Annotated in this window: 62 protein-coding genes; 43 read left to right on the top strand and 19 right to left on the bottom strand. The window is 71.0% G+C overall.

From position 1 onward, the window contains the following. Positions 1 to 393 precede the first annotated feature (393 nt). Both OG413_RS46375 and OG413_RS46370 read left to right on the top strand, forming a co-directional pair. Positions 394 to 561, top strand: coding sequence for a hypothetical protein (locus OG413_RS46375; protein WP_266815980.1), 168 nt, complete (start codon positions 394 to 396; stop codon positions 559 to 561). After that, entirely contained in the window at positions 558 to 848 is a 291-nt protein-coding gene (locus OG413_RS46370; RefSeq protein WP_266815979.1) for a hypothetical protein, read from the top strand. Before OG413_RS46375 ends, OG413_RS46370 begins: the two co-directional genes overlap by 4 nt. A gap of 307 nt (positions 849 to 1,155) precedes the next feature. On the opposite strand, the gene OG413_RS46365 is transcribed toward OG413_RS46370, so the two are convergent. From OG413_RS46365 to OG413_RS46340, 6 genes are all read right to left on the bottom strand, one after another. After that, positions 1,156 to 1,308: a hypothetical protein gene (locus tag OG413_RS46365; RefSeq protein WP_266815978.1), complete on the bottom strand. Its 153-nt coding sequence runs from the start codon at positions 1,306 to 1,308 to the stop codon at positions 1,156 to 1,158. 96 nt (positions 1,309 to 1,404) lie between these two features. Then, positions 1,405 to 1,899: a nucleoside 2-deoxyribosyltransferase domain-containing protein gene (locus tag OG413_RS46360; RefSeq protein WP_266815977.1), complete on the bottom strand. Its 495-nt coding sequence runs from the start codon at positions 1,897 to 1,899 to the stop codon at positions 1,405 to 1,407. Beyond that, on the bottom strand, positions 1,896 to 2,270 hold the full coding sequence (locus OG413_RS46355) for an HIT family protein (protein WP_266815976.1): 375 nt from the start codon (positions 2,268 to 2,270) through the stop codon (positions 1,896 to 1,898). Before OG413_RS46355 ends, OG413_RS46360 begins: the two co-directional genes overlap by 4 nt. A 75-nt stretch (positions 2,271 to 2,345) precedes the next feature. Then, complete coding sequence (locus OG413_RS46350) at positions 2,346 to 2,642, bottom strand: hypothetical protein (protein WP_266815975.1); 297 nt, start codon at positions 2,640 to 2,642, stop codon at positions 2,346 to 2,348. 93 nt (positions 2,643 to 2,735) lie between these two features. Next, positions 2,736 to 3,269, bottom strand: a complete 534-nt coding sequence (locus OG413_RS46345) for a transcriptional regulator (protein WP_266815974.1) — start codon at positions 3,267 to 3,269, stop codon at positions 2,736 to 2,738. 83 nt (positions 3,270 to 3,352) lie between these two features. Continuing rightward, on the bottom strand, positions 3,353 to 3,988 hold the full coding sequence (locus OG413_RS46340) for a hypothetical protein (RefSeq protein WP_266815973.1): 636 nt from the start codon (positions 3,986 to 3,988) through the stop codon (positions 3,353 to 3,355). Positions 3,989 to 5,271: 1,283 nt separating this feature from the next. On the opposite strand from OG413_RS46340, the gene OG413_RS46335 reads away from it, so the two are divergent. Then, positions 5,272 to 6,081: a hypothetical protein gene (locus tag OG413_RS46335; protein ID WP_266815972.1), complete on the top strand. Its 810-nt coding sequence runs from the start codon at positions 5,272 to 5,274 to the stop codon at positions 6,079 to 6,081. A 404-nt stretch (positions 6,082 to 6,485) separates the two neighbouring features. Here the strand turns inward: OG413_RS46335 and OG413_RS46330 are convergent, their stop codons facing one another. Continuing rightward, entirely contained in the window at positions 6,486 to 6,860 is a 375-nt protein-coding gene (locus tag OG413_RS46330; RefSeq protein ID WP_266815971.1) for an HTH domain-containing protein, read from the bottom strand. Positions 6,861 to 7,162: 302 nt separating this feature from the next. Between OG413_RS46330 and OG413_RS46325 the strand changes: the two genes are divergently transcribed. After that, a complete protein-coding gene (locus tag OG413_RS46325; protein ID WP_266815970.1) occupies positions 7,163 to 7,372 on the top strand; it encodes a hypothetical protein in 210 nt (69 codons plus the stop codon). A 144-nt stretch (positions 7,373 to 7,516) separates the two neighbouring features. Here the strand turns inward: OG413_RS46325 and OG413_RS46320 are convergent, their stop codons facing one another. From OG413_RS46320 to OG413_RS46310, 3 genes are all read right to left on the bottom strand, one after another. Beyond that, positions 7,517 to 8,518, bottom strand: a complete 1,002-nt coding sequence (locus OG413_RS46320) for a competence protein CoiA family protein (protein WP_266815969.1) — start codon at positions 8,516 to 8,518, stop codon at positions 7,517 to 7,519. A gap of 220 nt (positions 8,519 to 8,738) precedes the next feature. Further along, on the bottom strand, positions 8,739 to 10,127 hold the full coding sequence (locus OG413_RS46315; RefSeq protein WP_266815968.1) for a hypothetical protein: 1,389 nt from the start codon (positions 10,125 to 10,127) through the stop codon (positions 8,739 to 8,741). Positions 10,128 to 10,578: 451 nt separating this feature from the next. Beyond that, positions 10,579 to 11,385: a GntR family transcriptional regulator gene (locus OG413_RS46310; RefSeq protein WP_266815967.1), complete on the bottom strand. Its 807-nt coding sequence runs from the start codon at positions 11,383 to 11,385 to the stop codon at positions 10,579 to 10,581. Positions 11,386 to 11,692: 307 nt separating this feature from the next. On the opposite strand from OG413_RS46310, the gene OG413_RS46305 reads away from it, so the two are divergent. From OG413_RS46305 to OG413_RS46150, 32 genes are all read left to right on the top strand, one after another. Next, a complete protein-coding gene (locus OG413_RS46305) occupies positions 11,693 to 11,980 on the top strand; it encodes a hypothetical protein (RefSeq protein ID WP_266815966.1) in 288 nt (95 codons plus the stop codon). Continuing rightward, positions 11,977 to 12,240, top strand: a complete 264-nt coding sequence (locus OG413_RS46300; RefSeq protein ID WP_266815965.1) for a hypothetical protein — start codon at positions 11,977 to 11,979, stop codon at positions 12,238 to 12,240. Before OG413_RS46305 ends, OG413_RS46300 begins: the two co-directional genes overlap by 4 nt. Next, a complete protein-coding gene (locus tag OG413_RS46295) occupies positions 12,237 to 12,425 on the top strand; it encodes a hypothetical protein (protein WP_266815964.1) in 189 nt (62 codons plus the stop codon). The genes OG413_RS46300 and OG413_RS46295 overlap by 4 nt, the downstream gene beginning before the upstream one ends. Beyond that, positions 12,425 to 13,870 carry a Yip1 family protein gene (locus tag OG413_RS46290; RefSeq protein ID WP_266815963.1) on the top strand — a complete coding sequence of 482 codons (1,446 nt, stop codon included), beginning with the start codon at positions 12,425 to 12,427 and terminating at the stop codon, positions 13,868 to 13,870. Before OG413_RS46295 ends, OG413_RS46290 begins: the two co-directional genes overlap by 1 nt. 168 nt (positions 13,871 to 14,038) lie before the next feature. After that, complete coding sequence (locus tag OG413_RS46285) at positions 14,039 to 16,405, top strand: hypothetical protein (RefSeq protein ID WP_266815962.1); 2,367 nt, start codon at positions 14,039 to 14,041, stop codon at positions 16,403 to 16,405. 205 nt (positions 16,406 to 16,610) lie between these two features. Then, entirely contained in the window at positions 16,611 to 17,435 is an 825-nt protein-coding gene (locus OG413_RS46280) for a hypothetical protein (protein ID WP_266815961.1), read from the top strand. 120 nt (positions 17,436 to 17,555) lie between these two features. Further along, the gene (locus OG413_RS46275) at positions 17,556 to 17,942 is read left to right on the top strand and encodes a hypothetical protein (RefSeq protein ID WP_266815960.1); all 387 of its coding nucleotides are present in this window, start codon (positions 17,556 to 17,558) and stop codon (positions 17,940 to 17,942) included. 124 nt (positions 17,943 to 18,066) lie between these two features. After that, complete coding sequence (locus tag OG413_RS46270; RefSeq protein WP_266815959.1) at positions 18,067 to 18,654, top strand: hypothetical protein; 588 nt, start codon at positions 18,067 to 18,069, stop codon at positions 18,652 to 18,654. Positions 18,655 to 18,776: 122 nt separating this feature from the next. Further along, positions 18,777 to 19,058, top strand: a complete 282-nt coding sequence (locus OG413_RS46265; protein ID WP_266815958.1) for a hypothetical protein — start codon at positions 18,777 to 18,779, stop codon at positions 19,056 to 19,058. 20 nt (positions 19,059 to 19,078) lie between these two features. Then, positions 19,079 to 19,726 (top strand): hypothetical protein, encoded by a 648-nt coding sequence (locus OG413_RS46260; protein ID WP_266815957.1) that lies wholly within the window; start codon positions 19,079 to 19,081, stop codon positions 19,724 to 19,726. A gap of 29 nt (positions 19,727 to 19,755) precedes the next feature. Beyond that, positions 19,756 to 20,058: a hypothetical protein gene (locus OG413_RS46255; protein WP_266815956.1), complete on the top strand. Its 303-nt coding sequence runs from the start codon at positions 19,756 to 19,758 to the stop codon at positions 20,056 to 20,058. 97 nt (positions 20,059 to 20,155) lie between these two features. Continuing rightward, positions 20,156 to 21,133 carry a hypothetical protein gene (locus tag OG413_RS46250; RefSeq protein WP_266815955.1) on the top strand — a complete coding sequence of 326 codons (978 nt, stop codon included), beginning with the start codon at positions 20,156 to 20,158 and terminating at the stop codon, positions 21,131 to 21,133. Between the two features lie 179 nt (positions 21,134 to 21,312). Further along, positions 21,313 to 21,483 carry a hypothetical protein gene (locus tag OG413_RS46245; RefSeq protein ID WP_266815954.1) on the top strand — a complete coding sequence of 57 codons (171 nt, stop codon included), beginning with the start codon at positions 21,313 to 21,315 and terminating at the stop codon, positions 21,481 to 21,483. 95 nt (positions 21,484 to 21,578) lie between these two features. Next, complete coding sequence (locus OG413_RS46240) at positions 21,579 to 21,803, top strand: hypothetical protein (protein ID WP_266815953.1); 225 nt, start codon at positions 21,579 to 21,581, stop codon at positions 21,801 to 21,803. Positions 21,804 to 21,894: 91 nt separating this feature from the next. Next, positions 21,895 to 22,197: a WhiB family transcriptional regulator gene (locus OG413_RS46235; RefSeq protein ID WP_266815952.1), complete on the top strand. Its 303-nt coding sequence runs from the start codon at positions 21,895 to 21,897 to the stop codon at positions 22,195 to 22,197. Continuing rightward, on the top strand, positions 22,194 to 22,817 hold the full coding sequence (locus tag OG413_RS46230) for a GGDEF domain-containing protein (protein ID WP_266815951.1): 624 nt from the start codon (positions 22,194 to 22,196) through the stop codon (positions 22,815 to 22,817). The genes OG413_RS46235 and OG413_RS46230 overlap by 4 nt, the downstream gene beginning before the upstream one ends. A 163-nt stretch (positions 22,818 to 22,980) precedes the next feature. After that, a complete protein-coding gene (locus OG413_RS46225) occupies positions 22,981 to 23,859 on the top strand; it encodes an AAA family ATPase (RefSeq protein WP_266815950.1) in 879 nt (292 codons plus the stop codon). Next, on the top strand, positions 23,856 to 24,281 hold the full coding sequence (locus OG413_RS46220) for a hypothetical protein (RefSeq protein ID WP_266815949.1): 426 nt from the start codon (positions 23,856 to 23,858) through the stop codon (positions 24,279 to 24,281). Before OG413_RS46225 ends, OG413_RS46220 begins: the two co-directional genes overlap by 4 nt. A 22-nt stretch (positions 24,282 to 24,303) precedes the next feature. Next, complete coding sequence (locus OG413_RS46215) at positions 24,304 to 24,492, top strand: hypothetical protein (RefSeq protein ID WP_266815948.1); 189 nt, start codon at positions 24,304 to 24,306, stop codon at positions 24,490 to 24,492. Between the two features lie 109 nt (positions 24,493 to 24,601). Continuing rightward, positions 24,602 to 25,393 carry an NUDIX domain-containing protein gene (locus OG413_RS46210; RefSeq protein ID WP_266815947.1) on the top strand — a complete coding sequence of 264 codons (792 nt, stop codon included), beginning with the start codon at positions 24,602 to 24,604 and terminating at the stop codon, positions 25,391 to 25,393. A gap of 105 nt (positions 25,394 to 25,498) precedes the next feature. Further along, positions 25,499 to 26,068 carry a hypothetical protein gene (locus tag OG413_RS46205; protein ID WP_266815946.1) on the top strand — a complete coding sequence of 190 codons (570 nt, stop codon included), beginning with the start codon at positions 25,499 to 25,501 and terminating at the stop codon, positions 26,066 to 26,068. Between the two features lie 25 nt (positions 26,069 to 26,093). Then, positions 26,094 to 26,672 (top strand): hypothetical protein, encoded by a 579-nt coding sequence (locus OG413_RS46200; RefSeq protein ID WP_266815945.1) that lies wholly within the window; start codon positions 26,094 to 26,096, stop codon positions 26,670 to 26,672. A gap of 69 nt (positions 26,673 to 26,741) precedes the next feature. Beyond that, positions 26,742 to 27,131, top strand: coding sequence for a hypothetical protein (locus tag OG413_RS46195; protein WP_266815944.1), 390 nt, complete (start codon positions 26,742 to 26,744; stop codon positions 27,129 to 27,131). Then, positions 27,131 to 27,430, top strand: a complete 300-nt coding sequence (locus OG413_RS46190) for a DUF6247 family protein (protein ID WP_189766195.1) — start codon at positions 27,131 to 27,133, stop codon at positions 27,428 to 27,430. The genes OG413_RS46195 and OG413_RS46190 overlap by 1 nt, the downstream gene beginning before the upstream one ends. After that, positions 27,427 to 27,684 carry a hypothetical protein gene (locus tag OG413_RS46185; protein WP_266815943.1) on the top strand — a complete coding sequence of 86 codons (258 nt, stop codon included), beginning with the start codon at positions 27,427 to 27,429 and terminating at the stop codon, positions 27,682 to 27,684. The genes OG413_RS46190 and OG413_RS46185 overlap by 4 nt, the downstream gene beginning before the upstream one ends. A gap of 149 nt (positions 27,685 to 27,833) precedes the next feature. After that, a complete protein-coding gene (locus OG413_RS46180; RefSeq protein ID WP_266815942.1) occupies positions 27,834 to 29,300 on the top strand; it encodes a DUF2637 domain-containing protein in 1,467 nt (488 codons plus the stop codon). Between the two features lie 551 nt (positions 29,301 to 29,851). Beyond that, the gene (locus OG413_RS46175) at positions 29,852 to 30,436 is read left to right on the top strand and encodes a hypothetical protein (RefSeq protein ID WP_266815941.1); all 585 of its coding nucleotides are present in this window, start codon (positions 29,852 to 29,854) and stop codon (positions 30,434 to 30,436) included. 97 nt (positions 30,437 to 30,533) lie between these two features. Then, complete coding sequence (locus tag OG413_RS46170) at positions 30,534 to 31,139, top strand: hypothetical protein (protein ID WP_266815940.1); 606 nt, start codon at positions 30,534 to 30,536, stop codon at positions 31,137 to 31,139. A 263-nt stretch (positions 31,140 to 31,402) separates the two neighbouring features. Further along, the gene (locus tag OG413_RS46165) at positions 31,403 to 32,002 is read left to right on the top strand and encodes a hypothetical protein (RefSeq protein WP_266815939.1); all 600 of its coding nucleotides are present in this window, start codon (positions 31,403 to 31,405) and stop codon (positions 32,000 to 32,002) included. Positions 32,003 to 32,187: 185 nt separating this feature from the next. Continuing rightward, a complete protein-coding gene (locus OG413_RS46160; RefSeq protein WP_266815938.1) occupies positions 32,188 to 33,135 on the top strand; it encodes a hypothetical protein in 948 nt (315 codons plus the stop codon). Between the two features lie 269 nt (positions 33,136 to 33,404). After that, on the top strand, positions 33,405 to 35,783 hold the full coding sequence (locus tag OG413_RS46155) for a DUF6248 family natural product biosynthesis protein (RefSeq protein ID WP_266815937.1): 2,379 nt from the start codon (positions 33,405 to 33,407) through the stop codon (positions 35,781 to 35,783). Positions 35,784 to 36,207: 424 nt separating this feature from the next. Beyond that, positions 36,208 to 37,878, top strand: a complete 1,671-nt coding sequence (locus tag OG413_RS46150; RefSeq protein ID WP_266815936.1) for a hypothetical protein — start codon at positions 36,208 to 36,210, stop codon at positions 37,876 to 37,878. Between the two features lie 58 nt (positions 37,879 to 37,936). On the opposite strand, the gene OG413_RS46145 is transcribed toward OG413_RS46150, so the two are convergent. Continuing rightward, positions 37,937 to 38,308, bottom strand: a complete 372-nt coding sequence (locus OG413_RS46145) for a hypothetical protein (protein ID WP_266815935.1) — start codon at positions 38,306 to 38,308, stop codon at positions 37,937 to 37,939. 244 nt (positions 38,309 to 38,552) lie between these two features. On the opposite strand from OG413_RS46145, the gene mobC reads away from it, so the two are divergent. From mobC to OG413_RS46130, 3 genes are read left to right on the top strand one after another with little or no spacing between them, the layout of a single operon-like run. Then, positions 38,553 to 38,987, top strand: coding sequence for a plasmid mobilization relaxosome protein MobC (gene mobC / locus OG413_RS46140; protein WP_266815934.1), 435 nt, complete (start codon positions 38,553 to 38,555; stop codon positions 38,985 to 38,987). Beyond that, complete coding sequence (locus OG413_RS46135; protein ID WP_266815933.1) at positions 38,984 to 40,753, top strand: mobilization protein; 1,770 nt, start codon at positions 38,984 to 38,986, stop codon at positions 40,751 to 40,753. Before mobC ends, OG413_RS46135 begins: the two co-directional genes overlap by 4 nt. Before the next feature lie 17 nt (positions 40,754 to 40,770). Further along, positions 40,771 to 41,919 carry a hypothetical protein gene (locus OG413_RS46130; RefSeq protein ID WP_266815932.1) on the top strand — a complete coding sequence of 383 codons (1,149 nt, stop codon included), beginning with the start codon at positions 40,771 to 40,773 and terminating at the stop codon, positions 41,917 to 41,919. Between the two features lie 192 nt (positions 41,920 to 42,111). Here OG413_RS46130 and OG413_RS46125 read toward each other — a convergent pair whose 3' ends face one another. Beyond that, positions 42,112 to 42,834: a C40 family peptidase gene (locus tag OG413_RS46125; RefSeq protein WP_266815931.1), complete on the bottom strand. Its 723-nt coding sequence runs from the start codon at positions 42,832 to 42,834 to the stop codon at positions 42,112 to 42,114. Positions 42,835 to 43,084: 250 nt separating this feature from the next. Between OG413_RS46125 and OG413_RS46120 the strand changes: the two genes are divergently transcribed. Next, positions 43,085 to 43,564 carry a ribbon-helix-helix protein, CopG family gene (locus OG413_RS46120; protein WP_266815930.1) on the top strand — a complete coding sequence of 160 codons (480 nt, stop codon included), beginning with the start codon at positions 43,085 to 43,087 and terminating at the stop codon, positions 43,562 to 43,564. Positions 43,565 to 43,677: 113 nt separating this feature from the next. Here the strand turns inward: OG413_RS46120 and OG413_RS46115 are convergent, their stop codons facing one another. The 5 genes from OG413_RS46115 to OG413_RS46095 all read right to left on the bottom strand — a co-directional run bounded on the left by OG413_RS46115 (position 43,678) and on the right by OG413_RS46095 (position 46,457). Next, positions 43,678 to 44,457, bottom strand: coding sequence for a hypothetical protein (locus tag OG413_RS46115; protein ID WP_266815929.1), 780 nt, complete (start codon positions 44,455 to 44,457; stop codon positions 43,678 to 43,680). A gap of 108 nt (positions 44,458 to 44,565) precedes the next feature. Continuing rightward, positions 44,566 to 44,766, bottom strand: a complete 201-nt coding sequence (locus tag OG413_RS46110) for a hypothetical protein (RefSeq protein WP_266815928.1) — start codon at positions 44,764 to 44,766, stop codon at positions 44,566 to 44,568. Between the two features lie 94 nt (positions 44,767 to 44,860). Next, positions 44,861 to 45,055 (bottom strand): hypothetical protein, encoded by a 195-nt coding sequence (locus OG413_RS46105; RefSeq protein ID WP_266815927.1) that lies wholly within the window; start codon positions 45,053 to 45,055, stop codon positions 44,861 to 44,863. A gap of 111 nt (positions 45,056 to 45,166) precedes the next feature. After that, positions 45,167 to 46,189, bottom strand: coding sequence for a zeta toxin family protein (locus OG413_RS46100; protein ID WP_266815926.1), 1,023 nt, complete (start codon positions 46,187 to 46,189; stop codon positions 45,167 to 45,169). Further along, positions 46,182 to 46,457 (bottom strand): hypothetical protein, encoded by a 276-nt coding sequence (locus OG413_RS46095; RefSeq protein WP_266815925.1) that lies wholly within the window; start codon positions 46,455 to 46,457, stop codon positions 46,182 to 46,184. Before OG413_RS46095 ends, OG413_RS46100 begins: the two co-directional genes overlap by 8 nt. 138 nt (positions 46,458 to 46,595) lie before the next feature. Here OG413_RS46095 and OG413_RS46090 point away from each other — a divergent pair, with 138 nt between their 5' ends. The 3 genes from OG413_RS46090 (at position 46,596) to OG413_RS46080 (ending at position 47,668) form a co-directional block, all read left to right on the top strand. After that, positions 46,596 to 46,805, top strand: a complete 210-nt coding sequence (locus tag OG413_RS46090) for a DUF397 domain-containing protein (protein ID WP_266815924.1) — start codon at positions 46,596 to 46,598, stop codon at positions 46,803 to 46,805. 207 nt (positions 46,806 to 47,012) lie between these two features. Next, positions 47,013 to 47,165, top strand: coding sequence for a hypothetical protein (locus OG413_RS46085; RefSeq protein WP_266815923.1), 153 nt, complete (start codon positions 47,013 to 47,015; stop codon positions 47,163 to 47,165). A 140-nt stretch (positions 47,166 to 47,305) separates the two neighbouring features. Then, positions 47,306 to 47,668: a hypothetical protein gene (locus OG413_RS46080; RefSeq protein ID WP_266815922.1), complete on the top strand. Its 363-nt coding sequence runs from the start codon at positions 47,306 to 47,308 to the stop codon at positions 47,666 to 47,668. Positions 47,669 to 47,754: 86 nt separating this feature from the next. On the opposite strand, the gene OG413_RS46075 is transcribed toward OG413_RS46080, so the two are convergent. Further along, complete coding sequence (locus tag OG413_RS46075) at positions 47,755 to 48,381, bottom strand: type II toxin-antitoxin system Phd/YefM family antitoxin (protein ID WP_266815921.1); 627 nt, start codon at positions 48,379 to 48,381, stop codon at positions 47,755 to 47,757. A gap of 290 nt (positions 48,382 to 48,671) precedes the next feature. Beyond that, a complete protein-coding gene (locus tag OG413_RS46070) occupies positions 48,672 to 54,509 on the bottom strand; it encodes a hypothetical protein (protein ID WP_266815920.1) in 5,838 nt (1,945 codons plus the stop codon). Positions 54,510 to 54,611 lie beyond the last annotated feature (102 nt).

Genomic DNA, 54,611 nt, shown 5'->3' with positions numbered 1-54,611 from the left:
AGCCGACCATGACTGTGCCTGCACCTGACCCTGCCGGGGTTTTTTTACCTGATCCGGAAGAGTTGCCCGATGCCCAGCGGCGCGGCGCCGCGTGCGTGTGGTGCGCGGCGTGGCTAGGCACCGACCTGGGTGTCGACCTCGGTGAGCAGCGGGTCACCCCCGCCACTGGTGCCGCGTACGCGTGGTTCCCCCGTGAGTGCGTGGACGCCCTGGCGTGCTCGGAGCGGAGGGCGGCCCGGTGATGGCGTCGACGCAGCAGCGGGCCGGGTTCCCACCCCCTGACCACGCGTATCTGGTGTACCTCGGGCACACCCTCGCGTGCGCCACCTGCCGTACGGGAGCGTTCTGCGGGACGTTCATACGGCTCGGCCGCGCCTGGCGGGAAGTACGCCGATGAGCGCGCCGATCGGGTACGGGTACTGCTGGGCGGAGCGCCCCGGCACGTACGCCCGGTGCACCCAGCCACCCGGCCACGCGGGCCCCCACTACGACTGGCGCGCCCCCAGCGAGCACAGGGAATGGCCGAACACCCCGGACAGTGCGGAGAGGGGGCCCGAGTGAAGTGCCACCACAGCGGCGGTGTCCACGACTTCGCGATCGAGACCGATGACATGGCCCGGTGCCCCGAACACGGGGTCACCCTCCTGTGGCACGGCGAACCGATCACGGATGCCGAGCTTGCCGAGGCAGCAGCTTCAGGGGCCCTGCTCGATGACGTGCTGGCCCTGGCCGAGCAGCTCCGCGGCGACACGCACAGCGCCCACTGCCGTGCGGCACAGCAACCCCACCTCGCCGACGGCCACGACCACTGCCGACGGCCCGACTGTGCGTGCGGCTGTCATATCTGAACCCGCCTGATTGGAACCACCATGGACAGCAGACTGATCACGGCCCCGCCCGCGAACGACGAAGGCGGGCAGGGCTGCTCCGGATGCGGCACTACGAAAGGCGTCTGCCGCGACCCGAACCGGCACGGACTCAGGCAGGCTGCGAACAACGCCCTTCTGTCCTGACCAGCGGGGGAGCCCTACAAAGTCCGTGAGTGCCGGACTCACGAAATGCCGGAGTGCGGCAGTCCCAGAGTCACAGACTCTGCAACTGCCGCACTCCGGTGTTGTCGGGGTTCATCCCCGGGCGCTCCCGCCCGCTGGGGTGTCAGTTGTCCTTGGCGTTGGTGGTGTAGGTGTTGCCGCCGGCGTCGGTGTGGGTGGCGCCGTCGCTCAGGTGGACGGTGCTTTCCACCTGGTCGGTGAGGGAATCGGGCAGGGGGGCGATCTCGTCGTCGCTGAAGCCGAAGATCATGCTCATGGGTGTCTCCTGGTGGGTGTGGTGGTGGTCAGTGCTGTCGGGGGGTGGAGGCCCGGGTCTCCCGCTGGCCGCAGCTGGCATGCGGTGGACCTCCGACTACCGGGGCGCTGCGGCAGCGACCACCGCAAGCGCTGCGGCTGCGGTGTCGGTCAGAGTGGTGCACACGGGGACGCTGTTGCGGCGGGCGACGTAGATCAGGTAGCGGTTGCGCTGGGGGTCGGGGCAGTCGGGCGGGCAGCCGAGTACGGCTCGGCCGGTGCTGACGTCCAGCCCGAACTCGACGTTGGTCGTCATTCCCGGAAGGGTGCGCAGATCGCGGGGAATCCAAAACAGAATTGCTGTCGCCGCCGCGCGGGCGTCGGTCTCCCAGTCGACCTGGGTCTCGTAGCGGTCGGCCCGCTCACCGTTGCGGGATTCGGGGCTCAGGACGGTCAGCGGAGTCTGGCCCGTCCACTGCTCGCCCAGGAGCCGGGCGGCCTCAGGCCGCCAGGACGGGACAGGAGCGCTCTTGTCGGGGGTGGGGCCCGCGAGGAAGACGGACGGGCCCGCAGGGAGGGGTTCGCGGGCCATGACCAGCTTGACCGTGTTCATGAGGTGGCTCCGTTCTGGGTGGCGGTGCGGGCGGCGTGCTGCGGGGTCCAGGGGAGCGGCAGGCCGTCGGCCTTGGCGCGCGGAACGATGTGCCAGTGGAGGTGGTACACCGTCTGCGTGGCGTCCGGCCCGACGCTGGTGATGAGATTCAGGCCAGCGCCGATCTCGGCCGCGTACTGGGCGGCACGGCGCACGGTGTCAGCGGTGACGTCCGGGTCCTCGACGGCGTCCGCGACATGGGTGCGCGAGATGACGAGGGTGTGCCCCTCGTTGACGCCGCCGCGCGGTTTGATGGCGAGTGCGTCGTCCCACTCGCGCAGGATGGTTGCGGGCGCCTGCCCGGAGATGATGGCGCAGAAGACGCAGTTCATGTCAGAACTCCTTGGTCCGGTCAACGATTTTGGAGCCGGGTCCGGGGTGCGGCAGGTGCGGCGCCCCGGACGTCGTCAGTCGAGGTCGAGGTCAAGGTCGTCGACGGGGTGCGGGCTGACGTGTCCGCAGTAGTGGCAGACCGCCCCGTTGCTGCGGTCGACGGTCGTGCCGCAGCAGCAGGGGCACTCGCCCCGTTCGAGCACCGGCCCCCTGCCGCGCACGCAGCCGGGGCAGGCGTGGGACATGGCCGTGAGCCGCTGCCAGCCGAGCGCACGGGCAGCCCGTTCGAGAACGTCGGCCCCGGCGTCGACGTCGGGGAGGTAGAGCGCGAGGCAGTCCTCGCGGTCGCAGGTGATGGCGGTGCGGATCATCGGGCCCCTTCGGTTGAGTCCGGCCGGGCTGTCCGGCCCTGCGCACCGCTCCGTCCGGGCTCACTGTTCCGGGCAGAGCGGCACACGGGGCCGTCAGACGGCCGCGATGATCAGCGCGGCGAGGAAGAGGAAGAAGGCGTGGAATGCCTGGTCAAGGGCATACGCGCCGGTCCCGATGTGCCCGGCGGGCTTGCCTTCGGCGGTGACGGGGTGGAACGGGTGGGCGCCGGTGCCGAGGTTGTAGAACTCGGTCTTGCCGGTGATCCCGACGCTCTCGGCGACCCCGGCGAGCCAGGCAAGGCTGGATCGGCGGTCTGCCCACCAGTGCGAGGCGGCGTCCAGGCCGAGTCCGATGGCGACTCCGGCGACGGTCAGCGACAGGTCGAGGACGATCGCAGACAGGGCCAGGAGCAGCGCTTTGGTGAGGGTCAGGCCGATGAGGTGGCGGGTGCAGGCGAGGCGCCCGACGCGGCTGGACTCGCCCGGGTTGCGGTCGTGCTGGCCCTTCTGGGCGCTCTGCACCGCCGTTTGCAGCCAGTGGTCACCGACGGTGTGGGCGACCCACAGGGTGACGAAGACGGCGGCGAAGGTGGCGATGGTGTCGGTGTGCGAGGCATGCGAGAACATGGAAGTTCCCCTTCTCGTTGCGGGAGGTGGGAGGAGAGGCGGGGCGGCCGGTCGCCTGGCAGTGAGTCGGCCGCCTCGCTCCGTCAGCCGAGCGGGACGATGTCCTCGCCGGGGGTGAGCAGTTCGCCCTCGTCGTCCCAGTCGATGACCCACTGGCCCAGGGCGGTCTTCACAGCGGTGCCCTGACGGGCGGTGTCGAGGCGGTAGTGGACGCGGTCCCCGGCCTTGAGCTTGGCCACGGCCCTCTCGGCCTTCCGGTCCTGGTCCTCGCGGGAGCGCAGCCGGGTCTCGACCAGCTGCTTGACCTCCGCGGGCGGGCCGGAGTGGATACCGGTCTCGTCCACGTAGTTGCCGCACTCCGCGTACTGCCGGGCGATCTTTTGGTAGCGGGACTTGGCGGTGGACCGGGAGGCGTCCAGTGCGGCGCCCAGCGTCCCCCAGGAGGCCTTGTACTGGTCGCGCAGCAACAGGAGCAGCAGCTCCAGGCGCCGGTCGGTCAATTCGGCCAGCCAGTTCAGCCCCAAGGCCAGGCGGTAGGCGTCCTCCGCGTCGACCGGGCTGCCGCCCGAGCCCGGCCTCGGGAATGTGCGCAGGAAACTCTCCAGGTGCCCCTTGACGACCCAGCCGTAGAGGAAGCCCATCGGGTCGTCCTCCTGCTCGTTCCAGCGGATGGTCAGTTCGGTCTGGCCGTCCTCGGTCCTGCTGAGCTTGTGCTCCACGGGTGACCCCTTCCGGTGCTGTACGTCTTTCGTACACCAATGACTGTACGAATCTCGTACCCCTCCCCACAAGGGGGACCGGTCATGATTCTTTGCGGCGGCACAGCATCAAGGCTCTGACCTGCATTTCTATGCATAAAATTACAGAGTCCGGCAGTACGGGAGTGCCGGACTTCGGTACTCCGTCAGCCGTGCGCCGGGGCGGCCGGGCGGGTCCCCGCCGGCGGGGACCCGGCGGGGGAGGGCAGCCCTCCGTACCTGCGGAACCCCTCGTCACGTCCGCCACAGAAGACCCCCGAGAACGCCCCCGGCGGGGTCCAGGGGCGCCGTTCCCGGCACGGAGGCCCGGGAGTGCCGATCGAGCCCCGAGAGCCGCACAGGGCCGCTCAGGGACGCGCCTCCCTCCTCTCCTGGTTGCCGCCCGTAGGGCGTCCGCTGTCCCATCGGTGGAGCCGGGGGCGCCACGGGCGCCCCCGGCGGAGCCGATTTGGGCTGCGTTGAGTCGCCCCGGAGGGGCGTCCCTTTCATGGGTTGACCTGCACGTACGGACTCAGGCCAGCCGCCCACGGCGCGGGCCCGTCATCACCTCAGCCACGACGATGCCGTCACCCTGGCACCGGCCTTCACCCCGACGGGTGACGGGCCCGCGCCTCCCTCCTCTAACCCCTAACAGGCCCAGGCGCCCTAGACCGACCGCCGCACGCCGCTCCGCTTGTCATGAGCCTGCGGCTCGGCCGTGGTTGCGGTCTTGACCTGCGCTTTCTACGTCGGGGGGTCCTCTCCGGCAACGGTGGTGAGGGTGCGATGAGCCCCTGTACCGGGGGAGAGGGGTCCGGGGACCGGCGGCGCGTCGGCCTGTTAGGGGGACGAGAGGGGCGGTTGCCCGTCGAGGCCCCGCCCGGTGACGGACTGGATTGCGGCCACCGGCCGCCGGGTGAATCTCTTGGGGAAGGGGCGAACTGCTTGGCGCCGTGGCGCCTCGGTCGCGGCGCAGCCGCCTCACGCACACGTTCGCGCGCTACTACCTGTACCTAGCCCTCCGGGCGTCCCCAGCGGCGCACGCGCCGCAAGGCGCTTTTGTGTTCTCTCTCGTCTTCTGTAACCCCAGTCTTCTATAGGGGCACCAGCTTTCTCCGGGACCCGGGAGAACGGTTGTCGGGTCTGACCTGCGAAAACGAATCATTTACGCAGGTCAGACCCGACAACCGGCTGTTCGGTTGTCGGGTCTGACCTGGGAAAACGCTTCGATTAAGGGTTCCGGAGCCAGGTCAGAGGGGTGGGACGTGCCAGAGGTAGACCCCGTTGCGGGCCGCGGTGAAGGTGCCATCCGAGGGCGCCGTCGCCGGGTCGGTAGCGCCGGCGGGCGGGGGCGCTGGACCCCGTCCGGCAGGCCGTCGACGGCCTGCCGGACCACCGAGCTGGGCGACGAGGACCTGGCCGCCGAGGACGAGTGGTGGAAGAAGACGTCGCAGGACGTCGCCGCGGTGTTCGGCCGCCACAGCAGCCGCAACCAGGTCGCCTTGGAGACCGAGCGGTCCAGCTCGGCGCGGGCCATAGAGGGAGCGCGGCCTTGGAGCCGGGTGCCGCCGCCGACGGGGGCGGCACGATCAAGTGTGCGCATTGCGCACACCCCGGCCGGAAGGAGAACCACGGTGGCCGTCACCGTGACCCACCCGAGCGAGTGCTGTGTCGAGATCCGCTGGAACCGGGTCGACGACCGGCACGGGCATCTCGCCCGCTCCGTCGACTCCGGCGAACTCGCACACGCTCTGCAAGCCCTGGGCGACGAGTACGACCCGTACGAGCCCGCCGAGCAGGCCCTGGCCGCCGCCGCCCACACGACGCACCTCGCCCGGCTCCTGGAGGCCCGCGCCGCGGTGCTGGTCGTCCACCTCCACGACGACCACAAGCTGTCCTGCGCACGATCGCCAAGGCCGTCCACGGCGACCCGGAGAAGCAGTCCATGGTCCGCCGCCAGTGCGACGCGGGCCACCGGCACATCGAGGGCGGTTGAGCGCGGCCGCCGCCTCGCGCGCACGCACGTCCTGTGGTTTCTGTTCCTGCATCAGGTCGGACCCCAGCCACGATGGTGATCAACCACTACTTCCAGGGGGCTTGGTCCAATGGAAGGCCCCCAGGCCTGGAATGGTGCGCGAAGCGCAGGACCATGACCTAGGGATAGTCCAGCGCATCCAAGGCGCTGGCGCGGGGTGGCCGGGGGCAGCGGAAGCCCCCGGCAGTCGATGAGCGTGCGCAGCACACGATTTCTGTGTGGCTCATGGCTCTGTCTCGCTCAGCTTCTCTGTGTAGATCAACTCTGTGTACTTTGCCCGTCATTTCTGACGGGGTCCCCCCGTCATTTCTGCTGGGGGGACCCCCTGTCAAAGATGACGGGGGGACCCCGTCAGAAATGACGGGGCGGCGGCCCGGACCGGAGACGCCAACAGGCCCCCGTCAAAGATGACAGGGGCCTGCGTGCTGGGCTGGAGTCCGGCGGTCAGGCAGACTGCGCCGGCGGGTAGAACTTCGTGATGTAGAGGTTCGTGGTCTGCGCCCCGTTGCCGGTGTACGGCTCGTCGTCGCGCAGCGTCACGATGGTGCCGTCGCTGTTGCGGAAGCGCCGACGGACCTCAAGTGCCCCGACCTTCCGCAGCTCCCGCATCGTCCGCTCGATCGTCGAGCGGGAGACGCCGAACTCCTTCGCCAACGTGTCGATGCCGGGGAAGGTCTCGTCGAGGCCGCCGTACCGGGCGCGCAGCCAGTCGTACAGCCACACGTACTTGTAAGCTGCCTTGATCACCCACTGGGGCGTCTGTGAGTAGCCCAGGGGTTGTTCGTGGATCAGGCTGTCTCTCGCCTGCTCAGGGGTCATGCGGGTACGCCTCTCCCGCCCCGGGACCCTGCGCGGAGTGCCCCGAAATCGGAAGCAGCCCGTACAGTGGGAACCGAAGCATCGCAGCGAGCGGCCCCCTGGCGACCAAACCTTTGGGGGCCGTTCGCATTTCTTGATCCAGCTTGTTACCGGGTGGATCGTACAGGTCTCATTACTCCGGGTGATGCCTCGCCCCGGGTGAACCGTGCGCAACGCGCACACCCCCGGCGGGCAAAACCGCTGCCGTCTCCGACGTGTCCGGCGAGCCCGAGCTCCCGCCCGGGCCTGCCAGGATGAGGCTCGTGAGCACCACCCGCCGCCCCTTGGGCACCGGACCTCAGCCCAGCCCCCTAACGCCGGACACGGCCGTTCCGCGGCCGGGCACCGCCGCCGACCGTGCCGCCGACCAGCCGCGCTCCGCCGTCGACGGCGACGGCGACGGCGAACGCCAGCTGGCACCGCGCGGCATGCGGCGCCCGCTCGGACCCGGCCCAGCTGACGTAGTGCCGTAGTCCGGCACTACCGGAGTCACGGACTACGGCACTGCCGGAACGGGAACGTGCCGCGCCCGCCGGTCGACCCCTGTATCCAGGGGTGAGCGGGGTGCCCCGCTGATTCCGCCGCTGCCAGATGTGAGCAGAGCCGAGCGGTCTTCCTCAGCACAGCATGTGCCGCCCGTATCGCACCAGAGCCTCGGCGAGCGGGCGGTGGCAGACCTTGCAGAACGGTGTCCCGTCCGTGGGTCGGGGCGCTGGCCGGACAGGAGGCAGAGGGGTGGGCTGCCAGGGCCGGGCCGGCCGGGTGGTGGCCTGGTGGCGCCATTGCGCGGCCTGTTCCTGCTGGCGCTGGGCCTGCTCGGCGTCCCGCCGTACCCGGGCGGCCTGATCGGCCAGGCGCCGGGTCATCGCGGGCGGGAACGTCACACCGTCGGCGTCCAGGCCGAGGTCGGCGAGCGGGAAGCGCTCACAGGCGACCCTGTCGCCAGCGCACGGCGGGTGGTGCGGCCCGAACAGGCGCAGGTCCTGCGTCCACCACTGCGGGCCGCGCTCGTGGGGCTCCCCCAGTCTGGCCTCGGCTGATTCATCGCGGTGGTAGAGCGTCCAGGCCGGGGTGCCCTCGGCAAAGAGAACGTGCGGGATGCGGGTGTCCGGGCGCATGAACCACACGTCCTGCACACCGGCGGCGGCGTAGTCGCGGTGCCGGGCCTGCCACAGTTCGTCGGTGATCAGCTCCCGCTGGGCCTCCAGCGCCAGGCGGGCACCGTCATCGAGGATGACGTGGACATCGGCGCGGCGGTCGCGGTCCGGCGTCCACTGCTCCAGACGCACCCGGGTGACATTGGGCAGAGAATCCGCCCAATGCGCGAGGCGGTGCTTGGCGTTGATGTGCCAGACGGTTTCCCGGCTGTGCCCGCCGGGCGGGGCGGTTCCGGCCGGGTGCGCGAAGTGCGGCCGGACCAGGCCGCCGATCCGGCCCCGGGCCAGCAGCGGCACCTTCGTCTCCGTCGAGGCGTCGATGCCGCGCCAGCAGTAGAAGCACACCACCGTCGCCCGCTGTCCGTAGCCGAGCGCCCGCCACTGCTCCAGGGGCCTCTCGCCGATGTGGACCTCGGTCTGCGTCTCCAGGTCGAACCCCACCACCAGCAGATCGTCCAGCACCGGACACTCCTCTCAACTCACCCAATTCGCGTACGCAGAGCATCTCAACGGGCACTGACAGTGTGGCTTTGTTCACGAGAAGTGCCCTTCCCTCCGTACCGCGCAGCCGAACCGCGCTCGCGCGGACGCCCGACCGCAGTCCCGCACTCACGATCTTCCAGAGTCCGGACGTGCCGAAAGGCCGTACCCCATTACGGGGTACGGCCGTCCCGGCCGTACGTCAGGCAGACGCGGTCTGCGAGTAGGCGAGCAACTCCGGGTTCTCCCGGGCGATCTGCTCCTGGATGAGGCGCCGCTCCTCCGCGTCGCGCTGCCGCTGCTGCTCCTCCGCGTCGCGCCTCTCTCGCTCTTCGGTGGCCGCCCGCTCGCGTTCGGCGTGCTCCCAGTAGGCGTCCTCCAGCAGGTCGACCCACCGCTCGCGCGCCAGCCACTCCCGCTCGGCCTCCCGCAGGGCCTCAGCCTGCGCCAGTTCCTCGCTCAGCCGCGCAGCCGCCGCTTTGGCCTCCTGCTCGTCCTTGCGGCACAGGCCGCACAGGCCATCCTCGGGAGCCTCGGTGCCCGTCTTGCCCAACGTCGTGCACCCGCGGCACTTCCAGCGCCGCGGCGCCGGGGCGCCCTCGCCCTGTCCCTCGCCAGACTCACCCCGCGGCGCGGGCACGGGCCTTCTCCGGTCCTCCTTGCGCAGCTCGCACGCCCGGCACGGCACGCCGGTGTCCAGAACCACGCCGTCCTCGCACATCGGGTCCGGGCAGTCCATCGACGGGCGCACCAGCGCCACCGCGACACCGATCGGCGACCCGATGCCCTTGCCGCCCGGCATCACGGCTTCCTCGTAGCCGTGCTTCCACCACCGGCGCTTCACCCGCTCGACCACGACCTCCAGCGGGCGGGCGCTCAGTGCCTCCAGGATTGCGTCCCGCAGCACCGTCGGCCGGTACGACGGAAGCAGCAGCTGCTCGGGGAACGCCGCCTCCACCTGCTTCACCGCAGCCGCTTCCTGCTGCGTCAGCCGCCTGCCCGGCTCCTTCTTCTTCGCCTTCTTCTTTGGTGCCGCCGACTTCCGCGGCGGCTCGGCCGGTGCCGCCGGCGCGGCGGCACCGGCCCCCTGGTCCGTGCCGCGGCCCCGGCCGTTCTCCCCCGGCACGTCGAAGTCGAGCTTGCGGAGCTCCGGCTTCGCCTTCCGCTTGGCCTTCACCTTGGCGGCGTGCTTTTCAGCCCGCTCCTGCGCGCTCTTCGTCGGCGGCTCCCGCTTCACGGTCCGCACGTTCGGCTCCCCCGCGATGCTGGCCAGAAGATCCTTGATCTCGTCGTCCGTGGCGGGTGTGTCGTACACCACGACTTCGGTCGACCACTTATTGTCCTGCGCCCACTGGATCTTGACCTTGATGATGTAGCGCGCGACCTGGAGCATGCCCCAGGCCCCGGCCAGGCTGTCTCGCCCGTAGCCGTACTTATCCGCGATCTCCGGCAACGTGATCTCGTAACCGTCCCGGTGGCGCAGCACCACGGTCAGCAGGCCCAGGGCCTCCAGGTCGAAACTGAGCGAGTCATCAATGGTCTCATTGGGGACGGCGGCGAACCGTGATGGCCGTCCAGAACGCTTCCTCACCGCGCACCCACTCTCGGGGTGGCGGAGGTGATCCCGGACACGGTGTCCGTGCCGGGCGGTCGAACAGTGGTGCGCATCTTGCTGGGTCTCCCCTGGAATCGGGAAGCCGTACGACGGTGGATCATCACCAGATAGAAGTGACGCGGCGCACGTGTGGCTGTTTGGTGCGGCCAGGTCTGGCTATTCTGATATCGGTACCCGGGCCCTCGTGGTCAGGTGCCCGGCGTTACCGCCGACGTACGACTCGGAGCAGGCATAGCGAGCGAGTCGACTCAAGACGGCCGGACCTGGTGGCACAGGGACGGCCGTCGCGGCGTTTACGGGGGCTGTTCGCGCTTCATGGGCCTCATCTTCTTCTTCCTACATCGCTGCCCAACGGGTGGGACACACCTTTTGTTGCTGGTCCGTCTCTCCCCTGCGGGGTGATGTCGGCTGAGTTCAGGGCGAAGATCTACTTCTTCTGCTTGGTTGGAGTGACCGGCCAGCGGGCTGCCCGAGACCGCTGTAGATCGCTGACCAGCTCCACTCTGTCCCCCGGGATCACTTTGATGGTGACCTCGATGGGGTGCTCCGTCAGCGCGGACGTGCCGATGATCGTGGCCTCCAACACGGGCATGACCATCGCGATGGTGAGCAACTGGGCTTCCTCACGGTCAGGCATTCGGACCCGGATGGTCTCTGACCAGGAGATGGGGCCATGCCCCGCGTCCTCCAGTCGGTCCAGGTAGCCCCCCGGCCCCGTCGATGGCTCGGCCACCCGGGGAGCGTCGGCCACTGCATCCGGGCTGATCCACGTGTCGACCAGTTGGAACGGCGGCTCGCCGGCGGGCGAGGTCACGCGACGACGCCGAAGGATCTGAGCGCCTGGTGGGATGCCGAAAAGATCAGCCACTTTGTCCGGGGCTGGGACGTCCGCGCGATAGGGGCGGCCGTGGACCTCCCAAGGTTCGTCGGGACGGGAGGCCGCAGGAAACACGTAGCCCCGGGCCGGGTCGCGGGTGACTACGGTTCCCCGGGTCACCCGTCGGCGGCCAGGTGCCTCCAGTACCACGAACCCAGTGCGCTTGACGCTCCTCACCAGCCCTTCCGACTCCAGCGCCTTGTAGGCGGCGCGCATGGTTTCGTACGAGACCCCCGCTGCCTCGGCGGCAGGCTTTACCTGGGGCAGCGCGGCGCCCTGCGGGTACGTACCGTCTTCGATTTGACGACGCACCTGGTCGGCAAGTTGTCGCCACTTGGGCGTCTTAGGGCCGGTCATTGGATTTTTTGTCTCCCCGTCGTAGAAGTCTCAGGCGAGATCACCCTAAGACAGATCTAGGTTTAACGTCGATTCGCCGCCTTGTCTAGCGTGTCGTCGGCGCCGTTTAGATCTAGGTTCTTGACAACTATCGCAGGGTGGTGTGTCATCGGATCAGCCGGAAGAGACCTAGGTTTCAACTTAACCGGCGAAAGTCCCGACGCCCTCGTTTGAGGGCACTGCCATGTCAAAAACGGGCCCTCCGGCCGCCTGGAAGCCAAGCCGGAGAGCCCGCGCAAGGGCCGGACAAGTAGAGAGGCACGACCCTATGAGGACCATCGTCGCAGGCCGCATCGTCGGCAGCGAGGGCGAATACATCGAGGCCGCGATGGGTTTCGGTATCGACTTTGCCGCCCTCCGCTCCGCGTCCCCCGAGCTGCGGTCCGACTTCCTGGAGTTCCTGGTGGACACCAGCGACCCGGACAGCGAGATCGACCGCGAGAACATCAAGCATCTGCGCCGTGTGCTGGGCATCCGCCCGCTGGCGAATGTGGTGCCGCTGCCGCGCCGCGGCACCGCCGCCCTGAGCACCGTGAAGGGTGGTCGGGCCGCATGAACTTCACGACCTCCAATCCCCGCCTGACCGTCCTGTTCTCCCTGCTGCCCGTGATGCTGGGCCGGGTGCGGCTGTTCGCCGCGCTGGCCGGTGGCGCCTGGCTGTTCGGGATCGAGCTGGACGTCATGGCCCGCATCGGCCTCGTGCTGATCGCGCTCGTGGTCATCGTCCTGGACGCCGTCCTCACCCCGCCGGGCGCTCTCGCCTCCCCCGCCTTCCGCACGGTGGCGGGCGGCTACCGCGAGAAGGAGGCCGCGTGATGCAGACCGTGACCACTCCGGCGGACGACCGCCCGGCCGAGGCCGCCCCGCAGTCCGCAGACATGACGGACTGGACCGGCGCCGACTTCGACTCGTGGCAGGTGCTCATCTCCCTGAACGTCTCCGACCCGATCACCCGCGTCACCCGGGCCCGCCAGGGCCAGGGCCAGGAAAGGACCCGCTGATGGAGACGACGACCTACGAGGGCCGCCGTCAGATGGACAAGGTCACGGCGCGCGCGGCGGCTACCCAGGCCGAGGCGGACGGGCGCCGGACCAACGCCCTGGCGGACATCGAGATCTCCGAGGCCCGCGAGAAGGCCAACGAGCGCAACCACCTGCGCAAGCAGGCGGCGAAGACGAAGAAGATGGAGGAGAAGGCCAAGCGGCGCGAGAAGCGGGCTGCGGCCCGCACGGCCCGCAACGCGCGACTGGCAGCCGCGGTCGGCCAGCCGATGCCGTGGGTGATGACCGTGGTGGTCACCTCCGTCGCCTTCGCCTTCCCCGGCCAGTTCTCCGCCGTGGAGGAACTCGGGGTGTACGCGCTGCTGGCGCTGCTGGTGCCGGTGTTCATCGAGGGCGCGACCTGGGCGATGGCGTGGCTGCGCAAGTGGGCGGTCGAGAACGACAAGCCCGCGAAGCTGTACTTCGTGATGACGTGGGTGTTCGCCCTCATTGCGGCCGGGCTCAACGCCTGGCACCACTTGGACAAGCCCGAACTCGCGGTCGTTTTCGCGGCCAGCTCCCTGTTCGGCGTCGGGGTATTCGAGATCTACCTCCACTCCCAGATGCACCGCGTCGGCGGCCGCAGCGCGGAGGAGATCCGGATCGCGCTACTGCGCAGGATCAAGCACCCGCGCGTCGTACGCCGGGCCGCGTGGCTGCGCACGGCGACGATGCCGCCCCTGTCGGAAGCGGAGGCGTGGGACCGGGCCTGGCGCCAGGTGCACGGCGCCGAGCCGGGCGTGACCAAGGGCATCCTCAAGCGCTTCGGCAAGCGCGCGGGCAAGGTCGCCGGACTCGTCGAGAACCACGACGGGCTGAGGCCCACGGCGTCGCTCGCGATGTTCGACGCGCCCGCCGAGCCGGTGCGCGAGGTGCCCGCCGGCGAGGGGTGGATGATCGACCCCACGGCCATCGGGAAGATCCTCACGGACCCCGCGAACGCTCTGCGCGCGGACCACACGAAGGCTTCCGCCGCGAAGATCAAAAAGGGCGCCGAGGTCCCCGCTGGAGAGGCCACGGAAGGCCCGCGCGCGGCCCGCACGCGCGCCGCGAACGAGCAGGTCAAGCCCAACAACCCCCCCTCCGCGCGGGGCCGTCAGAAGAGTGCTGACGAGGACGGCTCGAAGCAGGGCCGCGCGGCCCGCACGCTCGCCGCGGAGACCGCCCGCGCGGCCACCCCGGAGCAGGCCGAGGCCGAGAAGAAGGCGGCCCGCGAGTGGGTCCTCGCGCGACTGCGCGCGGGCCAGGAGACGGGCTGGAAGGACGTGCAGCGGTACTTCGAGAAGGAGGTGCCGGAGCAGCGGCTGCGGGTGCTGCGCGGGGAGACCTGGTGCCGCGCGCGGATCAAGGAATCCGAGCGCGAGCACAACGGTGACCCGGTCCTGCACCTGGCCGCGACCAGCTGACGCGCGCGCCAAATACCGGAGTCTGTAAGTCTGTGACTCCCGTACTCACGGACTCTCGGAGTACCGGGTTCTGAACAACCGAACAGCGCGAGACGGGGCCGGTCCCTCACCGACCAAGACGATGGCCGTCCCCGTCTCGCCACCCCCAGATGAGGAGGCGAGACCAGCATGACCGAGACCGACGAGCGGACCGCGAAGACCGGCCGCGACGAGCCGATGGCGAAGGTGATCCGACTGCCCTTCATCGACGCCGAGCCCGAGGCCTCCGACACCACCACGGCCCCCGAGCCCGCCGCGCCGGCGGCCCGCGTCGACATGACCAAGCCCGCGCCCGCGCCGGTCGAGGGAACGGTGATCACGGCCGACGAGTGGGAGCTGGCCGAGGACGCGGAGGGGGACGCGCCGTGGATTCACCCGGCGCTGCGGACCACGGAGGGCCGCACGGCCCGCCGCGCGTACGTCCAGCGCCAGGCCCGGCGCCGGGTCCGCCGTTGGGTGGCGCGGCAGCGGACGCCGCGCGGCATCGTCCCCACCACGTTCCGCGGCGGAGTGCGCGTGCAGCGCTGGGTCCGCGGGGTCGAGGGGCAGAACGCCGATGCCGCCAAGCAGCGTGCCGAGATGCTCGCGCTGGAGGCGACGCGCGCGGCCCGCCGGGCCCAGTTCGCACTGCTCCAGCGGGACGCGAAGAAGAAGGCGGCCGACGTCGCGCAGCAGGAGTCGTCGATGGCCCTCGTCCAGGCCACCGCGGCCGTCTCTTCGGCCCGCGGCAAGTTCTTCCAGCGCGCGGCCGCCGCGTACCTGCCGATGGCAGGGATCGACGTCGCCGGATTCGTGTTCATGGACGGCATGGTCGGTCTGGGCACGGGGGTGCTGGTCAATCTCGCGGTGCTGGCCCGGGTCGGCCGCCGCCCCGACATGTCGCCGGAGGAGCTGGAGGAGCTGGAGCGCGCCGAGGCCGGACTGCCGGACCGCTTCGAGATGGGCATGACGCCGCGGGCCTTCGAGGCGATGCTGCACGAGGCGCTGACCAAGGAGATCGGCATCGCCGTCCACTCCTTGCAGATCTTCCCGCGCAACTGGGGTTTCGAGATCCAGGTCGTGTTGAAGAACCAGACCCCGGAGAAGCTGTCCGACAACCTTGCTCTGCTGGAGGCGTGCCTGCCGGGCGTCCGTACGAATTCGGCTCTCTTGCAGCAGTCCGCCAAGGCCCGTAATGAATGCGTGCTGCGTATTCCGGGGGATGACCCGTGGAAGGCCGTTCCGGAATTGCCGTACCGGGCGCCGAAGTCGGTCACCACGCATGAATTGCACAAGGTGCAGTTCGGTGCCGACATGTCCGGCCGTTCCCTGGCCCTTCCGGGCAAGCGGACCAGCGCCGCGTACATCGGCAAGCCTCGCTCCGGCAAGTCGACGATGCTGCGGGCCCGCCTGGACGCGCTCACCGCGACCAGTGACCGGATCATCGTCGGCATCGACCTCGGTTCGTACGGATCGGGATTCGGCCCGTACCGCAAGTGCATGTCCGCGCTGGCCCGGACGCCGAGGGAAGCCCGGATCGTTCTTGAATGGGCTCTGGCAGTCGGAATGGGACGGCCGAAGCTGTTCAACCGGCTCGGAATGGGGATGAATTGGGAGGCCAGCCCCGCGAATCCCGGAATTACGGTCATCATCGACGAATTCCCGGCTCTGGTAGTGGCGGCCAAGAGCGAGACCTTTGCCGACCCCGAGGAGGGTGAGGATAAGCCGCTCCGGCTGGACGAGCTGGTCAAGCAGATCAACCTCACCTCCGCGAAGTCGGACGTGACTCTGGAGATTGCTTCGCAGGGCGTCACCAAGGACCGGGTGGGCGCGAACACGTGGCTGGCCGAACTCCCGGTCCAGGTGATGTGCCCCTGCGACAAGGACGACATCGTGCAGATCGCCGGCGGCGGCGCGATGGCCCAGGGCTGGAGGCCGGACCGGCTGCTGCCCGCCATGGGCGACGCGATCTACGACGCCTCCGTGGCGTACGTGATGGCGGGCGGCGACTACTGCGAGCCGATCCCGTACCGGGCCTGCATCACCAGCGAGGACGAGGCCGACCGCCGGGCCACCGAGCGGGCCGCGGCCGGGATGTGCGAGCTGGACAAGGCGTCGAAGGCCTTCGCCCCCGGCGTCACGCTGCCGAACCCCGGCGGCGGCGACCCGTGGGAGGACGACGAGGACGAGGACCAGGAGGAGACGCTGCCGGTCCTCCTCCAGGCGATCCGCTCGATCTACCGGTCCCTCGGTGACCCGAGCGGCCTGACGGAGGACGAGCTGTTCGACGCCCTGCACGACGTCCAGCCGGACACGTGGGACCTGGAGAAGTTCGCCACCGGCGACGCGCGGATGACCAAGGGCGCCGTCCTGGCCCTGGTGCTCGACAAGGTCCTCGCCCCACGGGGCGCGAAGTGGGCCAAGGAGTCGTATCGGCCCAAGGGCGCCAAGAGCACGGTCAAGGGCTACCGCCTGCGCGACCTCAAGCGGCTCGTCGGCGAGGGCGACGAGAGCTGATCCGCTTCCGGAACACCCGGAAACATGCAGGTCAGCGCGGGGGAACCGGCCCGGAACAGGGCCGGAACCCCCGCCCCGGGCCGGAACATGTTCCCCCTCCCGGAGCCCTGTTCCGGACCTGTTCCAAGCCTCTGACCTGCACGTTTCCCCCAGTTCCGCCGCTGTTACGCCCTAAAGATCACGAATGTTCCGAAGAGGAGATCCGATGCCGATCAGCCCGTGGCAGGCCTTCAACCCCGACGGAGGCGACTTCTACCTGTTCTTCGAGCGCCGCTTCCGCTACGTCGTCGAGGACCCCGAGCACACGTGGCGCCGGGTGTGGATTCCGACCGTGATCGCCTGCCCGATGTGCGAGGCGGACACCGGTCTCCGGCTGGCCTACAAGGTCGGCACGGACGTCGTTCTGGAGGCCGCCTGCATGGTCGGGCACACCTGGGTCGAGCCCCGCGTCGACGTCTCGCAGTGGATGGCGTACTGCCGCTTCCGGGAGGGTCGCCAGGACATTGACTGGCTGTGGCTGATCGAGGCCGGGTTCGGTGAGGAGCCGCCGCCCCCGCCCGACCTCGTCAAGGAGCTCCGCGGCGCCGCGATCGAGGTCGCCAGGTTCGGCCGGCGGAAGGCGAAGGCCAAGGTCCGCCGGGAGGTCCGCAAGGTCAAGAAGCAGGTCGGCAAGCGGGTGCGGAACGAGGCGATGCGCCCGGTGGCCGCCCTGCTGCGGACGGCCTGGACCATCCAGGCCGGAGGCGTCGAACCGGTCGAGACATCCCGCCGGCGCCCGGCGGAGCCGAAGCCCCTGAAGACGCCGTCGGCGGCGGCCTACCGCAGGGCGTACGGCGTCCAGGCCCCCGAGAAGGGCCCGAAGTGCCTGGTCTGCGAGGACAGCGGTCGCATCACCGCCCCCGGGATCTCCGTCCCCTGCACCGAGTGCGACGGACCGGTCGCCGCCGCCCTGGCGGCCGCCGGGCGCCGCGCGGACCGTGCCCGCCAGGGCAAGGACGAGCGTCGCCCCACCACCAGCACCAGCAAGTAGCCCCGGCGTCCCCGCTGGTCCCGAACTCTGTAACTCCCGTATTCCGGGACTCACAGAGTTCGTGACCCGGCGGGAACGCCCGGTCACCAGACCGGACCCGACCCGACGAAGGAGTCACGCGTGAACGCCACCCTGCTCACCGCCCTGGCCGCCCGCCTCATGGGGAAGACCTGGACGCACGAGAGCGCCGAGCAGCTTGCCGAGGCGCTCGACCAGCAGATTGAGCAGCTGACCAAGGAGCGCATGCCGGAGCACCTGGCCGACGCCGCCAACCTCAGCGGCACGGCCGCCTACCAGCCCGGTCTGATCGGCCTGCGCGGCGACGCCTACGACATGGCCGTCCACCTGGACGCGCTGACGACCACCGCCGCGGCGCTCGGTGATGCCGACCTTGCCGAAGTCCTGACCGAGGCTGGCGAGTTCGCGCACGAACTCGTCTCCCGCCTCGCGGCCGCCGCCTACGCCACGCTCCCTGCCCCCGTCATCCCGGTTGCCCACGCCGCCTGACCAGCGGAAACAAAAATACGCCTACTAAAAGTGGGCACAGGCTAGACATGCCTACAAAAAGTAGGCATCCTATGGGTGTGGGTCCGACCAGGGACCTCGCACCAACCGGAAGGAATCCCCGCTCATGACCGAGATTCAGCACCTCAACTCCACCGACAGCCGCGCCCCGCAGGCCCTGAGCCACATCACCCGCGCCCTGCGCCTGGTGGGCGACCACGTTCAGACCGTCGCCATCGGCGCGATGGGCGTCGCCGTCGCCGCCCGGTTCGTCAACGAAATCGGCATCGTCGAGTTCGCCCCGGTCCCGAACGTCACCGACGGCGTGGCCGCCCTGCTGATCCTGGCCGTGTACGGCGCCGCCCGGATCGTCGAGGGCTTCGCGTACGCCGTCGCCGACCGCATCGACCCCGACAGCTGCGACGGCGACGACCTGCGGGACGCCACCGCGGCGTTCCGGGCCAACGGTGACGACCTGTGGGACGTCACCGCGGCGTTCCGGGCCAACGCCGAGGACATCACCAACGGTGCGGACTACGAAGCAATCCGGCTCGCGCTCCAGGCCAGCGAGGCCCTGCCCGCTCTGCACGAGCTGACCGTGCAGCTGCGCAGCGCCTATGCCCAGGACGGCGAGGTGGAGGAGGTGTCCGCGCTCGACGACACCGCCGCCCTGATCCGCGCGGCCGCCGAGTCCCTTGGACACCGCGACAAGTGACTTCGCCCCGGGGCGGCCGCCATCCCGGCCAAGGAATCAGTCGGCCGCCCCGGGCCCCGAACCCGCTCCAGACCGGAGCAGGGGGAGAACTCATCCTCCCCCATCCCGAAGGAGCCCACGACATGCCCAAGCCCGACGCCGAGAAGACCGCCGAGGCCCAGCGCGTAGAGCAGGTCCAGCAGCGCCTGGCGGCCGCGAAGGTCACCCGCGACCAGCGCAAGGCCGACGCCGAGTTCGACTTCTGGGCGGCCATCGCCGCCGCGATCGGCAGCGGCGAGGTCAAGCAGGCCGAGGCCTGCGACGCCATTGGCTACAAGCGCGAGTACGTCCGCCGTCAGCTGATCGAGCACCGGGCCCAGGTCGCGGCCCGGGCCGCGGCCCCCAGCCCCGACTCCACCGACTGAACCGCCCGCGAGGAGCCCCGATGTTTACTCAGCCCCCGGCCCCCGGCCAGATGCCCGTGCCGAAGAGTCCCGCAGAGTTCGTGAGCGAGCACCGTGCCTACGCGGGTACCACCGTGGCCGCCGGCACGCTGCTGGCCCTGGCCCGGGTCTGGAACGCCCAGGGCGCCGAGCACAGCGTCGGTGCCGCCGGGCTGATGCTCGCCTTCGGGGCTGCCTCCGGCTATTTCGCTATCAGGAACGACGAGGAGACGGTCAGCGCGGTGTTCGCCTCCATGGCGCTGACATTCGGTGCCCTGTCGGTCGGTGTCTACGCCGACCCGATCGCCCCGGCACTGATCATCTGGATCGTCGCCGTCATCGCGTCCAGCGTCCTGATCGCCCGCTCCCGCCGCGACGACCGCCGCGTGGCCACCCAGCACGCCAACGCGATGGCCGTACTCAGGGTGGACCGCACCGCGGACATCACCATCGCGGAGATCGACGCCAACGCCCGGATCGAGGTGGCCCGCGAACAGACCGCGGCCGCCTCCGCCATTGAGGAGGCCCGCGCACACCGCGCCGCCCTCGCCGACGGCCCGCTCGACCCGCTCGCCATGCTCCGCGCCACCGGCCAGCTCCCGCCGCTGCACGTCGTCAAGGACACCGACATCGAGCGCCGTACCGCCTGACCTGTCACTTCGTGAAGGAGACCCCGCCCATGTTCGGAAAGAAGCACCAGCAGCGCGTGCGGCACCAGCGCCTCATGAGCGCGGCGAAGACCCTGGTCGACCCGTTCGCGCTGACCGCCATCCCCGCCGACCTCGTGGCCCTGGCCTTCGGCCGGTACCAGATGGAGATCACCGAGGAGGAGGCCGCCCGCTACCTGGACGCCGCCCTGGTCGAGCGCGGCGAGCGTCTTCCCCGCCCGGCCGACGTCGACGAGCTTCCCGAGCCGGACGCCGAGGCGGAGGCGGTCTCACTCGCCAAGGACACCGACGTCGAGGCCGCGCCCACCGGCTGACCGGTAGCCCTCGGTCCGCGTCCCGTACGTGGGCCCTGGAGATCTGGCCAGCACCACCGCACACCCCACCCGTTCGTTCCATCGTCAGGAGAACTCCGTGAAGATCCGACTGCCCTGGATGAACCGCCTGGACCGGAACCGCTGGAAGGCGACGCAGAGCGTCGGTCAGCTCGGAGGGCTCATGGCCCTCTGGCTGGAGGGCCACATCGCCAGCTGGCCCGGCTACCAGCCCAACTGGGGGCCCGACGAGGAGACCAGCGAGCTGATCCCGACGCTCGCGGCCGCCAACCGGGCCGGGTACGTCACCATCGACTCGCAGCCCGGCGAGGACCCGGTGACCGGGTCCGACGGCCTGATCTGGGAGCAGAGGGCCGCCGTCGAGGGCTTCGTACGCGACTACGACCTGCTGCGCGCCCTGGTCGACGCCGCCGAGACGGCGGGCCTGGACTACGAGGTCGCGGACACGCTGGACACCGGCGAGAGGGGCATCGTCGTCACCCTGCGCGGCGGGGAGCCCCACACCACCTTCGGCGGCTACATCGACGACGCGAACCTGCGGCACATCTGGCCGGGCATCGGCTCCGGCGCCATGGGCGACGTCTTCCGCTCCGTACGCGTCACCCTCGTCGCCCCCGAATACGGCGCCGCCGGCGGCGAAGCGCTGTGGAACTGCCTGAACGCCCTTCTCGCCGCGCGATGGGCCGACAGCGGTGAGATCACCCGCGACGCCGACATGAGCGGGAGCGGCGACGCTATCCACGGGTCCCCTTTCACCCGCACCTTCACCAACCCCGCGGTCCCTGTGAAGGTCGCGGTCCACCACTGGGTGAGCGATGCCACGGGCGGCGGCTATCGGGTAATGCGCTCCTACACGGTCACCGAGGAGGGGGAGCCGAGGATCTGGAACGTGCACGAGGTCGGGTCACTGGGCGCCGGATCGCGTCGGGAGACGCTGCCGACCGCGCTGGTTCTTGCGCGGAGCCTGGCCGAGTGCCTGACCAGTGACGACATCGTCTGGACAGACGACGGCCTTGTCCTTCCGCGCGGTACCGCCGACGCGGAGACGGCGGTCTGACGACTGCCTGCGTCATCCTCCCAGCGCCGCCGCCGGGGCCGGGTGAGGGAGGTCCTGGCCCCCGTCACCGGCCGCGTGCCGACCACCTGATCTGCCGGTTGCCCGATCCGCCCGTCACTACGGGCGGTGAGGGGAATCGCGACAGCGCTTCCACTTCCACCCTGAAAGGACCCATCCCGATGTTCGGACGTAAGGCCGCCGAGAAGCTCGACAACACCGCCGCCGCTCTCCACCGAGTCGGCGGGAAGGCCGGTGACGCAGTCGCCAACGCGGTGATCGCGCCCGTCCGCAACCAGATCAACACCGGCTGCACGCGCTGCGCCAACGGCAAGTGCAGGAAGCACGGCTGACGGTTGCCCGCGTCGTCCGGCCCCGCGGGGCCGGACGGCAAGGGGAACCGGGACAGCCCTGGTCTCCACAGAGAGTCAAGAAGGAGGTGGACCCTATGGCGCACTGGGCGGTTGAGATCCCGACCCGCACCCCGGGCGAGCAGCCCCGAACCGGGGTCCAGGTGTTCACGTATCCGGCGGAATACTTCCCCGGCGGCCGCGGTGACGTGGTCGAGAAGGTCCGGGAGGACGTCGACGCCGAGACGGCGGTCCGGCACCGCAGCGGCGCCGTGGCCGACGTCGACGCCATAAAGGTCATCTGGCACGACTGCCTGATGTAGATCCGCCCCGGGGCGGGCGTCACCACGACCAAGCAATGCGCGCCCGCCCCGGGCCACCCGAACCCCTACAGAGGAGAGGGCACTGCCCATCATGACCCAGAAGACAGACGGAACGCCGACCCCGGTCATCACGATTCCGCTGGCCGACCCGTCGGTGCCCTTCCCGGAGATGACCGGAGGTGAGCCGTGCCGCCAGGACCCGGATTTCTGGTTCCCCGAGCAGGGTGTGAACGCCGGTCCCCCCAAGGCGTTCTGCCGCACGTGCTTCGTCCTGGCCGACTGCCGGACGTGGGCCCTGGCCAACCCGCACCTGGCCGGTGAGGGCATCTGGGGCGGCATGAGCCGCACCGAGCGCAACGCTGTGCGCCGCAACGCGATGAGGCGAGTGGCATGACGAACCCGGCGTACATCGTTCAGGGCCTCTTGGTCCTCGCTCTGGCGGCCGGGTGGGCGCTGCATGTCCACCGACTCCACCGGCGGTTGGACCGTTCCCGCCACGACCCGCTGACCGGGCTGTGGACCCGTGACGGCTGGACCCGCCGGGCCGAGCGGACCATCCGCCGCCCCCGCGCCGCGGTTCTCCTTGCAGACCTGGACGGCTTTAAGGCCGTCAACGATGTGCACGGCCATGCGGCCGGCGACGCCGTCCTGGCGGCCGCGGGCGAGCGGCTGACCGTCTGGTGCGGCGCCCATGGCACGGCCGGGCGGCTCGGGGGAGACGAGTTCGTGGCCGTCGTCGAGGACGACGGCCGCCTGGACGACCGGCTCGCCGACCTCGCCGAACTGCTGCGCCAGCCCGTCGAGCATCAGGGCGTGACGCTGAGGGTCGGCGCCTCCATCGGCGCCGCCCGGCTCGCCACGCTTCCCGAGCCGACCCTGACGGCCGCGCTCAAGGCCGCCGACCAGGCCATGTACCGGGCCAAGGGCCGTACCCGCCGCGGCCGTCGTCTGCTGCTGGCCCCGGCGTTCGCCGTCCTGCGCGGCCTCCCGCAGCGCCTGCGCCTCGCGGCGTGACGATCACCTTCCTCCGGCACCTGCTGGAGGAAGAGGCCAACGCCATCAGCTGACCAGCCCCGCACATACCGCACGACCCCCGGGGCGCGGCCGCCATCCCGGCCAGGAACCCACCGGCCGCCCCCGGGGCCCTCCGAACCCGAGACCGAGGAGAGACACCGACATGAACCAGATCCCCGAACCCTCCGTGATCGTGATGATCGGCGCGAGCGGCTCCGGCAAGTCCACCCTCGCCCGCACCTGGCCCGCCGACTACCGGCTGGGGCTCGATTCCTACAGGTGGGTCGTCTCCGGGGATGCGGGCGACCAGGAGGCCACCGCCGACGCGGTGTTCCTGTTGACCGCCGTCCTGGAGCACCGTCTCGCCCGAGGGCTGACGTGTGTCGTGGACGCGACCCACACCGGGGTCGAGGTCAGGAAGCGGGCGATCGAGGCCGCCCGCGCCCACCAGCTGCCCGCGGCCGCCGTGGTGATGACCGCACCGTTGGGGCAGTGCCTGGAACGCAACTCCCGCCGCCCGGCCAACCGGCGCGTCCCCGACGAGGAAGTACGCCGCCAGCACCAGCAGATCAGCCTCGCCCGCCCCGGCCTGCACGCCGAGGGGTTCGACCACGTCGTCACCGACACCAGGCTGATGCGGATGCGGTTACTGCTCCAGGGTGCCGCCGACCGCATTCACGCCGAGCACCAGGTCGACGGCGACCACACCGAACACGCCCGCCGGATGCTGGCCCACCGGTTCTTCGGCGAGGATCTCGCGGAGACCTTCCACTGGACGCAACTGCGCCCCAACCACGACCCGGTCGGCGCCCTCGCGGTCGGCGGCGACGAGATCACCCTTGCCTACCGCACCGGGTTCCCCGACCCGATGGACTGGGGATTCGAGGCGCAGGTGCCCTGCCTGGGCAGCTGCTCCGGCCCGGCCTGGGTGCCGGTGCGCAGCCCGATGGACCTACTCGCCGTCTACGACGACGACTTCCCCGAGGACGTCGTACGGTGCGACCGCTGCACCGCCGGCGCCACCACGCGGGAGGCGGTGTGAGCACCGAGCTCAACCCCGACACCGGCGACGGGTTCGACGCCCCGACCCCGGCCGAGGCCTACGCCGACGCCCCGGACCTGCGCCGCGAGATGCACGACGTCATGGAGCTGGGCGCCGTCCGCGACGGCCGCCGTGACGGGATGGTCACCGGGACGCCCGCGCCCGGCGCCGTGGCCGCCGAACGCGTCTTCCTTTTACGCCGGGCCGCCCTCATGGACCGCATGGCCGTCGACGACCCCGGCGCCGGGGCCCGTGGCGCCGCCGTTCGGGCCGCGTTCGACCTCGCCCAGGTCGACCACCAGCACCCGGCGCTGACCGCCGGGCCGCACGGGCCCCGCTCGATCGAGTTCGACCCCAGCCAGCGCCCGTACGTCCGCCAGGAGTACGCCGCCTGGATCGCCGCCGGTCAGCCCGGCGCCTGACCCGCTCACGAAAGGTACTGACATGTTCGAGGCTGGAGACAAGGTGCGGATCGTCGCCTGCGCGGACGACCCCCGGGCCGTCGGCAAGACCGGGCGGATCGTCGACGAGGTGGTCCCCGGGGCGCTCACCGGCGGCCGGTGGACCGTCAACCGGATTGGTCTGCTGATCGGCCCGGTCCTCTGCCACGGCCACGAGTTGCAGAAGGTCTGAGTGCCGACGGCGACTTGCCCCGCTCGATATAAGTTGATTGAATTAGCGGTGTCATACGGGGCGGAAGTCCCGTACGGCGCCGCACACATGAGCCCGACCAGGAGAAACCATGAATGAGACCCGCTACACGACTGATGCCGTGGCCCTCGATCCGGACGGCTACGCCCCGGTCGGCCACCCCGGCGTGACCGTGCCCGAAGACCGGCGCTGCTGGTCGGTGAGCTGGCCGGCGTACGCACCGGTAGACATCACGCCGCCCGAGCTGCGGGCCGAGACCCTGGCCCGGCACGTGCCCGGCTGGGCGGCTGACAGGGACGCCACTCCGGACCTGGTGCGCGACTGGGAGCAGCGCCAGGCCGTCGCCCTCGTGCCGTTCCAGCTCGACGGGCGGGGCTGGCCCCTGCACCCGCAGGGCCGCACCGGCCGCACCGGCCGGAATCTCGGGAGGTGGGGCGAGAGCGCCGCCGCGGACCCGATCGTGGTCGCGGGCAGCGGCGATGAGCGCCGCCTCCTGCTGATCACCCGCGACGACATCGAGCAGGAGGCGATCCCCGGCGGCATGGTCGACGTCCATCTCGGCGAGACCGCCCCGGCCGCGCTCGTCCGGGAGCTTCGCGAGGAGACCGGCGTCGACCTCAGCGAGCACACCCCGGTGATCCTCGGTCAGGACCTCGTGGACGACTGGCGAACCACGGATCACGCCTGGGTGTCCTCCACCTCCGCGCTGTACCAGCTCGACGCCACGGTGACCGCCGTCGCGGCCGACGACGCCCTGGATGCCACGTGGTATCCCTTCGGCTCGCTCGACCACCTGGTAGCCGCGGTCAGCGCGGCCGGACGCACCCTGTACGCCGCGCACCGTCCCCTGTTGCAGCGCGCGCTCGCCCACCTCGCCAAGTAGCCCCGCACGAACGGAGATGCCCGATACCGCGCCGCATCGTCCGTACGGCACGACAGCATTGAGCCCGGGGCCGACGGCCCCGGGCTCCACCACGAAGGGAAGTCCATGAGCACCGACAACACCGAGCCGAGCACCGAGGCGTACGCCGCGGTGGAGAAGGCCGCCGCCAGCAACCGCATCCTGTACGCGCCGAGCGTCGTGAAGGAGGCCGCCTCGCTGCTGGACGACATGTGGGCCACCGGCGAACGGCGCGGAATTCCGCGCGGCGAGTGGGGGTGGGCGGTCAACCTGCCCGACGGTGTGCTCAGCGTGACCGCCCACACCCACACCAGCGGGCCGGTCCCCGAACGGACCAGCGAAGAGATCACCGCCCTGTGCAAGGACCTGGTCGCGGCCCTGACCTCCGCCGAGATCGGCATGAGCGTCGAGCCCGGGCCGCGCAAGAACATGACGATCGTCAGGCGGCTGCCCCAGACGCCCCGAGGCGGCCTCCACGGGGACGCCAACCTCATCGTCGGCCTCTACAGCAACGGCGGCTGGGACATCAGCATGAACGCCGACGGCGCGTCGGTCGTCTCCATCGCCGCCCCCGCCACCACCGCTGGCGCCGCCGAGGTCGCCGCCGTCGTACGGGCCGTCGCCCGCGGTGAACTCGGCAACCCCTTCCGCGGCTGAACCCGATCACTCAAGGAGCACTGCAATGTCCGACTGGACCCCGACCACCCTCGTCCGCGTCGACCGCGACTACGACCGCCGCAACGCCGACACCCGCAGCGGCAGCCGGTTCGGCTCGTACGTCAGCGCCCGTACGGCGGAGCTGGACGAGGAGGACCGCACCGACCGCGCCGAGTTCACCGCGTGGGCGTGGCGTATCGCCACGCCGCCGGTGATGTCGCCCGGCTACATCGACATCCGCCCCGACCTGTCGGTCACCTTCGACCGCGACGAGAACGGCGACCCGATCGTGAAGGTCACCGTGCCGCTGCCCCACCGGGCACTCGCCCGCGAGCACCGCCCCGGCTACGAGGTGGGCGACTGGGAGACCCCGTACGGCCGCGGCGAGACGTACCCCCAGCTGTGGGCGCCCGCGTACATCAAGCGCACGGCCGTCCTGGCGTCCGCCACGATGCTCGTGCCCGCCAAGGACTGGGACCTGTTCGTCCCCTCCGACCGCCCCGAGCAGCTGGTGGACGACGCCCAGCTCGCCGTGGAGACCGCCGCCCGGCTCATCAACAGCTACGTCGGCCCGCAGGTTGCCGACCTGCTCGGGGCGTCGTAGGCCGACCCGACCGAGGCGGGCGCCGGGGCCGTGGATGTCGGCCCCGGCGCCCGCCAGGGAGGAAAGCACATGAGCGACCGCACCACCAGCCGCCGCCCGGGGGCGGGGGTGCTCGAGGAACGACGCTCCGCGCCGCGCCTCGTGCACCCCCTCGTCGCCGTGGCGGCGCCCGGCGTTCTGCACGCCGCCCTCGCCGTCTGCCACGCCGGGCCGCTGCCCGCCTGGCTGACGAAGACCTCGCCCCGTTGCGGCACCGGTCCCGGCGGGACTCTGCACCTGGAGGCGGCGGCCGCCGACGAGCTGGCCGACCTCGCGGCGGCGGCCCTGTGGGAGTGCCAGCAGGCCGAAGGCGAGGGGGAGCCGTTCACCACTCTGTTCGCCAACGCCTGCGCCGCCGTTCTCGACTCCCTCACCGTCGCCCGCCACACTCGAACCCAGACACCGGAAGGACCCGCGTGATGACCGCTCAGCCCGTCCATCAGCCCGCACCGCCCCCCTCCCCGGCGGCCGCCGCCCAGCTGCGCGAACGCATCAGCCGGCACGCGCGCGCCGCGCACTGGCTGCCCGCCTTCGAGCGGGACTGGGGCCACGCCCTGGAGACGGCCCGGCAGACGTTCGACCTGACCCCGCTGCACGAGACGATCCGGGAGTGGAGCGGCCGTCTGGACACTGCCCCGGCGGTCGCCGCGTTCCTCGCGGGGGGCATGGACACCTCCGACGGCGTCCCCCTGGAGGACGTCATCGGGTCCCGCGGGTGACCCCGGCCTGGCCCGCCCGGCTCTCCCCGAACGCGTCCGCCGTGCTCGCCCAGCTCCAGCCGGAGGTGCAGGAGATGGTGCGCGACGTGCTCGACATCGCCTCCCGCCAGCCGTGGGGCTGGCCGCAGTGGGACCCAACCGACTCCGAAGGACCGCACCTGCGCCGGGCCGACGTCGGCCCGCTCACCGTCGTCTACTTCGTGAATGAGCCGCGCCGGTACCTGTACGTGCTGGACACCGTCTGGGCCGGGTGACCGCCCGTCACCCACCCTTGTGAGGCGCCCCCGCCGGTCCGCCGGCGGGGGTTTCCTCGTGCCCGGTGGCATCAGCGGCATCACCGGTCACCCACTTCGGCGTACCGTGCTGATCGCCCCCGACCGCGAGAACGAGGAGAGTGCCCGCCGTGACCACGCACGCGGTGCCCGGTACTGAGCGACGACCGGCGATACCCGCCAGCCGCACCGCAGCCGACGGTGACGCCCTGGTCCCCATCCGCGGAGGCCTGCTCGCCTCCGCCGCCGTCGTCGCCGTCAACGCCACCGCCCTCGCGGTCATCGGCTTCACCGGCTCCTACCGCTCGATCCGCGATCTCTCGCTCGACTGGGGCTGGGGCTGGTTCTCCTACGTCTTCCCGGTCGGCATCGACGTCGGGATCATCGGCCTGATCGCCGCCGACCTGTTCCTGTGCGCGATCCGCACCCCGGCCCCGATCCTGCGGTGGTTCGCGTGGGTGCTGACCGTGGCCACGGTGGTCTTCAACGCGTCCAGCGGCTGGCCGGCGGACGGCAGCGCCGGATGGATGGACTACGTCGAAGCCGCCGCGCACGCCACGATGCCCGGGCTGGTCGTGGTCATCACCGAGGCCCTGCGCCGGGCCATCGCACGCCGGGCCCGCATCGCCCACGGCCACGAGTACGAGCCGCTCGGTATCGCGCGCTGGCTCCTCGCCCCCTTCTCCACCTTCGGGGTGTGGCGGCGCATGCGGTTGTGGGAGGTCTACACCCGCTCTGCCGCGCTGGACCTGGAGCGGGACCGGCTGACCCTGCGCGACGAGCTGCGCGAGAGGCACGGCAGGAAGTGGAGGAAGAAGGCCCGGCCGTTCGAACTGCGGGCCATGCGCGACGCGAGCCGGGGCCTGTCGATCCCCGCGCACCTGATCGCGAACGTCGACCTGCCGACCGCGAACGCCGCCCCCGCGCTCACCGTGAACGGTGCGAAGGCCGACCGCGAACCTCTCGTCCCCGGCGGCCGTCCCGCGAACGGTGCGAACGCTGGTGCGTACGACGAGGAGGCGGGACCCGCGAACGACATGTCGATGAACCCGGACGCCGTGAACGGTCCCCTCGTCGACATGGAGACAGCGCGAACGGTGTGGGAACCGGCGAGCGAACGCCTGCCGGTCGCGCCCGTCGAGTCGGCCTCTCGGATGGGCTCTGACCTGTGCGATTCGCACCGCGAACGCTCGGTGGTCCCTGCGGCCGCGCCGTCGAGGGCGGTCGTGAGCAGCGCCGTCCCCGCCCCGTACCACCCGGATGGGCCCCCGGCCGGAGCCGACCGCGAACTGGTGGGCGCGAACGCCGGACACCTTGCCGCGAACACCTCCGCGTACGGACCCGGGCCGACCGTGAACGGTGCGAACGGATACCGCGAAGGCGCCGCCGACGTCTTGGCGGGGGAGACCCGTGAACAGCCCGGCGGCCCGTACAGCGAGGACCGCGCCGGGCGTCGGCGCCTTGCGGAGGACTTCCTCCGGGCCAAGAAGGCCGAGGAACCGGCACCCTCCCAGGCGAGGTTCGCCTCCCTGGTCGGTGTCGCCCCGGCCACGCTGTCCAAGGCCATGAGGGAGTGGCGCGAGGACCACGGCGACTGACCGCCGCCGTTGTGTCGACCCAACAACGCATCCTCCCGCGCCCCCATCCCGTTGTTTCGGCACAACAGGGTGGGGGTGCGGCATTCCGGCCGGGTGTCCGCCGTCGGTGGTGACGCAGGGGGCTCCGCCCCCCACACCCCCCGACCCTCCACAGAGGGGTGGGGGCGCCGTTTTTGATCTTGCGGCCGGTGGGTGGTGGCGGGTGGGTGGTGGCCGGGGGATTCCCTCCGCGGCGGGGCACCCGGAGGGGACCACGGCCCGCGCCGGGCCGCAAGCCCGGGCCGCTTCGCGGCTGATTCCGGGCTTGCCCCCCGACGCGGCCCGCGGTCGGCAGGGCCTGCCCCGCCGCGGAGGGAATCCCCCGACCGGCCCGTCGTGCGGCGTGCGGACGCCGGGCGGGATGCCGAAAAAGGCGGTCTGAGCTGCTGTTTCAGCTTGACCTTACGCCTAAAACTTGATTGAATTAGCAGTGTCGAAAGGGGGCGGGAATCCCCGGCCGACACCAGGACCCCCGGGTCCGCGTCGATCAACCTCAACGAAAAGGCACGTACATGACCATCACCGGCCACACCCCCGCCTGTCGCGTGGATCTCGACAAGCGCCCCGCCCGATACCTCGTCATCGTCGACGACCGCGACGCGTACACCAGCTGGGCCGAGCACAGCCGCGAAGACCGGCTTCCCCAGCGCCGCGTGGTCTACGTCGAGCGCCAGGTCGACCACCCGGTGGTGAGCCAGCTCCGGTGGGACGAGCTGGAAGGGGACTGCCGGGACGCCGGGGGATACCTGAGCCTGCTGACCTACACCGCCGTCAGCTACGCGCACGCCGCATTCCTCGCCCGCCGCGAGTTCGCCGTGGCCGGTGCCGTCGCCCGCATGGGCGAGGTGATCGACGGTCATCTGGAGCACGGCGACCGCGGATGGATCGCGATCCGCATCGCGGACGGCGGCAGCGACGGCGAGCTGTACGACGGCTACGACGCCGCCCGGGCCGCCCAGGCGCACCCCGAGCGCTGCACCTACCTCCCCGTCTCCCCGCTGCGCCCGTGGACGCCCCGCATGTGCGAGGAGCACCTGGAGTTCATGAACCACAGGCAGCACGGCTGCATGGTCCGCGACACCCCGACCTGCCACTGACCCCCGGTCGCCGCCGGTAGCGCGGGCGGGGCGGGAATCCCGCCCGCGCCACCGGCCCGGCCGCCGAACCCCGATCAACCTCAACGAAGGGCACGACATGACCACCACCACGACCCTGGCGTACCGACTCGGTGAACCCGACTGGGAGCAGCGCTACCCCGTCCTGATCGGCACCGATACCGTAATCGGAGCCGTCTTCCGCTGGCACCGCGACTGGCTCACCCTCACCAGCGACGGCGAGAACAACCTCGGTCGCCCCGAGAAGGGACGCCGCGGCGTTCCCCGGGCGGCCGCACTGGCGGCGGCCGGACAGGTCGCCGCCGAGTACGCGGCCGGTCACATCACGGCCATGACCCTGGCCGACGTCACGGCCGCCGTGCCCGTACTGGACGGCCCGGTGCCGCTGCTGCACCCGCGGATGCCGCAGAGCCCCCGCAACATCGAGACCGCAGAGGCAGTCGCGGCCGCCCTGGCGCTGCACCGCTGGAAGCCGTACACCGGCTTCCCCGGCAGCGACAACCCTTGGTGGCAGGAGTGCGAGCTGTGCGGCTGGCAGGGCCCGCGCTACTGGTCGCACCAGCGCGGCCGCAACGGTGAGCTGCCCAGCACCCACCGGCACCCGGCATCCAAGGAGTTCGGGGCGCCCGCCGGATGTGTCGGTGACGCCAAGGTCCGCGAACTGATCGCCGCCTACGGCCAGTAGATTCGCCCCGCCGCCCGCACGGCCAGCCGGACCCGGATCACCCCGGGCCCGGCTGGCCACCGGCCGTGAGGGCGTCGCCTCACGACTGACGAGCCGGCGGGGCGCCGGCCGGAGACGCAAGGCGGCCGACGGGGCGCAAATAGCGTGGGAATCCCGTCGGCCGCAACGGCCCGGCCGCCGAAGGGCCCTCAACGACGAGGCCACCACAACCGAGCGCGTCAACATGGTAGACGCGTCCCGCACACCACCGAGGAGCAGCACCGATGAAGACCATCGACGGACGGCAGTACGCCACCCGGACCGAACTGTCCGCCCGTGCCGGGTACAAGGGCGACGCCACCCTCCGCGCACTGTGGGCGGAGCGCGAGAGCAACGGCCACCCGCCCGCCCGCCGGATCGACCGCGCCCTGTACTGGGACGTGGAGGTGTGGGAGCGCTGGTTCACCGAGTACCGGCGGAAGCGCAACGGCGTCGACTACAGCGGCAGCCCCGACGAAGAGCTGCCCCCGGCGGGTCAGGCCAAGGTGCTCGGGATCGACCTCAGCGCGATCAGCCACTACCGCAACAACCCGCCGCCCGGGTGGCCCGGCCCCGCACGCGAGGAGCAGCTGGAGGGCGGCCGGGTGCGCGAGTTCCGCACCCGGCGTCAGTTGTGGGAGTACGCCGACTCCGGGCCCCGGGCCGGAGCGGCCGGCCGGACGCCGGCGAAGGGTCCGGACCCCCGGGTCGCCCTGGCGGTCGAGGCCCTGGCCGCCGCGCCCGGGCGGAAGGCGGGGGAGATCGCGGCCGCCCTCGCCGAGCAGTATGGCGGAGGTCTGAGCACCTGGAAGCGCGCCGTCACCGAGGCCCGCAGGCAGGGCTGACGTGCGCGGCGGGGCGCCCGGTCGGCGCTGCCTGCGGGATGGGCCGACCGTCGGTGTGGCTCGGACTTGACCCAACCCCCATTACTTGATTGAATTAGCAGTGTTGGGACGGGGCGGGAATCCCGACCGACACCGGCTCTTGGGCCACACCGAACCACCTCAACGAACCGAAGGACTCGCTACCCATGACCAGCACGACGCGACTCGACAGCCTCACGGCCAGCGGGACGAACCACATCTTCGACCGCATCCGGTTGGCCGACGGCCATGCGCTCACCCTCAAGACCCGCCCCGGCGCCGACATGGCGGAGGAGGTCTTCCTGTTCCCGGGCCTGACGGCCCCCGACACGGAGGCGTGGGGGGACGAGGACTCATGGGAGGGGTGGCTGACCGGCGGCGGCCTTGACGGCGGCCCGCTGTACCTGGACGTGCCCGTGGAGGCCGTCCGGGAGCTGATCGAGCAGCACGGCGGCGAACACGACGACCAGGAGGGCGACGTCGTCGCGCCGGACGCCACCGGTGGGACGGATGGGGAGGAGACCGCCGAGGTCATCGCCACCCGCGCCCTTGCCGCATGGGGCATCGCCGCCCACCAGGACGACGACGCCGGGAACACGTGGTTGGTCATCGGGCGCGACCAGACCCGCCGGGGCTTCCCGCGCATGCTCACCGAGCCCTACGTCGTGCTCTACCTCTACAACGACACCGACGCCGACGAGGAGGAGATCACCGTCACCCGGGCGCCGCGCGACGGCGACCGCTGGCACCTGCTCGCCGGTGACGGACTCGGCGCCGAGCGCGAGCTGATGACACCTCCGGCCGATCGGCTCGCCGAATGTGTCGAGGCCATCGCCGAATGGGTGACCGATCCTCTGCCCACGGCGGGCTCCGGGGAGCCCGTCGAGGGTGGCGAGGACGGTGACCCGGTATGCGAGGGCCACAGCGGCGAGGATGACGACCTGCTGCGTGGCGTCGGCATCGGCGAGACGACCTACTGCGACGGCTTGTGCAAGCCGCATCGGCCCCGCTACCCCTTCACTGTGATGATGGGCTACGCCCCGGCCTACTTCAACGACCGTGGTGCCGCTGATCGTTGCGCCGCGCTGTATGGCTCCACCGTCACCGTTAACTGACTGTAAGTGGGTGGCCCGGCTGGCAGTTGGTCGCCAGCCGGGCCTCGCTGTGACCGGACCTGGTGGCGGATCGCCGGGGTCTCACCGTCGCGTGGTTTGTCTCCCGCCCGGTTGATTTCTCCGACGATTCGACGCCGGAGTGGAACGCCATGTGACCTGCGTGAAGGCCTTGACCTGACCCCTAAAACTTGATTGAATTAGCAGTGTTGGAACGGGGCGGGAATCCCGGACCGGCACCACCGAGAACCCTCAACGACAAGGACGGGCCGATGACCGAGACCGACGCGGGTGAGCCCACCCCCGAGACCTGCCTCCGGGTGGCCCGCGAGGCCGCCGCACTCGCCGCCGCCGCTGACGACCTCGCGCTCAGCGCCGCGTGCCGCAGCACCTCCCGCACCGAGGCCCACCGGGACGAAGTCATGCACGCGGTGCACCAGGAGGCCGTCGAGGCCGAACGGCACGCCGCCCGCGCACAGGAGTACGCCGCCGACCCGGAGATGCCGGACAGTGCGCTGCGCTACTGCGCCAGCAGCGCCGTCGACCACGCCGTCCGCGCCCAGGAGGCGGCCGGGGTCGAGACGACGGCCGCCGCACTTCGCCCCGAGCTGGAGCGCACGCTCACCCCCGAGGGGCACGCCGAGCGGGAGAGTGAGCGACGCCGCGCAGAGGCCGAGCAGGAGGCCGCCGACCGCGCCGCCACCGGCATGGATGCCGACAACCGGCACCTGGCCGCGATGAACGCCCATCTCGCCAAGGGCATCGTGCCCGCACTCGGCTGGACCGCCGGACACGTGCGGGTGCTGGAGGCCGCGGAGACCGGCCGCCTGTACGGGCGCGACGGGCAAGCCCGGCAGGCCGCCGAACACGGCGTGTGGAGCGGCGGCCGCAAGGTCAGCCGGGAGCGCACGCAGGCCCTGGGCGACGCCGGATACCTCGTCACGGTCGCCGAGGCCGACGGCGTTCAGCGGCTCGTACTCACCCCCGTGGGACAGGTGGCCCTGGAGCTTGCGCGGCTGCACCCGGAGGGTCTGTACGAGAGCGACAAGGCGGCGTACGAGGCCCGCTACGCCCGCTACGCCAAGCGGCACAAGCGCATGGACGACAAGAAGGCCGCCGCCCGCCGTCTCCCGGCCCTGGAATCCAGCACCGTGCGCCGGTACCGGCGGCCGGTGACGCTCGTCGAGCAGGAGACCCGCGCCGCGCGCGAGGCCGCCGAACAGTGGGAGGACGAGGGCGGCTACTGCCCCGGCGTCGAGGCGCCCCGCCCGGCCGTCGAGGACGCGCCGGCGGCGGCCGCCGCACCCGCCGTGGTGCCGGTCCCGACCGGGCCGGAACTCCCGTCCGGCATGTACTTCCTGCCGCTGCTGTCGACCCGGCTCCACGACTGGTGGACGATCCAGTGCGGCCGGTGCCAGGGCGGCATCCGTGTCGAGCTGCCCGGCAAGTGGTCTGACAAGTACGAGGCCGCTCAAGCGGCCCACGCGCACTACGACGACGCCCACCGTGCGGCCGACGACCTGCTCACCGAGGAGGAGATCACCGAAGCGGAGCGCTGGCCGCTGTCGGACGCGCAGCGCACCGTACTGGGATGGGCCGAGCACGCCGAGCTGGCCGAGTTCGACGACGGGTTTTGGGCCCTGGACTGCGTCCCGGACCGCTGGGACGTCAACAAGCGCGTGGCCCGCACCCGGGTGACCGGACTGTGGGCGGCCGGGCTGCTGGACGTGCGCCTGGACGGCAACGGCCGCCGCCATCTCGTGAAGTCGCCGACCGGTCGGCGGGTGGCCCGTCTGGTGTGGCGCGCGGAGCGCCAGGGCTTCGCCGGACCCGCGGCGAAGGACGCCCGCCTCACCCCGCTCCCGAAGCGCAGCGGCGGCTACCCGTTGCGATCCGAGGGCCGTTACTTCAAGGGTGAGGCGCGGCGCGCGGACGACGCGGCTTTGACGGAGAGCGCGCCCGTCCCCACGGCCGCTGATCCGGCAGCGGCGACGGTACCGGTGACGGCACCGGCGCGCGCCGATCAGCCTCTGTTGCGACGCCTGTTCGCACCGCGCTCCGTCCGCGAGCAGCGGCCCGCCCACGACGTCCGTACGGTCATCCGGCGCCCGCAGCGCATCCTCACTCCGGAGGAGCGTGAGCGGGTGCAGGACATGCCGCTGCTCAACCTCCAAGGGGCCCTGATCATGGGTATCACCGACCCGGTCCCCAACGCGTCGCCGATGCCGGAGGAGGACGGTTCGTGGGTGCGCGAGCACGCATGGCCCGCCCACTTCCAGCCGACGGAGGACAGGTATCCATTCGGCTTCCAGCGGTGGAGCATGTGCGAGCGGGGCACGTGCTGGAACTGCCTCTCCGGGCGGCACGACATCTGCGTCCACCGGCAGAAGAACGGCCCGGACGTTGACGGCAACCGGGACTGGGTGACCAACCACCAGGGGCGCACCGTCGCCGAGTTCATCCCCCGGCCGGGGGGCGAGCCGTGTGTGTGGTGGTGCCGGTGCGAGTGCCCCAAGGACGGCCCCGCACCGGCCCGTCCGACGGCGAAGACGAAGCCCGCTCCGCCGGCGGCGCCCGAGCCTGCTTCCGTACAGGCCGCTGCGCCCGCGCGGACATCCGAACCGGACGCGGTGCAGGCCGCCTTGTGGTGACGCGGGGGGCGCTGCCCCCCACACCCCCTGGCCCTCTCTCCAAGGGGGCGGGGGGACGGATACCGACCTTGCGGTGAGTGGGTGGTGCGGGGTGGGGGCGGCCGGGGGGCTCCCTCGCCGGACGGACACCCCGAGGGGGCCACAGCCCGCGCCGGGCCGCCAGGCCAAGCCGCCTGCGGCGGTCGCCTTCGGCGAGCCCGGCACCCCGACACGGCCCGCGGCGGCTGACGCCTGCCCGACCGACGAGGGAGCCCCCCGACCGGGGCCGTCGTACGGCGTTCCGACGCCGGAGCGGAAACGGTATGTGACCTGCGCGAACACCTTGACCTGACCCCTAAAAGTTGATTGAATTAGCAGTGTCAGCACGGGGCGGGAATCCCGGACCGGCACCACCGAAGACCTCAACGACAAGGGCCAGGGACACATGATCGAGACCGAAGCGGGGGAGCGGGCGGTACTGCCCGAGTGGCTCGCCGACGTGGCGGAGGACCAGGTGGAGGACGCGGCCGCGCTGCACCAGGCGGCCGGGCACCCGGACCTGATCGAGTGCCGTCGCACGGCCGATCTGCTCGTCGAATTCGCGCAGGCGCACCCGGGCGAGGAGGCCGAGGGGTGGGCGCTGGACGCCATGCTCCGCGTCATCCAGTGCGCGTACGCGGTCGTCGACGGCGAGGTCGAGGAAGCCGGGGAGTGCGGCCGCGCGGCCAAGGGTGAGCGGGCCGCGATGACGCTGGACCGGCTGGAGTCCGAGGGCGCCGCCGCGACGGCCGCCGAGCGGCTGGTGGCCCTGGACCGCGAGACGTACGAGCTGTTGCAGTGGTACGCGGGACCGTGGCCGGTGGAGTGGCTTTTCCCGCCGGAGAAGGACGGCCGGGGCCGCGTGATCCGTCCCCGGATCGTGGTCCTGTTCACCGGCCCGGGCGGCCTGACGCACGGCATCCTGCGCATCCTGCGCGCCAACGTCGACGTCGTCGGCGTCGACCTGGACCGTGGCGCCGTGGCGACGTCGACGGCCGCCGGGCACCGCGTCATCCTCGCCGACGTCACCGACCTGGACCCCGAGCACCCGTGCCTCCAGCACGTCACCGGGATCGCGCTCACCCCGCCGTGCCAGGCGTACAACCCGTCGGGTCTGCGCAAGGGCCACTACGCGGGCGCGATCGAGCTGATCGAGCGCACCGTGCTGGAGGCCGCCGCGGCCGCCGGGTTCTGCCCGGTCGTCACCCCCGACGGCGGCGACGTCGCACCCGGCTGCGAGGACGGCTACGCGCCCCGCTCCCGGATGACGTGGGACGAGGTCCGCGAGCCGCTGGAGCAGCTGGAGGACGCCCGCGCCGGACTGATGGCGGAGGTGGTGATCTGGCCCCTGGCGATGCTCGCCCGCGGCGGCAGCGTGGAGTGGGTCGCCGTCGAGCAGTCGAGCGCCCTGCCCGCCCGGATCGAGGCCGCGCTGATGGACCGGCTGGGCGAGGCCGGGTGGCACACCACCGAGGCGTTCACGCTGGACGCGGTCGACTACGGCTCCGCCTCGCACCGCAAGCGCCGCCTGATGGCCGCCTACCGAGGCGAGCGCCCGTTCGTCGACCTGACGCCCACCCAGCCGTTCCCCGTCACGACCTTCGCCGAGGTCGTCGGATGGCCCGCCGGTCGCAACTACCTGACGCGCGGGAACCGCCCCGTGGACCCGATCACCGGCCGGGCCAAGGGAGGCAGCTCCCGCAGCGCGGACCTCCCGTCGACGTGCATCACAGCGACCGCCTACGGGTGGACGTGTGCGGAGACCGGCGAGCGGATCACGCTGGAGGACATCAGCCGCCTGGTCGGGCTCCCCGGCGGCTACCCGGCTCACCACGTCGGCCGCGGCCGCGGGGTCCGAAACCTCACCCAGGGCCGCGCCGACATCGTCTGCCCGATGGTGGCGGCCGCGCTGTTCGGACGCATCCTCGGAGACCCCCGGTGGGAGGCCAAGACGCGGGCGTACGTCGAGGGTCTGTACCGCCCGGCGGAGGCCGAGGAGGGCGGACAGATGCTCTTGCAGATGCTGTTCGCCCACCGCGTCCCCGCACAGAAAGCCGACCGAACGCCCGCCATCTGACGGCAGGCACGACGAAGGGGCCCCGCGCTGCGGGGCCCCTTCGTCGTGCCTGGACGGGTCAGCCGGAGGCGGCGCCGGACGTCACGCCGCCGGGCGAGGAGGCGCCGTCCTGCGACGGGATGCCGCTCGCCGGCGAGGCGGCCGCCGGGGCCGTGCCCGATGCCTTCCCGTCGGTCTTCCTGCCTGTCGGCCGCGACCGCTTCCGTGGCCGCTTCACCGGCTCGTCGGCACCCAGCCTCGCCAGTTCCTCCGCAGTCCATCCCGCCGTCTCGGCATCGACGTACGCCTTGCCGTACGGCTCGTCGAGTTCGGCCAGCTGGTCCAGCAGGGTGCTCCGCTTGGCCAGGACGTCCACCAGCGGGCCCGCGGCCGCCATCCGGCGTTCCTGGACTTCCTTCATCTTCTGCAAGATCTCATCAGCGCTTGGCATGCGGTGATCGTAGCGTCTGTCATTCCGGCGGCCCGCCGGAATGCGGGTGGAATGCCGCGAACGGTAGCGGTATTGACCGCACGTCATGAATAGGCGCCGCCTTATAGGGGGCAGTAACCACAGGCAGCGAGTTGTAGGTTACTGGGCCCAGTAACCGGATATCGCTGGCCGGTCTGCACTAGGTTGGCCGTCATCGATCTTGGTCCAGGGATGGACCGGGAGGGGTAGGAGAGGGGGCGCCAGCGTGGACGAGTCGCCGGCGGATGAGAAGGCGCCGCGGCCTTCGGCGCGACGCCGCGGGCGCGAGCCGGGCGGGGCCCGGTCGCACCGATTCAAGGTCAGCTTCAACGACGCCGAACTGGCGATCGTGCAGGAGGCCGCCGACCGAGAGAACCAGGCACTCGCATCGTGGGTCGGTCAGGCATCCCTGGCCGTCGCCACTGAACAGGTGGTGCCCGTCTCGGCGGACGCCAAGGTTGTCCTCCAGGAACTCATCCGGTCCCGCGGTCAGTTGCGCCGGGTCGGCAACAACCTCAACCAACTGGCCTACGTGCTGAACGCCGAGGGCGAGGTGACCAACGCTCAGATCAGAGCTGTGCTGGCACTGGTCAAGGAGACTGTCCGGCATGTCGACGAGGCCACGTTGCAGGTGATGAGAGAGCGGCGGCCGCGCTCGTGATCCCGAAGGAGGCGAGGCCCGGCGACGACACCGCCGGACTGCTCTATTACCTCTACGGGCCCGGCAAGCGCGACGAACACGTAGACCCGCACATGGTCGCGGCGTGGGACCCCTTCGTGCCCGATCCGGTGAAGTCGGATGAGTTCTCAATCTCAGATCTCGCAATGCTGCTGGACGCACCCGTACGTGCCCTGACGGGCAAGAGACCACCGCTGCACGTCTTCCACGTGGCGGTGCGCAACCCACCGGAGGACCGGAGACTCACCGACGAGGAGTGGGCCCGGGTGGCGCGCGAGATGATGCACGCCGCCGGAATCGCCCCGCATACCGACGACCAGGGTTGCCGGTGGGTGGCCGTGCGCCACGCTGACGATCACATTCACATCGTGGCAACCCGGGCCCGCGAGGACGACCGCCAGCCGGACACGAGCTGGAGCAAGCTCCGGATGCAGGAGACCGCGCGGGGGTTCGAGGTCGAGTTCGGCCTGCGCCGCCTGACCCATGCTGACGGCACCGCCCGCAGGTGGTCGAAGACCGGAGAGGCCGAGAAGGCCGCACGCAGAGGACTGCCCGAAACTCCCCGCGAGACGCTCCAGCGCGCTGTACGCGAGGCGGCGGCCGCGGCCGTGAGTGACACCGACTTCTTCGCCCGGATCGCCGCAGCCGGGCTGCGCGTGAAGCAGCGCGTGGCACCGGACGGCAACGTGACTGGCTACTCCGTGGCCATGCCCGGCGACCGCGACGGCGGACAGAAGCCGGTGTGGTTCCCGGGTGCGAGGCTTGCCCCGGATCTGTCTCTGCCGCGCGTCCGCGAACGCTGGAGCGGGCCGCCGCTGAACTCTGCGGCCGCGCCGGCGGATGCGTGGCGTGCAGCAGCGGAGAAGGTTCGCGCCGCCGCCGACCAGCTCGGTGCCGGGGGACTGCACGAGGGCGCCGGAGACGTGACTGCACTCGGGGACCTGATCGTGACTGCCGCAGTTGTCTCCCCGTACCTGGTACGCAGCGAGATGCGGAAGGCCGCGTACGAGTTCGAGCGGGCATCCCGGGCCCCGGCCGCACGCCAGATGGAGGGTCAGGCACGCGCGCTGTACCGGGAGTCGACGCAGGTCCTCACCCGCTCCGTGTCATCGGTTGGCCGCAATGACACCGTCGCCGCACTCGGCTTCCTGCTCGCCCTGGTGACCGCCGTGGAAGCCTCCCAGCGCTGGCACCAGGCGCAAGAGCACCGCGTCCAGGCGGAAGCCGCCGGACGGGCCGGACGGCTCCTGCACGAGGCCGTCGAGGTGAGTGTCGGAGCCAACGCGGCACGCGACTACAAGCCCCGTCCCAAGCGCGCCGCGGCCCGGACGGGGACCGGGCGTCGCGCGGCCATGGCGCCGGGAACCCGTCTGATGGTCGGCACCGTCCAGGAAGCCGTCCCCGAGCACGCCCGTGACATCCTGGCCGATCCGGCGTGGCCCGCACTGAGAGCACGGCTCGCAGAGGTCGAGAAGGCGGGTGACGAACCGGGCGATGTCCTGGCAACGGTCGCCGCCCGGAGGGAATTGAACTCTGCGGACTCGGTCGCCGAGGTGCTTGTATGGCGCCTAGACGGTTGGCAGCGGCAGCGGGGTCCGGCCGCTGTCGCCTCCAGTAGCGGTACGACTGCCGTACCAGCCGGCGGCTCCGGACGAACTGGCCCGGACCGCAAGCAGGGGGCGCCCTCGCCGACACAAAGGCCCCCCGGCGAGGAACAGCAGCGCAAGGGCCCGAAGCGGGGCCGCTAACAAGGGGAGAGCGCGAGATGACATCACCGACACCAGAGGAGCAGCGCGCAGGGGAGGCGTTCGCGGAAGCCTCCGCCGAGGCGGTGCAGACCGCAGTCATGGCGGCGCGCTTGGTCATGGCTATCGCGGACGCCGCGCGGCGCCACCAGCAGCGCAAGCAGAAGGGGAAGGAAGACGACCTGCCGACTGCCGAAGAGGCAGTGAACGAGGTCGGCAAGGACGTCCAGCGGCTGCTGCCGTCCGACATCTCCGAAGCGCTGATGAAGGAGGCGGACTGGCCGCAGCTCGCGCAGCAGCTGCTCGCGCTGCGCACGGCGGGCGTCGACCTGGACCAGATTCTGCCGCGCATCGGCGAGATCACGGTGAACGTACGCGACCAGGTCGTAGCGAAGGCACGGGAGGCGGGCAGCGACGAGTGGGTACGGGCGGTACGCGAGACGCTGCCTGCCGGACCCCTGCGCGAGGCGATCCTGACTTCTCCGGCCTGGCCGGAGATGGCGGCGACGATGGCCCAGCTGGAGGAGAAGGGCGTCAACGTGCGCGAGGTCCTGGCGGCCGCGCACAATGAGGTGCTGGCAGTTGAGCAGGCAGTGTCGAAAGGACTCGGGGCCATCGCGAAACCGGCGATGAGCCGGGAAGCCCAACTGTCGTACGGACCACTGACGACCGGGCTGGACCTCCCCCGGGACCTCGACCTGTCGGATCGCGAACGGGCGTTCAAGCAGCTGGCCATCTCTCCAAAGGAGAATGAGCGGTACACCCGTTGGGTGCGTGAGGCGATGCCTGGGCACGAGAGGGAGGCGGACCTGTTGGTGGCGTCCCGCCAGTGGCCGCTGCTGGTCAGCCGGATGGCGCAAATGGAGACCGACAGCAAGCCGGTGCGCGAGCATCTGGCCCGTCTGGCCAAGGACACGTCCTGGCAGGACGGGCCGCCCGCACAGCTCGGGACGCGGCTGGTCCGGGCCACCGCTGACGCACTGCACCGTCCGGCCGGGGATGCCCCAGTGGAGTCCCGCGTGAGGGTGAACACCACCGCCGCCCGGTCGCAGTCGCCGAGCGTGGGACCTACTAAGGCGACTGCGGCGAAGGGCGCGGCGCCTACCTCGCCGGCGGTGGCTCCGCACCGGGAGACCGGGCCCGTCGCGAAGGGCGGCAAGACCAAGTAGTCCGCGCCCTGACACACGTGTGCCGCAGGCCCTTTCGGGTCTGCGGCACACGCCGTTTCGGGGTGTAGGTTCCCAACCTGCTTGTCCGGCCAAACGGCGCTGACCGGGGTGCTTGTGACGGCTTCTCACCGATCTTTCCTGGCGGCTTCCTTGCTGCGGTGTCCAGTTCTTGACGGGCCACGGATGCAGGGGTCAGGGGCGGGTCGCGCCGACGTAGTCACCCGCAGGCATTGCCGAGGTGAGCGGTGCGACTCCCACGTTGCGTCCGGTGCGCGGCGCGTGCAGGACGTTGCCGTCGCCCGCGTACATCGCGACGTGGTAGATGAAGCCGCTTCCACCCTTTGCCCAGAACAGCAGGTCGCCGGGTTTGAGGTCGTTTCGGGAGACGGGCCGGTCGGATGTGGCGCCGTACTGCGCTTGAGCCGTGCGGGGCAGTTTCAGTTTGGGCCAGTAGGCGTACTGGACGAGGCTGGAGCAGTCGAAGCCGATGGTCTTGGATGCGGAGCACGTGTCGTTGAGGTAGCCGTTGACGCCGTCGCAGAAGCCGGTCGAGGGGCCCCCTGGTCCGCCGCCTCCGTACGCGTACGGGGTGCCCATCCGGGTGGACGCCTTGCGCAGGGCGTCCGCGCCCGAGCCGGACCCGGAGACGGTGAGGAGGCCGGGGCCCTTGAAGCGGCCCATGGTCGACAGGATGAGCTTCACGTAGTTGTAGGTCTCGCCGTTCGCGAACGTCTTCGGCGGCGCACCGCCTGCCCAGCGTGGTGCCCAGCGCCTGGAGTCACGGCACCGACTGAACTGCCCGCCGTACGGCAGGAGGGCCGCCGGTCGGCCCGGCGGCCCTCCTGCCGTACGGGAGCGGCCCGAACTCCCGGCCCCCTCGATCGTTATTTCTTTGTGCAGGTCACTGCTGGCCAACCCCCTCGCCTCACCCGACCGCATCGAGGATCTGGACGGCTGGACGCTTCACCGGCTACGTCACAGTGCCCTCACGCATGACGCCGAGGATGGCACCCCCTTTGGCGCGTATCTCGGTCACACCCCAGGGAGCCATCCAACGGAAACCGAAAACGCATGCGAGAACCACCGACTAGCTTGACGCATGCGAGAACTAGCGTCATTGTTAACGCATGCGGAAATGTTCCGCAGGAGAATCGAGGGGATGACCATGGGTCGCATCAATGTCTACAGCCGGGACGGCGAACTGCAGGGATGGTTCCGCGAGGAGTCGGCTAAGGAGTACAGCGAGGCGACCGTGTGGGACGGGAGCAACGAGGTCTCCGTCAACCGGGTCGGCGAGTTCGAGCACCAGTCCCTCTATCGTACGAAGCAGGGGCGGTGGGTGCGGTGCACCTGGTCCCAGCGGCAGGGAGTCCAGCCGCTCTATACGTTCATGAGCGACGTGGCCGCGAAGGAATGGCTGGAGCGCAACGAGCACGACGACATTGTGGAGACGTGGTTCGGCCCGGTGGAGGAGGAGGCTGGCCCGATGAGCGTCGGCGGACGCCCCGCAGTGGGCACGAAGGTCGAGGCCCGGCTCCCGGACGACGTCCTGGCCGCCCTGGACGCACGGGCAGCAGCCGAAGGGACCTCGCGCGCGCAGGTAATCCGCAGCCTCGTGACCGCCGGCCTCCAGCTTCCGGGCTGACCCCCACGACGCCGAAGCCCCGCCCATCTTTGGGCGGGGCTTCGGCGTCGGCGGGAGCGGTCCACCATGCAACTCCAGCTCGGCCGCGGTTCCACCCGTTCAGAGTGAGTCCATCACCGCTGGTCGTCGGACTTGACCGTGTCCATGTCCTCCCACGTGACGCCGTGGCCGGGAGTCTGGCGCAGGGCCTTGGCGCGGACGCGGTCCTTCGTGATCCACTCGGTGGCCACCGGCGGGGCCTCGCCCTCGCGGACCAGGCGCTCCAGCAGATCGGCGTGGAAGTCGGCGGCGTCGGCCTCTTTCTGCGGGTCAGGGACCATCTGGTCCTTGAGAAGCCGCTCGGTGTACTTCCTGGTGGCGATCAGCGCAGAGGTGGTGCTGTGGCGCTCCAGGTAGCCGCTGACCGGCTGCTCCCCTTCGGCCCAGGAGTCGTACGGAGCGCTATGGGCGAGCAGCCAGCGATCGAGGCTGGTCGCGCCTTCTTCGGGTGCGCTGGCCGGGTAGGGGATGCGCGGGTCCTCGGGAGTGCCGTCGAGGCGGACGGACTCCGGGTCCTCCAGTGGGGCACGCCACTGCTCGACGACGTCGGCGAACCGGCGGTGCGCGGACTGGCGGGTGACAGGCCCCAGCGCATCACCGATGTCGTCCCAGGAGGTCCCGCGCTCGCGTTCGTAGACCACGGCCCAGCGCAGGGCGTTCTCAGCGCGGCGGAGCGTGCGCAGTGCCTGCTCGGCGAACTCGCCGGGGCGGGCGTGGCTGTCGGCGCCGGGCGAGATCCCGCCGAGCGCGAAATCGGCGGTCTCCCGGTAGGCGTCGGAGAGCATCAGCCGGGCGAGCCCGGTCTCGGTGTACGGGTGTGGCGGATCGGCCGGAGGTGCCTCGTTCGTCGTCATGCTGTCAGCCTAGCGCTGACAAGTGAGTGTTGTCAGCCTGAAGCTGACAACATGGACGAGCCACGCCTGCGGCCGCTCCATAGAGCCAGGGGGCGGAAACGGTCCAGCTCAGAGATCGCCCACCCGGTGACAATCCCAGTCGCACGCCCCGCCGTCGTCGTCCGAGCAGTCGTGCTTGGAGACCGGTTCGTCCTCCCACGGCACCACCACCCGGCGGACCGTCGCGGCTGTCCAATCCAGTCCTGCCGGATCTGTGCAAAGCCAGCAGTAGTAGCCGGAGCCGTGGTCGCATTCCTGAGTAGTACTCATACCTCGCACCTTTGCACCCTCGCCCCGTCGCTCGAAGCACCTTGATGTCGACCCGCGCGGTGATCCAATCCAGCGCGGGGGCGGAATCGGTGCCCTACGCGGGTTCGATCCAGACCTCGAAGTCAAGTCCGCCAATCTCCAGTCGAACCCCGATGTCGCCCCGAGGCGCTTGCAGCGCGGCGACAGAGGTGACCAGGGAGTGCGATGCCAGAAGGTCCACGATCAGGTCGCGGACACCTTCACAGCTCGGTCCCTTCGTCGGCGTGATCCCCAGGTCTACGGCGTCCATCCTGCCTCCACTCGCTGGTCTCTCAGCCGTTCAACGACGGGAGGGTCCACGGGTTAGGGGATCTGGCTTCGGGTTCCGGGCCGGGACGTCGACATCCCACGAGTCCGAGGATCAGCGAGCCCGGCCGGAACTGCTCTCCCGTCCGGGCGCCGGGGGCGTAGCGGGCCGCTGAGTCGGCGATGGAGCCGCCTTCTTCGTAGCCCTGGACAGAGGCAGGGTGGTGGAGCGTTTCCGCGCCGCCTGCGCACTGACCCGAGCCCCTGCGCCCGGCGGTGCCAGCATCGGAGCGGCCAGCTCATCGACCCGGGCCAGCCGCTTACCCCACCTCTCGGGATCTTCCCCGGCGGGCACGGCCACGGCTTCCCGCCGCCGCAGAAAATCCTGACGGGTAGCGGGGTCCCACGGCTGATGCCGGATCTCCTCGACCGCCTCGTTCGAAGGCCTGGAAGGTGACCACGTGCCGCCGGGACCCCGGTACTTACTGAAGGCGACCCCACCGGCGTCGACGAGGTGCAGCGCGTCGGCCAGCCCCCGCTCCTCCACCACCGTCATGATGGCCGGGACTCCGTCGATGATGGCCTGCTGCAACTCCAGAGAGACCAGGAAGCTGTAGCCGGGACCATCACTCAGCGCCTGGCGGTGACGGTCCATCACGCCGAGCTGGGACAGCGCAGGGTGCAGCGCCGTGTACGCCAGCTCGGTGCTGTAGTCGTCGGCCCGGAAGGACGCTACCCGCCCCAGGGTGTACTCCTGGCCTGTGTACGGGCCGATGAACATGATGTTCAGCCGTCGCGTGGACGCCTCGTTGAGGATCGCGGCACGCAGGACATCAACGTCGGGCCCGCACAGGCGTGCCGCCTCCAGGACTCCGTGCTCGCGGGCAAGCGCGTCGTAGTGCGGGTGGAAGGCATAGTGGTCGTCGCCGTCGTAAAACAGGACGTCGCTCAGCCCCAGCTGCTCGGCCACCAGAGGGCGCAGCGTGGTCTTCCGGGATCCCTGGGGCCCGCCAAGGAGGACCATGCGGGGCGACGTCTGCGAAGACAGGCTGCTGAGCCCCGGCAGTACGTCTTCCCGGATGATGTCGGCGAGCTGCTCGTCCGACAGTCGCCGCGGCGGCTTCTCCGGCTCACTCACCGACGCCGCCCTCACGCACGCTGCGGAGCAGTTCAGGCATCCTTCGGAGGATTTCCGCGACCCGCTCCCGGTCGTCGGCGGTCAGGCTGTCCCGCTCCGCCAGCAGTGGTGCGCGCTCCTCGCGCAGGGCCCGCGCGGCCTCCCGACTGGGTGCCGCGCCGATCCGGCCGCTGTAGGCGGCGATCACCGCATTGAGCAGAGCCCGCGCCTGCTCGTAGGCGTCCATCTCCGCCGCCGTCCACCGCGGCGGCCGTGCACTGCTCGACATGATTCCGCTCCCCCGTACCACGATCGTCCCTTCGTCGAGCAACAGGCCTTTCTGTACGGCCCGTTGCTTCTACACTCCCATACGCGGACGTCGGTGATCAGCCCGATTCCTCACCACCAACCACCAGGGAGAATCCCCATGTCCCTTCCGTCGAGCGGATGGCACAAGAGCACCTACAGCGGCGACTTCGAGGACGCCTGCGTGGAGGCCCGGGTACGCCCGGACGGTGCGGGCGTACTGATCCGGGACTCCAAGGACCGCTGCCGCCTCCCGCTGGCCGTCGCTGCCGCGGCCTGGCATACCTTCCTCGCCGATTGCGCCAGGGATGAGCACGGACCGCTGGTCTGACCCCAGTCACCCGGCACGCCGCCGTGGCGTCCACCGCCGCGCGATTCGCGTTCGGCCGTCAAAGTCTGCGCATGGCGAGGGCCCCGAACTACGGTTCGGGGCCCTCGCCGGTCCCACGGTGGAAGTCAGCTGCTGGCCGCAGCTTGCACAGCGGCACACCTCCGCGCTGGCCTACTAGGTGTCGGTGGCAGCTTCGGCCGTGAGCTGGTGGACGGGCACAAGGGCACCGTCGTCCGGCTGTACCGGCAGGCCGACCTCGACCGGGTGACGCGCTCGCCCCGGGTCGACTGGGAGGCCGTCCGCGCGACGAAGAAGGGGCACCAGTCCCTGCTCGCCGCGCTCCCGACCCGCACGGGGTGACCACCCCGACCGTGCGGCGGCCGACGGCCCGGGACACTCCCGGACCGTCGGCCGCCTGTGGAATCCTGCCTACCGACCAACAGAGCAAGCCTCCCGCGAACTCCTGCGCACCTACGGCTGCCACTGAGAGGATCGACCCCATGGAGTTGAAGATCGGCGAGCCGGACAGTTCGAGGCGGGCGGCAAGTCGGTTCGGGCGCCCGGTGATGGGCAAGACGCGGCCTCCCACGACGACGGTGGACACCCATACCGGCTGGACGTGCGAGGCGGGCGCCTCGCTCATTGCCGAAGCCATGACCCCCGGCCCGGGGCGTCTCGGCACCCTGCACGCCGTGATCTACGTGTGCCCAAACCACCGGGCGGCGGCGGAGGAGCGGATCACCGGGGCCGGATACGACCCGGAGACGCGGCCCGCGCCGATGTCTCATCGCTGGGATCCCTGGCCCTGCGGACACGTCACCTCCTACAGCGTGGAAGCGGTAGAAAGTCTTGCCGCCCACTGATCCCCACACGACAGCGACGGCCCCGAGGAGTGCGCAAGCGTGGCCCCTACCGGATCAGAGTCCGGCAGAGGCCACGCTTCGAGGTGTCACAGTACGAGGGAGTCGATTCCCTCGTACCAGCGCTTGAATGCGGCCGGCGGGTTGTCGTGGAGCTTCCAGGCGTCGCGGACCTGGGACCAGATCTTCTTTCGCAGGGCCTCGGACTGCCGTGTGGCGTCGTCAAGGGCATCGCGCGCTTCGCGGGACTCCGCCCCGGCGTCCGAGGTCTCCCACTCAAGACGGGCCCTCTCGACCGTGGCCAGCGCCTCATCGATGCGCGGCCGGGCAGCCTCCAGCACGGTGACGGTCTGCGTCAGGATCTCGGCCCATTCCCGGATGAGGTCCTCGTCATCGTGGAGGGCACCGATGATGACCTGCCCGAGGCTCTCCCGGCTTCCGGGCTCCGACAGGACGATGATCGTGTTGCGCTGCCGGACGCGCTCGGTGGCCAGCACCCAACGGCTCGTGGGGTGAGGCGTGATCTCCTCTTCCCAGGTGGATCGCGTGATCGTCAGCGGCAGGGTTGTGGTCACGGTCGTGTCCTCCAAGGCGGTGATGCGCGCTACCGGCTTCCCGTTGCGGGTCAGGACAACATCGGTCCCCGAGGCGCATACCTCGGCGACGAGTTCACCCAGAATCCCGCGAGCTTTCTCAATCCCGACCTTCTTGCTCATACTCAATACCTTAAGGTCCTTAAGGTATTGAGGTCAAGTCAGATAGGCGCCCCAACTGCCGAGTTGTCCGTCGAGCGCACCGCAGCCGTTCGCGGAAGTGGGCGCCCACTGCTCGTAATCGGCCCGCACGACGGCGACGGCCCCCGAGGAGTCTGAACCACCCTGTCCCATACGTACGGCGACGGCCCCCGAGCACCGTCATCATGCTGTTCGCGGTCATCCCGGGCATACTCGCCTTTGCCGCGGGCGAGAAGATCGCCGATGCGGACGCCGGGCAGCTGCTCGCCGTTTTAGCGCTGCTGGTTGGGCTTCGGGGATGTCTGCTGCTCACCGCTGCGGCGGAGGTGTCCGGCCTGCTCGCTGCCGTTGGCCGACTTCTTCGCCCCCTTCACCGGCCGCTTGCCGGTCGTGGTCGACCGGCCCCTTGCCGCCGCCGCGGAGACTCGTTTCGCCGCGCCGGGCATGGGCCGGTCCAGGGCCTCCCCCATCTTGCGCATCGCCGGAATGTCCACCGTGGTGGACGCGGTGTCCCGCGATGCCGGCGGCGGCCCGCTGCGGCCCCCGCCGGGGGAGCTGTAGTCGGCAGCCGCATCCGCGACGTTCCGCAGCGCATCGGCGGCCGGAGCGTCGGCCTCCTTCCCCTCGCCCCGCCGTCGGAGTCGGTCGGCCGCCGCCTGCGCCCACCCGGCGACCTTCTCGCAGACGTTGATCGAGACCTTGCGGAAGAACCCGTCGACGCGGTTGTCCCCCATCAGCCGGTCGAAGTGCTCCCCGGCCCGCTCCCGCATGACGCGGACCAGGTGGCCGACCGCGCCACGCACCGTCTGGATCTTCTGCCACTCCGGGGAGTCCTGGAGTGCAGCGGCGTGCGCATCAGCCTGCTGGAGGGCGGAGTTGACGGCGGCGGCCTGCTGCGGAACGGGCGCCGCCGTTGCTTCCGTCGACTTCTCAGCGTCGGTGTCCGTCCGTTCCTTGATGGCGGACGGTTCCGCTGGCGCGGCCGGGGTGACGGCCTCGGCGAACGCCCGCTGCAACGTGGTGAGGTCGGCGTCGAGGGCGGCGACCAGGTCCTGCGCGGTGCCGTTCTCCTGCGGCACGTGCTCGTTCCAGGCGTCCATCACCGCCTGGAACTCCGCGCGGACGTCCATCGGTCCGGCCGGAGGCTCCGTTGCTGCGGTGTCCGCAGTCGGGGCCTCCGGGCCGGTCCACAGCGGCAGCTCGCCAGGCTCCGGAGCGGCAGGCTCCGGCTGATCGGCGGCACGGAGAACGTCCTCCAGCGCCTGGTGAATTCCGTCGGCGGCGGCGTCGAGAGCCGGACCGTCATCCTCGGGGGCCGTGGGATCGTCTGGGCTCTCCGGGCCAGGCACGTCTGCGGTCGCCCCTGCTAGGGCTGTCGACGACTCCTCTCGGACCGGGCCGGTGCTCTGTGAGTCCGGGACTTCGGGACTGCCGGACTCTGTGGCTCCCTGCGGTGACCCGGTGTCCGTCGCCGCGGCGGCCCCTTCGTCGCGAGGCGGGCGCCCGGCCTGGTAGTCGGCGAGGTAGCCCCGACTGAGCGCAGCGGTGGCCGCGGCCTCTTCGGCCCGGGCAATCTTCTGTTCTGCCTGCACCGCGGCGAGCGTGGCCCGCACCTGGTCCTGCATGCGCCGGGAGTCGTACAGCAGATTGGCCAGCGGGAAGGCCAGCTGACGGCGCTCCAGGTGGCCCGGATCGTCCGGCAGCACGCCACTCCAGTTGTTGACGGCTCGCTGGATGCCGTCGAGGTACTGCGACATCTGCTGCGATCCGTGGGCATCGGAGACCGCGGCCGCCAGGCCATCGAGGTTGCCGTCCAGCTCCCGGAAGCGCTCGTTCTGCTCGAAGTCGGGGTAGGCCCGGGCGGCCGCGCTGGTTACTGCGTCGCGATGCCACACGGCGGCGTCGCGCAGGTCGGCCCGCAGCACGTCCACCCGCTGCCGGGTCTCGTCAGCGACGGCCGCGCCGGGCGGCGGACCGTACAGGGCGTGGGTGAAGGCGGAGTACATGACCGCAGCGTGGACCGCGGCGTCCTGTGGTGCGTCGACCAGGTACGTGACGTCGCTGGGTAGGGGGTCGGCGTCCAGCCGCGCGAACCATCCCCCCTGGGGGCGCGGGTGGACCGTGGCGATGACGCGGTTGCCCCGCAGTACGTCTCCGGAGTCGACCGGCTGGCCGTCCAGCCCGGACAGGCGAAGCCGGTAGCCCGGGTCTCCGGCGAGCGTGACGGTCTCGAAGTAGCGCTGGGGTGCGGGCGGTTCCTCGGTGGTCGGCTCGCTGGGCGGGGTGGTCATGGTCGGTTCCTCCGAAGCGTCTCGCGCCGTCTCGTCACCGGGGGCGTCCTCGCTCGCCGGGGTCGGGTCAGGCTCCGGCGGCGCGGCCGCCGTGCCGGGTTCCGGTGTCTGCTGGTCGGTGTCCGCCGTCGGGGGGCGGCCCTGCTCGAGGAACGACGCTTCGCGCCGTGCCTCGTGCATCCCCTCATCCGGGACTGCGACTGCGGGTTCCTGGGGGTCCGGCGCGTGATCCGGCGCCGGATCGCCGTCCGCGGCGCCGTCCGCCACGGTGTCCTCCGGGGCGTCGTCGACGGCGGCCGGCGGTCCCTGCGTTTCCTGGGGGTCCGGCGCCGGGCCGTCGTCCGTGACGCTGTCCGTCTCGGTGTCCGCCGTGGTCTGCGCGTCCGCAGACGGCTCCGCAGAGTCGGGGTCGGCGGCCGGTTCGCCGGGTTCCGGCTCGGTGCGGCTTTCCGGCTCGTCGTCGACGTCCACGTGCGCCGGTTCGTCGGGCTCCGTTTCGGCGGCCGCGCTCTCCGTCCCGGTGGTGTTCTGCTCTGCGGAGTTCGCGGCGAGGGCGGCCAGCTCCGTCTCGAAGGCCTCCACCGTCGCCTGCGAGCGGGAGGCCAGGAGGGCGGCGGCCTCCCGTACCTCTCCCAGCGGGCCGCGCAGGTCCTCGCCAACCACGGGCTCCAGGGCACCGCTCCAGACCGCCACCGTGTGGACCTGACGCACCAGGTCGTCCGGCGAGCCTGCCGGGCCGTCGCGCAGGGACTGCCCGGCATCCCGGTACGCCGCCGCCAGTTGGGCGACGGGGTTGGCCGGGTTCCCGGCGCCGTCGGGCCGCTGCTGCAGGTCGGCGTCGTAGTAGCGCTGGACCGTGGGCAGCGCGTCCCACCGTGCGAACGCCTCGCCCAGCCGGTCGATGTCCGCCTGCGCTTCCTCGTCGGTGGTGTACGGATCGGCGGGATCGAGCGGAGGCACGTCCACGTCCAGGAGCACCACGTCCAGCTCCGGCAGTTCAGCGGCGGCCGGTGTCTCAACAGGCTCGGTCGGTACGACGTCGTCCAGCGTCGGCGTCACCACGGCTGCGAGGGGCTGCGGAGCCGCATCCGGAGTCGACGTCTCCGAGTAGTGCGCCAGAGCCAGTGCCTCACCGGCGGGGGTGCGGTCGGCGTACTCGGTGACATCGGCGCGCTCGGTCCAGCTGCACACACACCACGCCTCGACCCAGTTCCGGCCCGGCCCGCCCAGGGTGACGGCCGTCGCGTGCGGCACCTCGTCGGCAACCGCCGTGGCGTGGAGGCGGAGCCGTTCGAGCATCGGCGCCCATGCGGACATGTAGCTGTCGACGGCGGTGCAGGATGCGATCAAGGTCCCCGCTTGGTCCTCGATCAGGAGCGGCGCCAGGTCACTGGAGGCGGTGCGGCCTTGCCACTCCCGGCGGACTGTGTACAGGGCGCCGGTCTCAGCGGTGATCGTCCACGAGCCGTCAGGGTGGTACTGGATTGCCTCGGACTCCCCGACTTCCGGCAGTAGCCACAGTCCGGCGTCATAGTGCATGCGGCGGGCGGCGGTGAACCCGGTGGTCAAGTCCCCGCCAGCCTTGGCCGCATGCTCAGCGACGGCCGCCAGGGCCGCGCTCTCGCCTTCGCCGGAACCGATGCTGATCACGTCCCACCGGCCCGACGGCTCAACGCCGTGCCAGGTCGCCCGCCACATGATCCCCCGCGCGCCCTTGCCCTGGGCATCGTGGGAGATCTCGTACTCGCCAACGGTCAGCCCGGGGCCGGCGACGGCGAACTGATACGAGGACGGCTCCCCGTTGCGGTTCTGCGGGCTGACGGTCAGCGTATTGACGTTGACGGCGGGCGCTGCCTCCTCAGCAGGCTCCGGCGTCGCGTTGCTGCCCTCCACCGCCGAGCCGGCGAGTCCGAGGGTTGCGACGGCCTCGTTCGTCGCTTCCATGTGGGTCGCGCCCTGCCGGGCGACCAGCGCGGCCCGGTCCTGACGTGCTGCGAACGCCTCATCTGCCGCCCGCTTCCGTGCCTTCGCGTCCCCGCCCGCAGCCTTCACCTCCGCTCGCGCTTCGCGCATGGCGCGGTCGTCGCCCGCTTCGCACGCTTCGGCGATGATCTGATCCGTCAGAGCCTGGGCGGGCCACGGGGCGGTCTCTCCGGCATCCAGTGCGGCCGACAGCATCTGTCCGGCAAGCTCAGCGATTCGGTCAGGCCACTGCTTCCAGTGCAGGTCGCCGACCTTCGGGTCACCTTTGGCCAGGGCCTCAACGAGGCTCTGAACGTCGCGGTGATCTACGTTCCTGTCCCCGGAGTTCAGGAGGCGGTGAGACAGGCACCGCGCGCACACGGTGTAGCAGCCAAGTTCGCTGCCCTGGTCAGTGTCGACGGCGACCGTGTACCGGGCACCCGAGCGCTTCGCTGAACACTTGCCGACGTACGGCTGCGACGCGTCGCAGTACGCGTCCGGCGTGTCGGCCATGTCGTCCGTGAGCTGGGCCACGACGCGTAGCCGCGCGTTCGGAATGGTGTCCTGGGCTGAGTGCCAGATCTTCCACTCGGCGACGTATTGCCGGTTGTCCGGGCCCTTCCGGGACCAGTCCTCACCGGTGTGGCCCTGCGCGCCGTCCGGGTCGGTCAGGTGCTCCCAGCCCCACCGGCACGACGCGATAAGGCCGATGCGGCCGAATCGGCGGACCAGGTACACGCCCTCTTCGAGCTGGACGCGGTCCGTGGTCGTCTCGAACTGGGGGGCCTGCGCCGTCAGGTGCCCGTACCGGGCCCACAGGGAAGCGAACCGGGTACGGGTCGCCGAGTCCTCGCGGATTCGCGCCAGCACGGTGTTAAGGGGCCGGTCGTCTATGTTCACGGCCCACCAGTACGAGCCGTCAGCGTCGTGACCGGCTTCCCAGTGATCCTCATCCGGAAGGGGGTGCGTCACAGGGCGTAGCCGGAACGTGTGCCCGGCCGCCGTTGTCAGAATCCAGCCCGCCTCCGGTTCGCGCCGGTCGGTGAACGACACGGGGGCGATCGTCTCGCCCTCGATGAGCTCCGCCTGAAGCTGCGCCCCTCGCCCGTCCTCGGTCATCGCCAACTGGGCAAGTGGTTCATCAGTAGGAACGGCCCTGCTGCCCGTGGCCGTCTCCGGCTCCGCCGGGCCCTCTGCCGGATCGCCGAACAATCCGAGCTGTTCCGTCTCGCCCGTGCCCTGGGAGGCCACGTCTTTTCCTTCCGGGGTGCGTTCGACTGGCTGGTCCTGTGTGCCCTGTTCCTCGGGGGCGGCCGGGGCGGTCTCGTCGGCGGTACTTGTGTCCGCCGCCGGCGCGGCGGCCGCCCGCTCTGCCGCCCGCTCGATCAGGTGGGCGACATCCACGTGCAGCCGCTGGGCCTGGACGTCCAGGTGCTGGCGCAGCCGGTGCAGCGGCAGACCGACGTAGTGGTTGAGCATGTCGTCGTCGGTGGCGGCGAACAGCGCGGCCGCGGCAGCGTCGGCGGCTTCCATCGCCGCGGCGTTGGCCCGGTAGGCGTCCACGCCCTTCGGGGCCGCGTCGATCGCCCCGATCGCCTCGCTGAGCGCCCGGATCTCGTCCTGGGGGCCGGTGCCGTCCGGCCAGACGTGCGTGGTGACCTCCGTGACGGCCGCGTGCAGGTCGTAGGCCCGCTGGGTCTCCAAGGCGACCTGGTTGCGGCTGCTGTGGCGGCCGAACACCGCGGCGACGTCCTGCGGTGCCCGCCGCTCGCGGGGCACGACCAGGACCTCATCCGTGAAGTCCAGGGCGAAGCCGTTGGCGGTGCCCTTGGCCACGTCAAGGGTCGAGAACCCCATGACGCTGCCCCGGCGATTGCTGCCGAACCGCAGCTCGGTGACTGCCTCGCCTCGCGTCCCGCCCTCGGCGATGAGATCGCCCAGGCGGACCTGCGCCACCGT

Source organism: Streptomyces sp. NBC_01433, from assembly GCF_026340105.1.
In the GTDB taxonomy this organism is placed as follows: Bacteria; Actinomycetota; Actinomycetes; order Streptomycetales; family Streptomycetaceae; genus Streptomyces.
The sequence above is the reverse complement of the archived record's forward strand: the minus strand, read 5'-3'. Positions and strand labels throughout refer to the sequence as shown.

What these genes read in the sequence shown, in the direction of transcription:
- OG413_RS46235 (WP_266815952.1), top strand. Translation starts at nt 21,895, where the DNA reads ATGACCCAGAAGACAGACGGAACGCCGACCCCGGTCATCACGATTCCG.
- OG413_RS46080 (WP_266815922.1), top strand. Translation starts at nt 47,306, where the DNA reads ATGGAGTTGAAGATCGGCGAGCCGGACAGTTCGAGGCGGGCGGCAAGT.
- OG413_RS46200 (WP_266815945.1), top strand. Translation starts at nt 26,094, where the DNA reads ATGTCCGACTGGACCCCGACCACCCTCGTCCGCGTCGACCGCGACTAC.
- OG413_RS46075 (WP_266815921.1), bottom strand. Translation starts at nt 48,381, where the DNA reads ATGAGCAAGAAGGTCGGGATTGAGAAAGCTCGCGGGATTCTGGGTGAA.
- OG413_RS46355 (WP_266815976.1), bottom strand. Translation starts at nt 2,270, where the DNA reads ATGAACTGCGTCTTCTGCGCCATCATCTCCGGGCAGGCGCCCGCAACC.
- OG413_RS46130 (WP_266815932.1), top strand. Translation starts at nt 40,771, where the DNA reads ATGACATCACCGACACCAGAGGAGCAGCGCGCAGGGGAGGCGTTCGCG.
- OG413_RS46360 (WP_266815977.1), bottom strand. Translation starts at nt 1,899, where the DNA reads ATGAACACGGTCAAGCTGGTCATGGCCCGCGAACCCCTCCCTGCGGGC.
- OG413_RS46255 (WP_266815956.1), top strand. Translation starts at nt 19,756, where the DNA reads ATGTTCGGAAAGAAGCACCAGCAGCGCGTGCGGCACCAGCGCCTCATG.
- OG413_RS46240 (WP_266815953.1), top strand. Translation starts at nt 21,579, where the DNA reads ATGGCGCACTGGGCGGTTGAGATCCCGACCCGCACCCCGGGCGAGCAG.
- OG413_RS46305 (WP_266815966.1), top strand. Translation starts at nt 11,693, where the DNA reads ATGAGGACCATCGTCGCAGGCCGCATCGTCGGCAGCGAGGGCGAATAC.
- OG413_RS46110 (WP_266815928.1), bottom strand. Translation starts at nt 44,766, where the DNA reads ATGAGTACTACTCAGGAATGCGACCACGGCTCCGGCTACTACTGCTGG.
- OG413_RS46090 (WP_266815924.1), top strand. Translation starts at nt 46,596, where the DNA reads ATGTCCCTTCCGTCGAGCGGATGGCACAAGAGCACCTACAGCGGCGAC.
- OG413_RS46160 (WP_266815938.1), top strand. Translation starts at nt 32,188, where the DNA reads ATGACCAGCACGACGCGACTCGACAGCCTCACGGCCAGCGGGACGAAC.
- OG413_RS46215 (WP_266815948.1), top strand. Translation starts at nt 24,304, where the DNA reads ATGTTCGAGGCTGGAGACAAGGTGCGGATCGTCGCCTGCGCGGACGAC.
- OG413_RS46175 (WP_266815941.1), top strand. Translation starts at nt 29,852, where the DNA reads ATGACCATCACCGGCCACACCCCCGCCTGTCGCGTGGATCTCGACAAG.
- OG413_RS46290 (WP_266815963.1), top strand. Translation starts at nt 12,425, where the DNA reads ATGGAGACGACGACCTACGAGGGCCGCCGTCAGATGGACAAGGTCACG.
- OG413_RS46070 (WP_266815920.1), bottom strand. Translation starts at nt 54,509, where the DNA reads ATGGGGTTCTCGACCCTTGACGTGGCCAAGGGCACCGCCAACGGCTTC.
- OG413_RS46165 (WP_266815939.1), top strand. Translation starts at nt 31,403, where the DNA reads ATGAAGACCATCGACGGACGGCAGTACGCCACCCGGACCGAACTGTCC.
- OG413_RS46330 (WP_266815971.1), bottom strand. Translation starts at nt 6,860, where the DNA reads ATGACCCCTGAGCAGGCGAGAGACAGCCTGATCCACGAACAACCCCTG.
- OG413_RS46210 (WP_266815947.1), top strand. Translation starts at nt 24,602, where the DNA reads ATGAATGAGACCCGCTACACGACTGATGCCGTGGCCCTCGATCCGGAC.
- OG413_RS46205 (WP_266815946.1), top strand. Translation starts at nt 25,499, where the DNA reads ATGAGCACCGACAACACCGAGCCGAGCACCGAGGCGTACGCCGCGGTG.
- OG413_RS46120 (WP_266815930.1), top strand. Translation starts at nt 43,085, where the DNA reads ATGGGTCGCATCAATGTCTACAGCCGGGACGGCGAACTGCAGGGATGG.
- OG413_RS46310 (WP_266815967.1), bottom strand. Translation starts at nt 11,385, where the DNA reads ATGACCGGCCCTAAGACGCCCAAGTGGCGACAACTTGCCGACCAGGTG.
- OG413_RS46260 (WP_266815957.1), top strand. Translation starts at nt 19,079, where the DNA reads ATGTTTACTCAGCCCCCGGCCCCCGGCCAGATGCCCGTGCCGAAGAGT.
- OG413_RS46095 (WP_266815925.1), bottom strand. Translation starts at nt 46,457, where the DNA reads ATGTCGAGCAGTGCACGGCCGCCGCGGTGGACGGCGGCGGAGATGGAC.
- OG413_RS46265 (WP_266815958.1), top strand. Translation starts at nt 18,777, where the DNA reads ATGCCCAAGCCCGACGCCGAGAAGACCGCCGAGGCCCAGCGCGTAGAG.
- OG413_RS46300 (WP_266815965.1), top strand. Translation starts at nt 11,977, where the DNA reads ATGAACTTCACGACCTCCAATCCCCGCCTGACCGTCCTGTTCTCCCTG.
- OG413_RS46105 (WP_266815927.1), bottom strand. Translation starts at nt 45,055, where the DNA reads ATGGACGCCGTAGACCTGGGGATCACGCCGACGAAGGGACCGAGCTGT.
- OG413_RS46270 (WP_266815959.1), top strand. Translation starts at nt 18,067, where the DNA reads ATGACCGAGATTCAGCACCTCAACTCCACCGACAGCCGCGCCCCGCAG.
- OG413_RS46195 (WP_266815944.1), top strand. Translation starts at nt 26,742, where the DNA reads ATGAGCGACCGCACCACCAGCCGCCGCCCGGGGGCGGGGGTGCTCGAG.
- OG413_RS46115 (WP_266815929.1), bottom strand. Translation starts at nt 44,457, where the DNA reads ATGACGACGAACGAGGCACCTCCGGCCGATCCGCCACACCCGTACACC.
- OG413_RS46350 (WP_266815975.1), bottom strand. Translation starts at nt 2,642, where the DNA reads ATGATCCGCACCGCCATCACCTGCGACCGCGAGGACTGCCTCGCGCTC.
- OG413_RS46245 (WP_266815954.1), top strand. Translation starts at nt 21,313, where the DNA reads ATGTTCGGACGTAAGGCCGCCGAGAAGCTCGACAACACCGCCGCCGCT.
- OG413_RS46365 (WP_266815978.1), bottom strand. Translation starts at nt 1,308, where the DNA reads ATGAGCATGATCTTCGGCTTCAGCGACGACGAGATCGCCCCCCTGCCC.
- OG413_RS46345 (WP_266815974.1), bottom strand. Translation starts at nt 3,269, where the DNA reads ATGTTCTCGCATGCCTCGCACACCGACACCATCGCCACCTTCGCCGCC.
- OG413_RS46375 (WP_266815980.1), top strand. Translation starts at nt 394, where the DNA reads ATGAGCGCGCCGATCGGGTACGGGTACTGCTGGGCGGAGCGCCCCGGC.
- OG413_RS46145 (WP_266815935.1), bottom strand. Translation starts at nt 38,308, where the DNA reads ATGCCAAGCGCTGATGAGATCTTGCAGAAGATGAAGGAAGTCCAGGAA.
- OG413_RS46155 (WP_266815937.1), top strand. Translation starts at nt 33,405, where the DNA reads ATGACCGAGACCGACGCGGGTGAGCCCACCCCCGAGACCTGCCTCCGG.
- OG413_RS46280 (WP_266815961.1), top strand. Translation starts at nt 16,611, where the DNA reads ATGCCGATCAGCCCGTGGCAGGCCTTCAACCCCGACGGAGGCGACTTC.
- OG413_RS46285 (WP_266815962.1), top strand. Translation starts at nt 14,039, where the DNA reads ATGACCGAGACCGACGAGCGGACCGCGAAGACCGGCCGCGACGAGCCG.
- OG413_RS46170 (WP_266815940.1), top strand. Translation starts at nt 30,534, where the DNA reads ATGACCACCACCACGACCCTGGCGTACCGACTCGGTGAACCCGACTGG.
- OG413_RS46150 (WP_266815936.1), top strand. Translation starts at nt 36,208, where the DNA reads ATGATCGAGACCGAAGCGGGGGAGCGGGCGGTACTGCCCGAGTGGCTC.
- OG413_RS46230 (WP_266815951.1), top strand. Translation starts at nt 22,194, where the DNA reads ATGACGAACCCGGCGTACATCGTTCAGGGCCTCTTGGTCCTCGCTCTG.
- OG413_RS46190 (WP_189766195.1), top strand. Translation starts at nt 27,131, where the DNA reads ATGACCGCTCAGCCCGTCCATCAGCCCGCACCGCCCCCCTCCCCGGCG.
- OG413_RS46225 (WP_266815950.1), top strand. Translation starts at nt 22,981, where the DNA reads ATGAACCAGATCCCCGAACCCTCCGTGATCGTGATGATCGGCGCGAGC.